This window comes from Pseudomonas sp. 50_B (assembly GCF_017491625.1).
GTDB classification, from domain to species: Bacteria; Pseudomonadota; Gammaproteobacteria; order Pseudomonadales; family Pseudomonadaceae; genus Aquipseudomonas; species Aquipseudomonas danubii.
On record NZ_JAFGYX010000001.1, the window covers coordinates 1 to 57,013 of the forward strand.

Annotated in this window: 53 protein-coding genes (1 of these 53 cut by a window edge); 31 read left to right on the forward strand and 22 right to left on the reverse strand. The window is 61.6% G+C overall.

From position 1 onward, the window contains the following. Positions 1-336: 336 nt before the first annotated feature. Together J5M73_RS00005 and J5M73_RS00010 are read right to left on the reverse strand one after the other, a co-directional pair. Positions 337-1,557: a CaiB/BaiF CoA-transferase family protein gene (locus J5M73_RS00005; RefSeq protein ID WP_102862524.1), complete on the reverse strand. Its 1,221-nt coding sequence runs from the start codon at positions 1,555-1,557 to the stop codon at positions 337-339. Between the two features lie 13 nt (positions 1,558-1,570). Further along, the gene (locus tag J5M73_RS00010) at positions 1,571-2,752 is read right to left on the reverse strand and encodes an acyl-CoA dehydrogenase (protein ID WP_077933165.1); all 1,182 of its coding nucleotides are present in this window, start codon (positions 2,750-2,752) and stop codon (positions 1,571-1,573) included. Positions 2,753-2,910: 158 nt separating this feature from the next. Between J5M73_RS00010 and J5M73_RS00015 the strand changes: the two genes are divergently transcribed. The 10 genes from J5M73_RS00015 to J5M73_RS00060 all read left to right on the forward strand — a co-directional run bounded on the left by J5M73_RS00015 (position 2,911) and on the right by J5M73_RS00060 (position 12,871). After that, entirely contained in the window at positions 2,911-3,810 is a 900-nt protein-coding gene (locus tag J5M73_RS00015) for a LysR family transcriptional regulator (RefSeq protein WP_102862523.1), read from the forward strand. 451 nt (positions 3,811-4,261) lie between these two features. Beyond that, on the forward strand, positions 4,262-5,383 hold the full coding sequence (locus J5M73_RS00020; protein ID WP_102862522.1) for a Re/Si-specific NAD(P)(+) transhydrogenase subunit alpha: 1,122 nt from the start codon (positions 4,262-4,264) through the stop codon (positions 5,381-5,383). Positions 5,384-5,398: 15 nt separating this feature from the next. After that, a complete protein-coding gene (locus J5M73_RS00025; RefSeq protein WP_005783507.1) occupies positions 5,399-5,722 on the forward strand; it encodes an NAD(P) transhydrogenase subunit alpha in 324 nt (107 codons plus the stop codon). Beyond that, positions 5,722-7,158, forward strand: coding sequence for an NAD(P)(+) transhydrogenase (Re/Si-specific) subunit beta (locus tag J5M73_RS00030; protein ID WP_016963710.1), 1,437 nt, complete (start codon positions 5,722-5,724; stop codon positions 7,156-7,158). Before J5M73_RS00025 ends, J5M73_RS00030 begins: the two co-directional genes overlap by 1 nt. Before the next feature lie 179 nt (positions 7,159-7,337). After that, positions 7,338-8,831 (forward strand): acetyl-CoA hydrolase/transferase family protein, encoded by a 1,494-nt coding sequence (locus J5M73_RS00035; protein WP_102862521.1) that lies wholly within the window; start codon positions 7,338-7,340, stop codon positions 8,829-8,831. Positions 8,832-9,150: 319 nt separating this feature from the next. Beyond that, a complete protein-coding gene (locus J5M73_RS00040; RefSeq protein WP_011058498.1) occupies positions 9,151-9,366 on the forward strand; it encodes a DUF1127 domain-containing protein in 216 nt (71 codons plus the stop codon). A gap of 472 nt (positions 9,367-9,838) precedes the next feature. Further along, entirely contained in the window at positions 9,839-10,156 is a 318-nt protein-coding gene (locus J5M73_RS00045) for a DUF2388 domain-containing protein (RefSeq protein WP_115581318.1), read from the forward strand. A 100-nt stretch (positions 10,157-10,256) separates the two neighbouring features. Beyond that, positions 10,257-10,565, forward strand: coding sequence for a DUF2388 domain-containing protein (locus tag J5M73_RS00050; RefSeq protein WP_102862519.1), 309 nt, complete (start codon positions 10,257-10,259; stop codon positions 10,563-10,565). Positions 10,566-10,592: 27 nt separating this feature from the next. Further along, positions 10,593-10,913 carry a DUF2388 domain-containing protein gene (locus J5M73_RS00055; RefSeq protein ID WP_102862518.1) on the forward strand — a complete coding sequence of 107 codons (321 nt, stop codon included), beginning with the start codon at positions 10,593-10,595 and terminating at the stop codon, positions 10,911-10,913. Then, positions 10,910-12,871, forward strand: a complete 1,962-nt coding sequence (locus J5M73_RS00060) for a DUF4105 domain-containing protein (RefSeq protein ID WP_207814890.1) — start codon at positions 10,910-10,912, stop codon at positions 12,869-12,871. The genes J5M73_RS00055 and J5M73_RS00060 overlap by 4 nt, the downstream gene beginning before the upstream one ends. Before the next feature lie 23 nt (positions 12,872-12,894). On the opposite strand, the gene J5M73_RS00065 is transcribed toward J5M73_RS00060, so the two are convergent. Continuing rightward, positions 12,895-13,296, reverse strand: a complete 402-nt coding sequence (locus J5M73_RS00065; protein ID WP_102862516.1) for a GFA family protein — start codon at positions 13,294-13,296, stop codon at positions 12,895-12,897. Positions 13,297-13,612: 316 nt separating this feature from the next. Here J5M73_RS00065 and J5M73_RS00070 point away from each other — a divergent pair, with 316 nt between their 5' ends. From J5M73_RS00070 to J5M73_RS00110, 9 genes are all read left to right on the forward strand, one after another. Continuing rightward, positions 13,613-14,920 carry a CitMHS family transporter gene (locus J5M73_RS00070; RefSeq protein WP_102862515.1) on the forward strand — a complete coding sequence of 436 codons (1,308 nt, stop codon included), beginning with the start codon at positions 13,613-13,615 and terminating at the stop codon, positions 14,918-14,920. A gap of 67 nt (positions 14,921-14,987) precedes the next feature. Then, complete coding sequence (locus tag J5M73_RS00075) at positions 14,988-15,755, forward strand: TerC family protein (protein ID WP_102862514.1); 768 nt, start codon at positions 14,988-14,990, stop codon at positions 15,753-15,755. 216 nt (positions 15,756-15,971) lie between these two features. Further along, complete coding sequence (locus J5M73_RS00080; protein WP_102862513.1) at positions 15,972-17,630, forward strand: Na/Pi cotransporter family protein; 1,659 nt, start codon at positions 15,972-15,974, stop codon at positions 17,628-17,630. A 56-nt stretch (positions 17,631-17,686) separates the two neighbouring features. Continuing rightward, the gene (locus J5M73_RS00085; RefSeq protein WP_207814891.1) at positions 17,687-19,072 is read left to right on the forward strand and encodes an insulinase family protein; all 1,386 of its coding nucleotides are present in this window, start codon (positions 17,687-17,689) and stop codon (positions 19,070-19,072) included. 94 nt (positions 19,073-19,166) lie between these two features. Then, complete coding sequence (locus tag J5M73_RS00090; RefSeq protein WP_102862511.1) at positions 19,167-20,210, forward strand: DUF5924 family protein; 1,044 nt, start codon at positions 19,167-19,169, stop codon at positions 20,208-20,210. A gap of 54 nt (positions 20,211-20,264) precedes the next feature. Further along, positions 20,265-21,413, forward strand: a complete 1,149-nt coding sequence (locus J5M73_RS00095) for an ABC transporter permease (RefSeq protein ID WP_102862510.1) — start codon at positions 20,265-20,267, stop codon at positions 21,411-21,413. After that, positions 21,410-22,213 carry an ATP-binding cassette domain-containing protein gene (locus J5M73_RS00100; protein ID WP_115581312.1) on the forward strand — a complete coding sequence of 268 codons (804 nt, stop codon included), beginning with the start codon at positions 21,410-21,412 and terminating at the stop codon, positions 22,211-22,213. The genes J5M73_RS00095 and J5M73_RS00100 overlap by 4 nt, the downstream gene beginning before the upstream one ends. Before the next feature lies 1 nt (position 22,214). Then, positions 22,215-23,153 carry an MlaD family protein gene (locus tag J5M73_RS00105; protein ID WP_102862508.1) on the forward strand — a complete coding sequence of 313 codons (939 nt, stop codon included), beginning with the start codon at positions 22,215-22,217 and terminating at the stop codon, positions 23,151-23,153. After that, positions 23,150-23,779: an ABC-type transport auxiliary lipoprotein family protein gene (locus tag J5M73_RS00110; RefSeq protein ID WP_102862507.1), complete on the forward strand. Its 630-nt coding sequence runs from the start codon at positions 23,150-23,152 to the stop codon at positions 23,777-23,779. The genes J5M73_RS00105 and J5M73_RS00110 overlap by 4 nt, the downstream gene beginning before the upstream one ends. Positions 23,780-23,843: 64 nt before the next feature. On the opposite strand, the gene J5M73_RS00115 is transcribed toward J5M73_RS00110, so the two are convergent. From J5M73_RS00115 to J5M73_RS00135, 5 genes are all read right to left on the reverse strand, one after another. Continuing rightward, positions 23,844-25,073 carry a spore maturation protein gene (locus tag J5M73_RS00115; RefSeq protein WP_102862506.1) on the reverse strand — a complete coding sequence of 410 codons (1,230 nt, stop codon included), beginning with the start codon at positions 25,071-25,073 and terminating at the stop codon, positions 23,844-23,846. A 176-nt stretch (positions 25,074-25,249) separates the two neighbouring features. Continuing rightward, the gene (gene gltP / locus J5M73_RS00120; RefSeq protein ID WP_102862505.1) at positions 25,250-26,581 is read right to left on the reverse strand and encodes a glutamate/aspartate:proton symporter GltP; all 1,332 of its coding nucleotides are present in this window, start codon (positions 26,579-26,581) and stop codon (positions 25,250-25,252) included. A 744-nt stretch (positions 26,582-27,325) separates the two neighbouring features. Continuing rightward, entirely contained in the window at positions 27,326-27,793 is a 468-nt protein-coding gene (locus tag J5M73_RS00125; protein WP_102862504.1) for an inhibitor of vertebrate lysozyme family protein, read from the reverse strand. Positions 27,794-27,795: 2 nt separating this feature from the next. Further along, entirely contained in the window at positions 27,796-27,960 is a 165-nt protein-coding gene (locus tag J5M73_RS00130) for a DUF1328 domain-containing protein (protein WP_003170804.1), read from the reverse strand. Positions 27,961-28,052: 92 nt separating this feature from the next. Then, positions 28,053-28,337, reverse strand: a complete 285-nt coding sequence (locus J5M73_RS00135) for a hypothetical protein (protein ID WP_102862503.1) — start codon at positions 28,335-28,337, stop codon at positions 28,053-28,055. 440 nt (positions 28,338-28,777) lie between these two features. Between J5M73_RS00135 and algB the strand changes: the two genes are divergently transcribed. Both algB and J5M73_RS00145 read left to right on the forward strand, forming a co-directional pair. After that, the gene (algB, locus tag J5M73_RS00140; RefSeq protein WP_102862502.1) at positions 28,778-30,124 is read left to right on the forward strand and encodes a sigma-54-dependent response regulator transcription factor AlgB; all 1,347 of its coding nucleotides are present in this window, start codon (positions 28,778-28,780) and stop codon (positions 30,122-30,124) included. 10 nt (positions 30,125-30,134) lie between these two features. Beyond that, the gene (locus J5M73_RS00145; protein ID WP_102862501.1) at positions 30,135-31,919 is read left to right on the forward strand and encodes a KinB sensor domain-containing domain; all 1,785 of its coding nucleotides are present in this window, start codon (positions 30,135-30,137) and stop codon (positions 31,917-31,919) included. A 4-nt stretch (positions 31,920-31,923) separates the two neighbouring features. On the opposite strand, the gene J5M73_RS00150 is transcribed toward J5M73_RS00145, so the two are convergent. The 7 genes from J5M73_RS00150 to J5M73_RS00180 form a co-directional block, all read right to left on the reverse strand. After that, a complete protein-coding gene (locus tag J5M73_RS00150; protein WP_102862540.1) occupies positions 31,924-33,543 on the reverse strand; it encodes an EAL domain-containing protein in 1,620 nt (539 codons plus the stop codon). A gap of 76 nt (positions 33,544-33,619) precedes the next feature. After that, positions 33,620-34,399, reverse strand: a complete 780-nt coding sequence (locus tag J5M73_RS00155; protein WP_207814892.1) for an N-acetylmuramoyl-L-alanine amidase — start codon at positions 34,397-34,399, stop codon at positions 33,620-33,622. Positions 34,400-34,500: 101 nt separating this feature from the next. Further along, the gene (locus J5M73_RS00160) at positions 34,501-36,708 is read right to left on the reverse strand and encodes a GGDEF domain-containing protein (protein WP_207814896.1); all 2,208 of its coding nucleotides are present in this window, start codon (positions 36,706-36,708) and stop codon (positions 34,501-34,503) included. Further along, positions 36,705-37,583: an endonuclease/exonuclease/phosphatase family protein gene (locus tag J5M73_RS00165; RefSeq protein WP_102862498.1), complete on the reverse strand. Its 879-nt coding sequence runs from the start codon at positions 37,581-37,583 to the stop codon at positions 36,705-36,707. The genes J5M73_RS00160 and J5M73_RS00165 overlap by 4 nt, the downstream gene beginning before the upstream one ends. Before the next feature lie 11 nt (positions 37,584-37,594). Continuing rightward, positions 37,595-38,224, reverse strand: coding sequence for a thiol:disulfide interchange protein DsbA/DsbL (locus J5M73_RS00170; protein WP_102862497.1), 630 nt, complete (start codon positions 38,222-38,224; stop codon positions 37,595-37,597). A 196-nt stretch (positions 38,225-38,420) separates the two neighbouring features. Continuing rightward, complete coding sequence (locus tag J5M73_RS00175; RefSeq protein WP_102862496.1) at positions 38,421-39,026, reverse strand: c-type cytochrome; 606 nt, start codon at positions 39,024-39,026, stop codon at positions 38,421-38,423. 45 nt (positions 39,027-39,071) lie between these two features. Continuing rightward, a complete protein-coding gene (locus tag J5M73_RS00180; protein ID WP_016963939.1) occupies positions 39,072-39,362 on the reverse strand; it encodes a c-type cytochrome in 291 nt (96 codons plus the stop codon). 191 nt (positions 39,363-39,553) lie between these two features. Between J5M73_RS00180 and yihA the strand changes: the two genes are divergently transcribed. Further along, a complete protein-coding gene (gene yihA, locus J5M73_RS00185) occupies positions 39,554-40,195 on the forward strand; it encodes a ribosome biogenesis GTP-binding protein YihA/YsxC (RefSeq protein ID WP_207814899.1) in 642 nt (213 codons plus the stop codon). A 411-nt stretch (positions 40,196-40,606) separates the two neighbouring features. Here the strand turns inward: yihA and polA are convergent, their stop codons facing one another. After that, a complete protein-coding gene (gene polA, locus J5M73_RS00190) occupies positions 40,607-43,399 on the reverse strand; it encodes a DNA polymerase I (RefSeq protein ID WP_102862494.1) in 2,793 nt (930 codons plus the stop codon). A 74-nt stretch (positions 43,400-43,473) separates the two neighbouring features. On the opposite strand from polA, the gene J5M73_RS00195 reads away from it, so the two are divergent. Then, complete coding sequence (locus J5M73_RS00195) at positions 43,474-43,761, forward strand: DUF2782 domain-containing protein (protein WP_102862493.1); 288 nt, start codon at positions 43,474-43,476, stop codon at positions 43,759-43,761. A gap of 65 nt (positions 43,762-43,826) precedes the next feature. Beyond that, a complete protein-coding gene (locus J5M73_RS00200) occupies positions 43,827-44,777 on the forward strand; it encodes a homoserine kinase (RefSeq protein ID WP_102862492.1) in 951 nt (316 codons plus the stop codon). A gap of 85 nt (positions 44,778-44,862) precedes the next feature. Here the strand turns inward: J5M73_RS00200 and J5M73_RS00205 are convergent, their stop codons facing one another. Beyond that, complete coding sequence (locus J5M73_RS00205; RefSeq protein WP_102862491.1) at positions 44,863-45,792, reverse strand: zinc ABC transporter substrate-binding protein ZnuA; 930 nt, start codon at positions 45,790-45,792, stop codon at positions 44,863-44,865. Between the two features lie 57 nt (positions 45,793-45,849). Between J5M73_RS00205 and zur the strand changes: the two genes are divergently transcribed. The 4 genes from zur to J5M73_RS00225 are packed head-to-tail and all read left to right on the forward strand — an operon-like array spanning position 45,850 to position 48,655. Further along, entirely contained in the window at positions 45,850-46,332 is a 483-nt protein-coding gene (gene zur / locus J5M73_RS00210) for a zinc uptake transcriptional repressor Zur (RefSeq protein ID WP_060836879.1), read from the forward strand. Beyond that, a complete protein-coding gene (znuC, locus tag J5M73_RS00215) occupies positions 46,332-47,117 on the forward strand; it encodes a zinc ABC transporter ATP-binding protein ZnuC (RefSeq protein WP_102881444.1) in 786 nt (261 codons plus the stop codon). Before zur ends, znuC begins: the two co-directional genes overlap by 1 nt. After that, positions 47,110-47,898 carry a zinc ABC transporter permease subunit ZnuB gene (znuB, locus tag J5M73_RS00220; RefSeq protein ID WP_102862489.1) on the forward strand — a complete coding sequence of 263 codons (789 nt, stop codon included), beginning with the start codon at positions 47,110-47,112 and terminating at the stop codon, positions 47,896-47,898. The genes znuC and znuB overlap by 8 nt, the downstream gene beginning before the upstream one ends. Before the next feature lie 37 nt (positions 47,899-47,935). Then, positions 47,936-48,655: a PA5502 family lipoprotein gene (locus J5M73_RS00225; protein ID WP_102881442.1), complete on the forward strand. Its 720-nt coding sequence runs from the start codon at positions 47,936-47,938 to the stop codon at positions 48,653-48,655. A 56-nt stretch (positions 48,656-48,711) separates the two neighbouring features. On the opposite strand, the gene katE is transcribed toward J5M73_RS00225, so the two are convergent. Beyond that, positions 48,712-50,886, reverse strand: coding sequence for a catalase HPII (katE, locus tag J5M73_RS00230; protein ID WP_347709939.1), 2,175 nt, complete (start codon positions 50,884-50,886; stop codon positions 48,712-48,714). Between the two features lie 234 nt (positions 50,887-51,120). On the opposite strand from katE, the gene J5M73_RS00235 reads away from it, so the two are divergent. The 3 genes from J5M73_RS00235 to J5M73_RS00245 all read left to right on the forward strand — a co-directional run bounded on the left by J5M73_RS00235 (position 51,121) and on the right by J5M73_RS00245 (position 53,639). Beyond that, positions 51,121-52,128, forward strand: a complete 1,008-nt coding sequence (locus tag J5M73_RS00235) for a methionine ABC transporter ATP-binding protein (RefSeq protein WP_102862486.1) — start codon at positions 51,121-51,123, stop codon at positions 52,126-52,128. Then, complete coding sequence (locus J5M73_RS00240; RefSeq protein ID WP_102862485.1) at positions 52,128-52,802, forward strand: methionine ABC transporter permease; 675 nt, start codon at positions 52,128-52,130, stop codon at positions 52,800-52,802. Before J5M73_RS00235 ends, J5M73_RS00240 begins: the two co-directional genes overlap by 1 nt. 63 nt (positions 52,803-52,865) lie before the next feature. Continuing rightward, a complete protein-coding gene (locus tag J5M73_RS00245) occupies positions 52,866-53,639 on the forward strand; it encodes a MetQ/NlpA family ABC transporter substrate-binding protein (protein WP_102862484.1) in 774 nt (257 codons plus the stop codon). 224 nt (positions 53,640-53,863) lie between these two features. Here J5M73_RS00245 and J5M73_RS00250 read toward each other — a convergent pair whose 3' ends face one another. The 4 genes in view from J5M73_RS00250 to J5M73_RS00265 are tightly spaced (at most 10 nt apart) and all read right to left on the reverse strand, a layout consistent with a single transcriptional unit that may run on beyond the window. After that, positions 53,864-54,499: an SCO family protein gene (locus J5M73_RS00250; protein WP_207814903.1), complete on the reverse strand. Its 636-nt coding sequence runs from the start codon at positions 54,497-54,499 to the stop codon at positions 53,864-53,866. Further along, on the reverse strand, positions 54,496-55,398 hold the full coding sequence (gene cyoE / locus J5M73_RS00255) for a heme o synthase (protein ID WP_102862482.1): 903 nt from the start codon (positions 55,396-55,398) through the stop codon (positions 54,496-54,498). The genes J5M73_RS00250 and cyoE overlap by 4 nt, the downstream gene beginning before the upstream one ends. Next, entirely contained in the window at positions 55,386-56,465 is a 1,080-nt protein-coding gene (locus tag J5M73_RS00260; protein ID WP_102862481.1) for a COX15/CtaA family protein, read from the reverse strand. The genes cyoE and J5M73_RS00260 overlap by 13 nt, the downstream gene beginning before the upstream one ends. 10 nt (positions 56,466-56,475) lie before the next feature. Then, positions 56,476-57,013: the 3' portion of a hypothetical protein gene (locus J5M73_RS00265; RefSeq protein ID WP_207166840.1), read on the reverse strand. Its footprint extends 53 nt past the window's final position; only the last 538 of its 591 coding nucleotides appear in the window; its start codon lies off the right edge, out of view — the gene reads right to left on this strand; it ends in the stop codon at positions 56,476-56,478.

The following is a 57,013-nucleotide window of genomic DNA, read 5'->3' on the forward strand; positions in this document are numbered from 1 at the left end:
ATTCTACAGCGTTACACGCTGCTGTCAACACCTCTTTTTAACCGCTTTCGACCGAGAGGATCGAATCGTTAATAAGGCGAAAACACACTGCCTTACCAACTGCTTCTGGCTTCGATGAACTGAAGCGCAACCGCTGCCGAAAACCGCGTAACTCGTTGAATCTCAAGGAGTTTTCCGTTTCGACTGCGCCGGAAGTGGGGCGAATTATAGACCTGTAGAATCTGCCGTCAACACTTAATTTGCATTTTCTATGAATAAACTCAAAAACACCCTCAGAAGAGGGTTTTGGCTAGCCGCATAGAGGGGCATTACGCCCCTCTATATAGAAGAGAAGCCTTACAGCACTCCCGAACGCGTCAAAGCCTCAACAGCCTCGACCTGCATTCCCAATACTCGCTGCAGGACCTGCGCAGTGTGCTCACCCAATAGAGGAGGGGCATTACGGTACTCCACGGGCGTCTCGGAGAGGCGAATCGGGCTGGCGACCTGAGGCACAGCCCCCGCCAACGCATGGGGCAGCTCAACAGCCAGCCCACGAAACACAACCTGCGGATCGGCAAATACCTGGGCCAGATCATTAATCGGCCCACACGGCACTCCTGCCTTCTCCAACTGACTTACCCACTCAGCAGTAGTCTTGAATACCGTCGCCTGGCGAATCAATGGAATCAACAGCGCCCGATTAGCCACCCGCAGCTTGTTAGTAGCAAACCGAGGATCATCTGCCCACTGCGGCTGACCCGCTACCTCAGCAAACTTACGAAACTGCCCGTCATTACCCACGGTGAGGATAAAGTCTCCGTCCGCGGTCGGAAAATCCTGATAAGGCACTATATTAGGGTGCGCATTGCCCAAGCGCTTGGGAGCAACTCCCGTGGTCAGATAGTTCATGGCCTGATTAGCCAGACAGGCCACCTGTACATCCAGCAACGCCATATCTATGTGCTGGCCGCCGCCGCCCTGATCCCGATGAGCCAAGGCCGCCAGAATCGCCACCGTCGAGTACAGCCCGGTCAGAATATCGGTCAACGCTACACCGACCTTCACCGGCCCAGCACCCTCATCCCCCTCAGGGCGTCCGGTCAGGCTCATCAGCCCACCCAATCCCTGAATCATGAAGTCATAACCCGCCCGCTTGGCATAGGGACCGGTCTGACCAAACCCGGTGATCGAGCAATAGATCAGTCTCGGATTGATTGCCTTGAGCGATTCATAGTCCAAGCCATATGCAGCCAGCCCACCAACCTTGAAGTTCTCGATGACAATGTCCGACTTGGCAGCCAGCTCACGCACCAACTGCTGCCCCTCGGGACGAGTGAAATCGATGGTCACTGACTGCTTGTTACGGTTGGCCGACAGGTAATAAGCAGCCTCCGTGGTGTTCTCGCCATAAGCATCTTTAAGGAAGGGCGGCCCCCAGGCGCGTGTATCGTCACCATTGCCCGGACGCTCAACCTTGATGACCTCGGCCCCCAGGTCCGCAAGGATCTGCCCGGACCAAGGCCCGGCCAGTACCCGCGATAAATCCAGTACCCGCAGATGCGATAACGCGCCCATGGTCGCCCTCCTATTAATAGAACGCCTGGATACCGGTTTGTGCACGCCCGAGAATCAGCGCATGCACGTCGTGAGTGCCTTCGTAGGTATTGACCACCTCCAGGTTCACCAGGTGACGGGCGATACCAAACTCATCGGAGATACCGTTGCCACCCAACATGTCACGAGCCATCCGCGCGATATCCAGAGACTTGCCGCAGGAGTTGCGCTTCATGATCGAGGTGATCTCCACCGCCGCGGTCCCTTCATCCTTCATCCGCCCCAGACGCAGGCAGCCCTGAAGGGCGAGAGTAATTTCGGTCTGCATGTCTGCCAGCTTTTTCTGGATCAACTGAGTCGCGGCCAGAGGACGACCGAACTGCTGACGATCAAGGGTGTATTGACGCGCGGTGTGCCAGCAGAATTCCGCCGCGCCAAGCGCGCCCCAGGAGATGCCGTAGCGTGCCGAGTTCAAGCAAGTGAAAGGACCTTTCAGACCACGCACATCCGGGAAGATGTTCTCTTCCGGGACAAAAACGTTATCCATGACGATCTCGCCAGTGATCGACGCCCGCAGGCCCACCTTGCCATGAATGGCTGGAGCGCTCAGACCTTTCCATCCTTTCTCCAGAACGAAGCCACGGATATCACCAGCGTCATCCTTGGCCCAGACCACAAACACATCCGCGATCGGACTGTTGGTGATCCACATCTTGCTACCGGTCAGGCTGTAGCCACCTTCGACCTTGCGCGCACGAGTAATCATCGCGCCCGGGTCAGAGCCATGGTTCGGCTCGGTCAGACCAAAGCAGCCAATCCACTCGCCAGAGGCCAATTTCGGCAGGTACTTCTGCTTTTGCGCTTCGGTGCCGAACTCGTTGATCGGCACCATCACCAGGGACGACTGCACACTCATCATGGAGCGGTAACCCGAGTCCACGCGCTCCACTTCACGAGCGATCAGGCCATAGCACACATAGTTCAGGCCACTGCCGCCGTACTGCTCGGGAATGGTCGCGCCCAGGAGGCCGACTTCACCCATTTCACGGAAGATGGCCGGGTCGGTCTTTTCATGGCGGAAAGCTTCCAGAACCCGTGGTGCCAGCTTGTCCTGAGCGAACTGCTCGGCACTGTCGCGGACCATGCGCTCTTCTTCAGTCAGTTGCTGGTCCAGCAGAAGGGGATCGATCCAGTTGAAGCTTGCTTTGCCGCCCATGAGTGAATCCTCGTGAAGTAGGTCAACTATCGTGGGCTGATCCTAGGCCCAGCAGGAGCCTCCCGGCAAACGAGGATTTTGCATACTGTTGTGCTAATTTCTCACTTCGTGACGGCAAAAAGTGCCATCTACAGCCACCATTAGTGAGATAGCCGTACATGCGCAGAAAGATCCCCAGTACCGCCGCCCTGATCAGCTTCGAGGCCGCCGCCCGTCACGAGAGCTTTACCAAGGCGGCGCAGGAGCTTTCCCTGACCCAGGGCGCCGTCTGCCGACAGATCGCCAGCCTAGAGGAGTTCCTCAGCGTAGAACTCTTCCGACGCTCGCGGCGGGGGGTCAAACTGACTGAAGCCGGCCTTTCCTACAGTCGACGGATCGCAACTCAACTGGATGCCGTAGAGCGCGACACCCTTTCCGTGATGGGTCAGCAAGGCGCCAATGTCATCGAACTGGCAGTGGTACCGACCTTCGGCACTCAATGGCTGCTACCACGCCTCAAGGACTTCCAGAAACAACACCCCGAAGTCACCGTCAACCTGACCAACCGCACACGCCCCTTCCTCTTCGCCGACACCTCCTTCGACGCGGCCATCTACTTCGGTGACGCCGACTGGTCCGGCACTCAGTCCCATCGCCTGATGGGCGAGCATCCAGTGCCGGTGTGCAGCCCGACCATACTGGGCAACCACCAGCAACTGAATGCCGAAACCATTGCCGAGCTGCCCCTGTTGCAGCAGACCACACGTCCCTACGCCTGGCGACAGTGGTTCAACTCACAACAAATGAGCATCCCCCGCGACATGACAGGGCCACGCTACGAGCTATTCTCCATGCTCGCCCAGGCAGCCATGCACGACATGGGCATCGCCCTGATTCCAGCCTTTCTCATTCAGCGCGAACTGGCGGAAAAACGCCTGGTGATTGCCAACCCTCAAGCACTCACGAGCATCAAGGCGTACTACCTGATGATTCCTGAGCGCAAGGTTGAATCAGCCTCTTTACGGGCATTTCGCGACTGGCTAGTAAACCAGGCGAACAGCTACAACCTTGGAAAATAAAGGCTACACGCCAATAGCTGACCCCGTAGTCAACTAATTAAAAGCCCTACAGATATAACTATTTGTCGCATTTAGACAGACTGTACCGACACCTTGAACAATCGTTCTACAAGCGCCTAACCACGCGGCTTGTAGGGTTTATTTAGAGGCGATGTAAGACTATTCACACCACCGATGAGAAAAATCTTAATTTCATGTCTAAAGCCTTGAAAGGCGCGGCTTACAAGGGTTTAAGTCTGTACGTTGCGACATTCGGTCACGGGGTGACTTGTAGTTAATTTTCCGTCACTAGTCAGAATCCCTTGAAGGCCTCAAAGTTCGCCTGCAAAATGCCGCGCCCCGCTGTGATTTCAGCGGGATCGTGCTGATCGGCCGCCCCAGCCGCACCCTCCTCAGTGCGCTGGCCTTCTAAGAAAGATCGAAAGCAATAAGATCAAGCAGGAGATTTGACGTGCACATTGGTGTTCCTCTCGAAACCCAGACGGGTGAAACACGGGTTGCTGCAACCCCGGAAACCATCAAGAAGCTGATCGGCCAGGGTCATAAAGTCACTGTGCAAAGCGGCGCCGGCATTAACGCCAGCGTGGTCGACAGTGCCTATGAAGCGGCAGGGGCAACCATTGGCAACGCCAACGATGCCTTTGGCGCCGAACTGATCCTCAAGGTAGTGGCCCCCAGTGACAGCGAGCTGGCTCTGATCAAGAGCGGCACCGTGTTGGTGGGCATGCTCAATCCGTTCAGCAATGAAACCATCGCCAAGCTGGCCGAACGTGGCATTACTGCCTTCGCCCTCGAGGCGGCACCACGCACTTCCCGGGCCCAGAGCCTGGACGTGTTGTCGTCCCAGGCCAACATTGCCGGCTACAAGGCTGTGCTGCTGGCCGCCCACTACTATCCGCGCTTCATGCCAATGCTGATGACCGCCGCTGGCACCGTCAAAGCAGCCCGCGTACTGATCCTCGGCGCCGGTGTAGCAGGGCTGCAGGCCATCGCCACGGCCAAGCGCCTGGGCGCTGTGATCGAGGCATCGGACGTGCGCCCAGCGGTGAAGGAGCAGATCGAGTCCCTGGGGGCCAAGTTCGTCGACGTGCCTTACGAGACCGACGAAGAGCGCGAGTGCGCTGTAGGTGTCGGTGGCTACGCCCGTCCCATGCCGGCCAGCTGGATGCAGCGCCAGGCCCAGGCGGTCCACGAGCGTGCAAAGCAGTCCGATATCGTCATCACCACCGCGCTGATCCCAGGTCGCAAGGCACCGACGCTGCTGAGCGCCGAGACCGTCGCCCAGATGAAACCCGGCTCGGTGGTCATCGACCTGGCAGCAGCACAGGGCGGCAACTGCCCGCTGACCGTAGCGGATCAGGTCGTGGTCGAAAACGGTGTAACCATCGTCGGCCCGACCAACCTGGCCGGCGCGGTAGCTGCAGATGCCTCGGCGCTGTACGCCCGCAACCTGCTGGACTTCCTGAAGCTTGTCTTCACTAAAGAAGGGCAGTTCGAAGTCAACCTCGAAGACGACATCGTCGCCGCGTGCCTGATGTGCCGCGACGGCCAAGTCATCCGCAAAAACGCCTAAGCAGGGATTCAGACGATGGAAGAGCTTATCTCCCCCGGTATCTACAACCTGATCATCTTCGTGCTGGCGATCTATGTCGGTTACCACGTGGTCTGGAACGTCACACCCGCACTGCATACGCCGCTGATGGCGGTGACCAACGCCATTTCCGCCATCGTCATCGTCGGCGCCATGCTGGCTGCCGCCCTGACCGTGACCCCGCTGGGCAAGACCATGGGCACCCTGGCCGTTGCCCTGGCCGCGGTCAACGTGTTCGGTGGCTTCCTGGTGACCCGCCGCATGTTGGAAATGTTCAAGAAGAAAGCGCCCAAAGCCGTGAAAGAAGAGGTGCAGAAGTAATGAGTATGAACCTGGTAACAACCCTCTATCTGATTGCGTCGGTGTGCTTTATCCAGGCGCTCAAGGGGCTTTCGCACCCGACCACGTCCCGACGCGGCAACCTGTTCGGCATGCTGGGCATGGCCCTGGCGGTACTGACCACCATTGGCCTCATCTATAAGCTCGGCGCAGAACTGGCCACCGCCGGCATCGGCTACGTTATCGTGGGCCTGCTGATCGGCGGCACCGCCGGTTCGATCATGGCCAAGCGCGTCGAGATGACCAAGATGCCGGAGCTGGTGGCCTTCATGCACAGCATGATCGGTCTGGCCGCGGTGTTCATCGCCATTGCCGCCGTGGTCGAACCGCAGTCTCTGGGCATCGTCAAACACCTGGGCGATGCGATCCCCGCTGGTAACCGCCTGGAACTGTTCCTCGGCGCGGCCATCGGTGCCATCACTTTCTCCGGCTCGGTGATCGCCTTCGGCAAGCTGTCGGGCAAGTACAAGTTCCGCCTGTTCCAGGGCGCACCGGTACAGTTCGCCGGCCAGCACAAACTCAACCTGGTGCTGGGCCTGGCCACCCTCGGCCTGGGCGTGACCTTCATGGCCACCGGCAACCTGGGCGCCTTTGCCCTCATGCTGGCCCTGGCCTTCGTCATGGGTGTGCTGATCATCATCCCGATCGGCGGCGCCGACATGCCAGTGGTGGTATCGATGCTCAACAGCTATTCGGGCTGGGCAGCGGCGGGGATCGGTTTCTCCCTGAACAACTCGATGCTGATCATCGCCGGCTCCCTGGTGGGCTCCAGCGGCGCGATCCTTTCGTACATCATGTGCAAGGCGATGAACCGTTCGTTCTTCAACGTGCTGCTGGGCGGTTTCGGCAACAGCGCCGATGCGGGCGGCCCGGCCGGTGCACAGGAAGCCCGTCCGGTGAAATCCGGCTCGGCTGACGATGCGACCTTCCTGCTGACCAACGCGGACACCGTGATCATCGTTCCCGGCTACGGCCTGGCGGTAGCGCGGGCCCAGCACGCGCTGAAAGAGCTGACCGAGAAGCTGACCCACCGCGGCGTGACCGTGAAGTACGCGATCCACCCGGTAGCAGGGCGCATGCCCGGCCACATGAACGTATTGCTGGCCGAAGCCGAAGTGCCTTACGACCAGGTGTTCGAGATGGAAGACATCAACTCCGAGTTCGGCCAGGCCGACGTGGTGCTGGTCCTGGGTGCCAACGACGTGGTCAACCCGGCGGCGAAGAACGATCCGAAATCGCCGATCGCCGGCATGCCGATCCTCGAGGCTTTCAAGGCCAAGACCATCATCGTCAACAAGCGCTCCATGGCCAGTGGTTATGCCGGCCTGGACAACGAACTGTTTTACCTGGACAAGACCATGATGGTCTTCGGCGACGCCAAGAAGGTCATCGAAGACATGGTCAAAGCCGTCGAATAAAGCTGCTGTAGCGCAATAACCCAAACCTCAGCCTTTAGTAGGCTGGGGTTTTTTATTTACACCATAAAGCCGACAGAAGGCTCTAGATCAGGGCCTTTCATTCGACCTTTGTCGCGGGGCGTTTTTTTTTGAAATCACTAGACTGCGCTTCTTGCTTCCGTTGCCCGAGATAACAATCCATGTACCGTGATCGTATCCGCTTGCCTTCGTTGTTGGATAAGGTGATGAGCGCCGCCGACGCTGCCGCCCTGATTGAGGACGGCATGACCGTCGGCATGAGCGGCTTCACCCGCGCCGGTGAAGCCAAGGCCGTGCCCCATGCCCTGGCCGAACGGGCCAAAGTGACCCCGCTGAAAATCAGCCTCATGACCGGTGCCAGCCTGGGCAACGACCTGGACAAGCAACTCACCGAAGCCGGCGTCCTGGCCCGGCGCATGCCGTTCCAGGTGGACAGCACCCTGCGCAAGGCGATCAACGCCGGCGAAGTGATGTTCATCGACCAGCACTTGTCGGAAACCGTCGAGCAACTGCGCAACCAGCAGCTCAAGCTGCCGGACATTGCAGTGATCGAGGCTGTCGCCATCACTGAGCAGGGCCATATCGTGCCGACCACTTCGGTGGGCAACTCCGCCAGCTTTGCGATCTTCGCCAAGCAGGTGATCGTCGAGATCAATCTGGCGCACAACCCAAACCTGGAAGGCCTGCACGACATCTACATCCCGACTTATCGCCCGACCCGCACGCCTATTCCCCTGGTCAAAGTCGATGATCGCATCGGCAGCACGGCCATTCCGATTCCTGCGGAAAAGATCGTCGCCATTGTCATCACCAATCAGGCCGATTCGCCATCCACCGTCTCCACTCCGGACAGCGAAACACAAGGCATCGCCAATCACCTGATCGACTTCCTCAAGCAGGAAGTGGATGCCGGACGCATGAGCAACAAGCTCGGCCCGCTGCAGGCGGGCATCGGCAACATCGCCAACGCGGTGATGTGCGGCCTGATCGAGTCGCCGTTCGAGAACCTGACCATGTACTCCGAGGTGCTGCAGGACTCGACCTTCGACCTGATCGACGCCGGCAAGCTCAGCTTCGCCTCGGGCAGTTCCATCACCCTGTCGAGCCGGCGCAACGCCGACGTGTTCGGCAATCTGGAACGCTACAAGGACAAGCTGGTTCTGCGCCCCCAGGAGATCTCCAACCACCCGGAAGTGGTGCGCCGCCTGGGCATCATCGGCATCAACACCGCTCTGGAGTTCGACATCTACGGCAACGTCAACTCCACCCACGTCTGCGGCACGCGGATGATGAACGGCATCGGCGGCTCCGGCGACTTCGCTCGCAACGCGCACCTGGCGATCTTCGTCACCAAGTCGATTGCCAAGGGCGGGGCGATTTCCAGCGTGGTGCCCATGGTCAGCCACGTGGACCACACCGAGCATGACGTCGACATCCTGGTGACCGAGATCGGCCTGGCAGACTTGCGTGGCCTGGCGCCGCGTGAGCGGGCCCGGGTGATCATCGACAACTGTGTGCATCCGTCCTACCGCGACGCGCTGAATGACTACTTCACCAAGGCCTGCGCCCTGGGTGGTCACACACCACACATACTGCGTGATGCCCTGAGCTGGCACATCAATCTGGAAGAAACCGGGAAAATGCTCGCCGAGTGATTGATACAGTTGGCAGCTGACGCAAACACAGTTTCGTCAGCTCGCCAGCTCCCCACCAAAGCTCGACAAAAACTGTACTGCTGTACCGGTCTTTTCCTCGCCTAAAACCGTTAACTTCCAATCAAAAACCGCCTAAACGCACCAAAAAGGTGCTGACAGGTACAGTTGCGCCATTTACGAACAGTACAGCCTCTATAAACAGTTAACTGGTCCTTCACAATACAGGTGAACTGTATCTACAGAGTCTTGCGCGGGAAGAGGATCATGGGCACCAGTTAAACCACTACCTGATCCCGCCACAAGCGGAAGGATGTCAACCATGGAACGTACACTCAGTTCCGAACTGTTCTTCGAAGACAAAGCTGAAAAAACCCAGGCTTCCCTGCCTCTGCGCGTTATTGCCAACCTGATGCTGTGGCAGCGCCGCATCTCCAGCCGCCATCAACTGGCTCGTCTGGATTCGCGTCTGCTGGCCGATGCCGGGATCAGCGAAGCACAACGCTACGAAGAGCTGAGCAAGCCGTTCTGGCGCTAACTCAGCGTCGCTGGCCCTGACCCTCCGGGTCCACCGCCAGCACCCCGAATTGCACACACAAAACCCGTCGCAGGAAACTGCGACGGGTTTTGTCGTTCTGGGCCGATGGCAAACGTTCTGAGGTGAAGGATCGTCTGCATCAGACAACGACAGGTACAGTTATACCGAAACAAAAAATAATAGGTACAGTTAAAGCCCTAGCCTATCTGTCTCTTCGCCGAGAAACCCAATAGCTTGATGCTGCAAGCCAATCGTTCGACGTCTCGACGAGGACGGCGTCATGAATTCATGGGCGGCAGCCTCCACCCCTGACACAGATCTGTGCGAATAGAACAGCTCAGCCTAATATCTGAAGTGACGTAACGACTTTCTTCCGAGTTGCGTCAGATCCATCAGACACAGCACCTCGCAGTGGCTGCCCGGCGTCTCACTCAGCGCCCTTAAATTGTCTGTTCATTCACAGGAGCTACCCATGTCCCGTCTTCGCCTGCTCAGCACTGCCGCACTGCTGGCCCTGGCTACCAATGCCCACGCCACCAGCCTGATCGTGACCACTGATGCCATTGTCGGCGCCCTCAAGGCCACGACCGATGCAACTTCCGACGTCACCTCCTCCCTGCGCGACAACAAGATTGTCCGCGCTGCCCGGGATGACGCCGCCAGCTTCGTCGCCACCGACGGCGCAATTCGCGGGGTAAAACTGGAAAGTGCCTTCGCCCACATCCGCCAACAAGCCCCTCAACTGCAGGCCACTGATACACAACTGGCTCAGGCAATCCTGGCGATCTGACCTGCCGCTACAGGTGCGTGTACGCACCTGAAACCCTCTGCACTGGCCCTGCCCGGGCCATTGCGCTAGCCTTGGCGCTGGTTTTCAGCTGTCGAGACTATTGGGTTTGTTCCGAATTTCGCTTTTCGCTCCACTATTGATCGCTGTCTGTTGGGCCTCCTCGGTGCAGGCATTTGACCTGACGACCCAGAGCTCGGTCATCACGGCTTACGCTACAAGCCAGGTGACCTCGGCGCCCTTCGACCATAAACTGCTGCTCGCCGCCCAGGATGACGCCGCCGCCTTCATTGCGACCGACGGCCAACTGCGTGGGGCACGCCTGGAGTCCGCACTGAAGTATCTGCGGCAACACCAGGCAAAACTTCATGCCAGCGACCTTGAACTGGCGCAGGCAATTCTCGTCCAATAGCCATCCCTGTTATTCCGGAGTCGTTCCATGCGTAGCCCGCTGATTGCCGCCACCCTTGGCCTGCTGTTGTTGGCCGACGTGGCCCAGGCACAAACCCTGGTGGCCACCAGTAATATCATCGTCCGCGCCTCTGGCCGCACGATCGATTTCACCTCGGACACCACCACCTCGATCCGTGACTCCAAAGTCGTGCGCGAAGCCCATGACGATGCCGCCAGCTTTGTCGCCAGCAATGGCGATATCCGTGGCGCACAACTGGAAGCCGCCTTCACGGCACTGCGCACCCAATTGCCGGAAGCCCGTAACGCCAGCGATCAGGTCCTCGCCGAAGCTATCCTCGCTCTGTGAAGCCAGTTTTCGCCTGGCTGCTGGCCGGGACCCTGGGGCTGCTCTGTGGCACCGCCCAAGCCGACCTGCAATTGCGCCTCAAGACCGATGGTTTGAGCCCGGCGCAACAACGCGCCAGCCAGGCGCTGCTGGATGAAGCGATGCAGGCACTGCCGCCGCGTTTCATCCAGCAACTGGATCGCACCATTGATGTCGGCTGGACCGACCAGATGCCCGACAATGCCTATGGCGCGGCATCCCTGGTTGCGGAACTGGACCTCAATCGTGCCCTGTTGCCCAACCTGGCCGATGGCTCGGCTGCGACGCAGAAGACCAGTCGCCCCCATGGCACCGTGCGCCGGGAACTGCTCGCTACCGTACTTCATGAACTGACCCACATTTATGATCGTGCGCGTTTATGGCCCAGCGCCGAACGCAGCCTGATCCAGCGCTGCACCCGCAAGACCGGTACTTCCGGCCTGATCGGCCTGCCGGATGAGTGCCGGGGCCAGAACGATCGCCGCTTTACCCTCAGCGACGACCCGCGGCTGCTGGACCTGGCCGGCTGGCCGCAATATGTCGGTCGCCGCGGAGAGCGGGAACAGCACAACCGGCAGGTTGCCCGCAGTCCGGACCTCTACGAGATCACCAACCCGAAAGAGTTCGTAGCGGTGAACATGGAGTATTTCCTCCTCGATCCGAGCTACGCCTGCCGCCGCCCGGCGCTGTATCGCTACTACCAGGAACATTTCGCCTGGGCCCCTGCCGCCAAGGACAATTGTGCCCAGTCCTTTGCCTTCCTCAACGCCGGAAACGACTTCGCCAAGACGCCCCTGGGCAAGGTCGACCCGCAACGGGTCTACGCGGTGGACTACCTGCTGGCCGAGGCCAACCAGAACTGGGTCAGCCGCTGGGGCCACAGCATGCTGCGCCTGGTGATCTGTGCTCCGGGCCGCCCCCGAGGCCCGGATTGCCGCCTGGACCTGGACCAACACCTGGTGCTGTCCTACCGCGCCTTTGTCGGCGATGTACAGCTGTCCAGTTGGGATGGCCTGGTGGGCAAGTACCCTTCGCGGTTGTTCGTCCTGCCGCTGTCGCAAGTCATCGATGAATACACCAAGACCGAACTGCGCAGCCTGGCATCCGTGCCCTTGAAGCTGTCACGCAGCGAGATCGAGGAAGTGGTGGAGCACGCCGCCGAGATGCACTGGAGCTACGACGGCAACTATTACTTCCTGTCCAACAACTGCGCAGTGGAGAGCCTCAAGCTGCTGCGCAGCGGCAGCAACAACAAACAACTGATCGGCCTCGACAGCATCATGCCCAACGGCTTGCTGGAAGTGCTCAAGGGCAGGGGACTGGCGGACACCAGCGTGCTCGACGATCCCCGGGAAGCGCTGCGCCTGGGCTATCGCTTCGACTCCTTCCGCGACCGCTACCAGGCCATGTTCGAAGTGATCAAAAAGCACCTGCCGATCAAACAGGCCAGCGTCGAAGACTGGCTGTCATTGAGCGCTGCGCAACGCCGCCAGTGGTTCGACCGGGCCGACCTGCGAACCAGCGCGGCCTTGCTGCTCCTGGAGCAGGCCAGCTATCGCCGGCAACTGTTGCTGGCTCAGGACGAGGTCAAGCAGCGCTACCTGGGCGCCCGGGAACTGAAGAATGGCGGCATGGAAAAAGCCAACAAGACCCTGCAGGAAATTCTCGCCAACAGCGGCTTTCTCAGCCGACCGGCGGAACTGCTGGGCAGCAGCGGCTATGGCTTGCCCCAGCCCGGTGAATGGCAGCGCCTGGAGTCCGAAAGCAGCGAGCGGCAGAAACAGCTGCAATCGCTGACCGGCGAACTGGACAAGGAAGTACGGGCGTTGCTCGAACCAGCCCGGGCCGCCGAGATCGCCGCCAACGAGGCCAACCTGAAACAGGTGGGCGAGCATCTGCGGGCTCTGCACAAGGCCGCGGGTGGGTTGGAGCTACCTTGAAAGCTTCGCCGGCAAGCCGGTTCCTACAGAGTTTCCTCGGGTTCTTCCGGCAGTTGCTCGTCCAGGTGCAGCCAGGGTAGCCGGCTGTCGGTCCAGATATGCCGGTCCGCAGGCGCCCGTTCCGGGTGATCCAGAGTGGCAATGGTGACATCGATGCTGTCCGGGCTCAGGTGGGTAACCAGTGCCAAGTGAGCACCACAGTCAGCGCAGAAATAGCGCGCACAACTTGCAGATGAGTCGTAGCGCGCGGGAACGCCTTCCAGCCACTTGAAAGCCCGGGCGGGCAAAGTGATCCAGGTGGTCACCAGACCGCCGCTGACCCGGCGGCAGATCGAGCAATGACAGTGGGCGATATCCCGCAGTGGCCCGCTGAACTGGTAGCGCAGCCGCCCGCAGTGGCAGCCGCCGGTGTGCAACTCACTCATGTGCATTCCTCTTTTTGGCCCATGCCCGTCACTTTATGCCGCTGGTCGCCTGCCGCAACATCCACCGTTTCCTTTCAATGCCGAAAGCTGGCTGAAAGCTTCCCCGATTAGGATCGCCTCCACTACCGGCAAAAGACCGGTTGGCCACAGCGGGCGTTTCTGGCGCTCCCGGCCCTATTAACAACAATGGTGATTCTGATGTCCGCTCGTACCCGCCTGTTCGCTTCGACTCCTCCCGTACGCCTCGTGCTTGCCGTTCTGCGCTGATCCCACCCGGTTCGCCATTCCCTAGCCGCGCTACGCCTGGAGTATTCCCATGCTGACTTTCCTTGGCTTTGCCATGGTCATCACGTTCATGTTCCTGATCATGACCAAGCGCCTGTCCGCGCTGATCGCCCTGATCATCGTGCCGATCCTGTTCGCCCTGTTCGGCGGTTTCGCACCGAAGATCGGTCCCATGATGCTTGAAGGCATCACCAAGCTGGCGCCCACCGGCGTGATGCTGATGTTCGCCATTCTGTATTTCGCCCTGATGATCGACTCCGGCCTGTTCGACCCGGCGGTGCGCAAGATCCTCAAGCTGGTCAAGGGCGACCCGCTGAAGGTCTCGGTCGGCACCGCCGTGCTGGCCCTGGTGGTGTCCCTGGACGGTGACGGCGCCACCACCTACATGATCTGCGTGGCCGCCATGCTGCCGTTGTACAGCCGCATTGGCATGAGCCCGCGGATCATGGCGGGCCTGATCATCCTCGCCGGCGGGGTGATGAACATGACCCCCTGGGGCGGCCCGACCGCCCGCGCCGCCAGCGCTTTGCACGTGGACCCGTCGGACATTTTCGTGCCGATGATCCCAGCCATGCTGGCCGGCGTGGTGGCGATCCTGGCGATCGCCTATCTGTACGGCAAACGTGAGCGTGCACGCCTGGGCGAACTGCACCTGGCAGGCGATGAGATGGATCACAGTGAAATCAGCGTCTCGCAGTACCCAGACGCCCGTCGTCCGAAGCTGATCTGGTTCAACGGTGCCCTGACCTTCGCCCTGATGTGCGCGCTGATCGCCGGGCTGCTGCCATTGCCCGTGCTGTTCATGGTGGCCTTCAGTATTGCCATGATCGTCAACTACCCCTGCCTGCAGCAGCAGAAGGACCGGGTCGCGGCCCACGCCGGCAGCGTGCTGGCAGTGGTCGGGCTGATCTTTGCTGCCGGTATCTTCACCGGCATCCTGTCCGGTACCGGCATGGTCGACGCCATGTCCAAGAGCCTGCTGGCAGTGATCCCTGAAGCCCTGGGGCCCTATCTCGCAGTGATCACCGCGCTGGTGAGCATGCCGTTCACCTTCTTCATGTCCAACGACGCCTTCTACTACGGCGTATTGCCAGTGCTGGCAGAAGCCGCCAGTCATTACGGCATCACGGCGGTGGAAATGGCCCGGGCGTCGATCGTCGGCCAACCGGTGCACTTGCTCAGCCCGCTGGTACCCTCGACCTATCTGTTGGTGGCCCTGGCTGGCATCGAGTTCGGCGATCACCAGCGCTTCACCCTCAAGTGGGCAGTGCTGGTCTGTCTGTGCATAATGTTCGCCGCTCTGCTGATGGGGATTTTTCCGCTGTTCAGCACGCTATAAAAGCAATGATTCTTCGCTCGGGCCGGCTTCCCGGCCCGGGCCATAACAACCGCTCAAAGGAATACACATGGAATGGCTGACCAACCCGGAAATCTGGGTTGCCTTCTTTACCTTGACCGCCCTGGAAATCGTCCTGGGCATCGACAACATCATCATGATTTCGATCCTGGTCAGCCGCATGCCCAAGCACATGCAGGCGCGCACCCGGATCTTCGGCCTGGCCCTGGCCATGGTCACGCGGATTCTGTTGCTGCTGTCGATCACCTGGGTCATGCGCCTTACGGCCGATCTGTTCGTGGTCTTCGGCCAAGGCATTTCCGGGCGGGACCTGATCCTGTTCTTCGGCGGCCTGTTCCTGCTGTGGAAAAGCTCCCAGGAGATGTACCACGCACTGGAAGGTGAAGACGAAACCCTGGATGAACCCAAAGGCAAGGGCGGCAACTTCATCTACACCATCATCCAGATCGCCATCATCGACATCGTCTTCTCCCTGGACTCGGTCATCACCGCAGTGGGCATGGTGTCCCATGTGCCGGTCATGGTGGCGGCGATCATTGTCGCGGTCCTGGTGATGATGCTGGCGGCCGGCGCCATCAGCGAATTCATCGACAAGCACCCGTCGCTGAAGATGCTCGCGCTGTCGTTCCTGCTGGTGGTCGGTACCGTACTGATCGCCGAGGCCTTCGAAGTGCACGTACCAAAAGGCTACGTCTACTTCGCCATGGCCTTCTCCCTGGCGGTGGAAGCCATCAACATCAAGATGCGCACCGCCATCGCGAAGAAGAAAAAACAGCAGGACCCGGTGAAACTGCGCAAGGACATTCCTGGTCAGTAAACCGCCAACGCGCTACAGAAAAAGGGGCTTACGAGCCCCTTTTTCACGGCTGCAGGCAGCTGTTTTCATGACAGTTTTGTTTCAATCGCCGGTTTAGCTATGCGATGCTGGCGTCCTGTGCGTTAGCCAACTACAGCTTAAATACATAACGTAGAACCTCGCGCAACAACGTCCACTGGCCCCGCTTGGGGCTCTTCACCCCAGGGGGGCCCTCTCATGCTGACCCTGCTCAATCTGCTTTCCGCCGTGGCCCTGCTGATCTGGGGCACGCACATCGTCCGTACCGGCATCCTGCGGGTCTACGGCTCCAACCTGCGCCACGTAATCGGGCAGAACATGGCCAGGCGACCGCTGGCCTTCGTCGCCGGCATCCTGGTAACCGCCATGGTCCAGAGCAGCAACGCCACGGCGATGCTGGTGACCTCCTTTGTCGGCCAGGGCCTGATGACCCTGACCCCGGCGCTGGCCACCATGCTGGGGGCCGATGTCGGTACCGCATTGATGGCTCGGGTGCTGACTTTCGACCTGTCCTGGCTGTCACCGTTGCTGATCTTCCTCGGGGTGATTTTCTTTCTGTCGCGCAAACAGACTCGCGCCGGCCAACTGGGCCGGGTCGGCATCGGCCTGGGCCTGATCATCCTGGCCCTGCAACTGATCGTCGAAGCCGCAGCGCCGATTACCCACGCCCAAGGGGTGAAGGTGCTGTTCGCCTCACTCACCGGCGACATCCTCCTGGATGCGCTGATGGGCGCGGTGTTCGCCATGGTGTCCTACTCCAGCCTGGCGGCGGTGCTGCTGACCGCCACCCTGGCCGGGGCCGGGGTGATCGGCCTGCCGGTGGCCATCGGCCTGGTGATCGGCGCCAACATCGGCAGCGGGGTGCTGGCCTTCCTCAGCACCAGCATGCAGAACACCGCCGGACGCCAGGTGGCGCTGGGCAGCCTGCTGTACAAGCTGATCGGCCTGCTGCTGATCATTCCGGTGCTCGACCCGCTGGCCCACTGGATGGACAGCCTGGACTTCAGCCCGCAGGAAGTGGTGATCGGCTTCCACCTGTTGTACAACACCGTCCGCTGCCTGTTGCTGCTGCCCACTGTCGGCCCCATGGCCCGATTCTGTGCCTGGCTGATGCCCGAGCGCCCCCAGGACAACGGCCGTGCACGACCACGGCACCTCGATCCCACTGCCTTGGTCACCCCGAGCCTGGCCCTGGCCAACGCCGCCCGGGAAACCCTGCGCATCGGCGACCTGATCGACAATATGCTGGAAGCCATGCGCGATGTGCTGCGTGGCAAGCAGACCGCCATTACCCAGGAAATGCGCGCCCTGAGCGAGGATGTAGAAGCGCTGTACAGCGCCATCAAGCTGTACCTGGCGCAAATGCCCCGGGAAGACCTCAGCGAGCAGGACAGCCGGCGCTGGGCGGAGATCATCGAACTGGCGATCAACCTCAAGCTGGCCAGCGACCTGATTGAACGCATGCTGCGCAAGGTCCAGCAGCAGAAGACGTCGCAACGCCGCTCCTTCTCCGAAGTGGGTCTGGAAGAGCTGACCGGACTGCACGCGCAACTGATCGCCAACCTGCGCCTGGGACTCTCGGTATTTCTCAGCGCCGACCCGGAAAGCGCCCGTCAATTGCTGCGGGAGAAACGCCGCTTCCGCGCCCAGGAACGGCGCCTGGCCCACGCCCACGTCAGCCGGCTGCAGCGCAAGATTGTCCAGAGCATCGAGACCAGCTCCCTGCACCTGGAACTGATCGCCGACATGAAGCGTCTCAACTCGCTGTTCTGCAGCAGCGCCTACGTGGTCCTGGAAACCTCGGACACCGGGGCGCTGGAAATCGAGAACATGGCTGACATCACCCATTCACCCTGAACGTCCAGAGTGATCTGAAGTCTCTAAAACTTACGCACGCCGTAAGGAAGCTTGTTATGCGTTGTCTGTTATTCGCCTGCCTGTTGCTGGGCAGTGCACAAGGATGGGCCCTGGATCGTTTCCAGGTCGAAGGCTACACCCTGCCCAACGGCCTGCAACTGCTGCTCAAGCCCGGCAGCGAACGCGGCCATGTGGCGATCCGCCTGGTGGTGGGCGTAGGCCTGGACGATTTCGCCTGTGCCGACAAGGAACTGCCGCACCTGCTTGAACACTTGCTGTTCAGCGGCATCGACGCCAGCGGCGAAGGCGGCCTGGAAGAACGCATGCAAGCCCTGGGTGGCGAATGGAATGCCTACACCAGCAATGCCGATACCACTTTCGTCATCGAGGCCCCGGCGAGAAACCAGCGCAAGGTCCTCGACCTGCTGCTGTCGCTGCTGACCCGGACCCGCCTTGACGACCAAGCCGTGGCCGCCGCCAAACAGGTGGTGGAGCGCGAAGACGGCGGCCATTACTCGCACCTGCAACGCTGGCTCGACCGCCAGGACCTGGGCCACAAGGCCGGCAACCAGCTGGCGGTGGAACTGGGGCTCAAATGCGCCGAGCGCGCCGAAGTCGGGCACTTGACCCTGGCCCAGCTGGAGCAAGTGCGCAAAGACTGGTACGCCCCGAACAACATGACCCTGATCGTCGTCGGCGAACTGGATCGCCTGCTGCCGGCTTATCTGGAGCGCACCTACGGCGCACTCGAGCCGATAGAGCCCAGCGAGCACCGCGAGCTGCCACAGATCCAGGGCACGGCCGCCGCCGAGCGCAACTTGATCCATGGCTGGGTAGGGCAGAGCGCACAATTGCACTGGCTGTTTCCCGAACCCCTGCTGGAGCAGCAGCACGACGAGACCTTCGACCTGCTCAAGGACTATCTGGATTGGGCGTTATACCGTCAGTTGCGCCTGGAGCATGAGCTGTCCTACGGCCCCTGGAGCGACCGTGAAGTGTTTGGCGGCGTCGGTTTTCTCAGCCTCAATGCCGACCTCGAACGCGATGACCTGCCCCAGGCCCGACAGGTGGTCGAGCAGCTCAAGGCCAAACTGCTCAAGGACGGTCTGGACCCTGCGACTTTCGAGCGCCTGAAGCAGGCCGCCATCGATCGCCAGGCTTGGGCAGTACAGGGCAACAGCGCCTTGGCGGATTACTACTGGAGTGCCCTCGGCGACTTCGACAACGGCCGCTTCAGCGACCCGGCCAAGCGCCTGCGGGTGGTGAGCCTGAAGCAGGCCAACCTGGCACTGAGGCAATTGCTGCAACAGCCGGGCTATTTGCGAATCGAAAAACCCCTGTTGGGGGACGAGCAACTGCTCTGGCTGACCGGCGGCCTGCTGGCCCTGATCGTCTTCGGCAGCCTGGGCGGCTACCTGCTGTACCGCCGGCGCACCCACTAGCCGGTGTGGCGAGGGAGCCTGCTCCCTCGCCACAGGCCGCGGCCAACAGGTATCCTGTCACGGTTTTTTCCTGCCAAGACTGTGACCCCGCCCGATGCCTAACCTGACCCACTCTATTCAGCGCGTTCTGGAACTGATGAAGCGCTACCCGGGGGTCATTGCGCTCGGCGGTTTCATCTCCGGAGTCGGCAGCTTCATCCTGGTGGACCGGCAACAGAGCCTGGCCTCGTGGATCGCCGTGATCCTGTTGGTGAGCTGGGTCTGGCTGATGCTGGAAAACAGCCTGACCCAACTGTTCACCAAGGTCTTCAAGCGCGAGATCCCACAACCGCTGCTGCGCTACGCGACACAAATGATCCACCAGGAAAGTCTGTTCTTCGTCCTGCCGTTCTTCTTCATCACCACCAGCTGGAACAGCGGCCAACTGGTATTCACCGGGCTGCTGGGGGCAGCGGCGCTGATTTCCATCACCGACCCGCTGTACTACAAGTGGCTGGCGCCGCGGCGCTGGCTGTTCCTCGCCTTGCACACCCTGACCCTGTTCGCCGCCTTGCTCACGGCCCTGCCGCTGATCCTGCACCTGACCACGGCCCAGAGCTTCAAGCTGGCCCTGGGCATCGCCATGCTCCTGTCCTTCCCGAGCCTGGCGTCGATCCTGCCGATCCGCAGCGTGCGCAGCGCACTGGCGGTGCTGTGTATCACCCTGGCCATTGGCAGCACCGGCTGGCTGCTGCGCTCCTGGGTGCCGCCGGCCACCCTGTGGCTGACCGAGGACGCCATCAGCACCCAACTCCAGGACCGCACGCCCGGGGACAGCCTGGAACAGGTGAGTGCCAGCCAGGTACGCAGCAGCGGTTTGTACGCCTACACCGCGATCAACGCCCCCAGGGGCCTGGACGAGCGCATCTATCACGTCTGGAAGTTCAACGGCAGCGAAGTGGATCGCATCGCCCTGGATATTCACGGCGGACGCAAGGAGGGCTACCGCGCCTGGTCCCACAAGCAGAATTTCCCCGGCAACCCGGCGGGAAAATGGCAAGTGCGGGTGATCACCGAGGACGGACAGGTGATTGGTGTGCTGCGCTTCGAGATCACCGACCCAGATCAAGATCCAGCCAAGAGCGGCGAGGCAAAGTAACGGGGATCGTGCTATTACGTAGCACTGCGCAATCGCCCCACAAGCTCGGAGCTTATGAATACCCGCATGACGCCCGGCACCGCTCAACTGGACAACGCCCACTCTCCGGCGCAACTGCGCATCGGCGGAGACTGGACGCTGGCCCACTACAGCGACCTCAAGCGCCTCTGCCAGAGCCTCAACGGCCACTACGACAGCAGCACCCACGTCGACCTCAACGGCCTGGGAGCCCTGGACACCGCGGGGGCCTCGCTGCTGGTAGAACTCCTGGGGGCCGAACGCCTGGGGCGATCCGCCGAACACCCTGATTGCACCCTGTCCACCGCCGACCGCGCATTGCTGCATACGGTCTACAGCTCGCTCAACGATTTTTGTGTACCGGTCAAGGAACCGGAGATTGCCGTCAGCGTGCAACTGCTCTCACGCATTGGCAGTGCGGTCTACACCGTCTGGCAGGACACCCTGAAGGTCCTGGGCTTTATCGGCCTGATCCTCGAAACCCTGGCCCGGGGCCTGCTGCACCCCAAGCGCTGGCGCATCACCCCGGTGGTGGCGCATATCGAGCAGACCGGCCTCGATGCCGCGCCCATCGTCGCCCTGCTGACCTTCCTGGTGGGGGCGGTGGTGGCCTTTCTCGGGGCCACAGTGCTGGCCAACTTCGGCGCCAGCATCTTTACCGTCGACCTGGTGGCGTTTTCCTTCCTGCGGGAATTTGGCGTGCTGCTGACCGCGATCCTCATGGCCGGACGCACCGCCAGCGCCTTCACCGCGCAGATCGGCTCGATGAAGGCCAACGAAGAGATCGACGCCATCCGCACCCTGGGCCTGGACCCGATGGAGTTGCTGGTGCTGCCCCGGGTGCTGGCCCTGCTGGTGGCGCTGCCGATGCTGACCTTCCTGGCGATGCTCTCGGGGATCATCGGCGGCGCCGTGGTCTGTGCCCTGTCCCTGGATATTTCCCCGGCGATGTTCCTTTCGCTGCTGCACTCGGACATTGGCGTTAAGCACTTTCTGCTGGGCCTGGTCAAAGCGCCGATCTTCGCTTTCCTGATCGCCGCCATCGGCTGCCTGGAGGGCTTCAAGGTCAGCGGCAGTGCCGAATCGGTGGGCGCCCACACCACGTCCAGCGTGGTGCAGTCGATCTTCGTGGTGATCGTCATCGACGCCGTGGCCGCGCTGTTCTTCATGGAGATGGGCTGGTGAGCCGCCCGACGCGCCCGCCCGCCGAGGCGGTGATCGAGGTCCGTGGCCTGTGCAACCGCTTCGGCAAGCAGAGCGTGCACGAAAATCTCGACCTGGACGTGTACAAGGGCGAGATCCTCGGCGTGGTCGGCGGCTCAGGTAGCGGCAAGTCGGTGCTGCTGCGCAGCATCGTCGGCCTGCGCCAACCCAGCGACGGCTCGGTGCGGGTCTTCGGCCAGGACCTGCCCAGCCTGCCGGAAAAGCAACGTTCCCTGATCGAGCGGCGCTTTGGCGTGCTGTTCCAGAAGGGCGCGCTGTTCACCTCGCTGACAGTGACCGAGAACGTCGCCCTGCCACTGATCGAGCATGCGGGCCTGTCCCGCAGCGACGCCGAACACCTGGCGGCAGTGAAACTGGCCCTGGCCGGGTTGCCCTTGTCGGCCGCCGACAAATACCCATCCTCGCTCTCTGGCGGCATGATCAAACGCGCAGCACTGGCCCGTGCCCTGGCCCTGGACCCGGACATCCTGTTTCTCGACGAACCCACCGCCGGCCTCGACCCGGTGGGGGCGGCAGCCTTCGACCAACTGATCCTGACCCTGCGCGATGCCCTGGGCCTGAGCGTGTTCCTGGTCACCCACGACCTGGACACCCTCTACACCATCACCGACCGGGTGGCGGTACTGGCACAGAAAAAGGTACTGGTGGCGGACGCCATCGATGTGGTCGCCGAAACCCCGGACGAATGGATTCACCAATACTTCCATGGCCCACGCGGCCGCGCGGCCTACCAGGCCGCTACACAGACCAACGAGGGATGACATGGAAACCCGAGCCCATCATGTACTGATCGGCCTGTTCACCGTGATCGTGGTGGCCGGCGCCCTGCTGTTCGGCCTGTGGCTGGCCAAGTCCAGCGTCGACAGCGCCTTCCAGGACTATCAGATTGTCTTCAATGAGGCGGTCAGCGGCCTGTCCAAGGGTAGCGCCGTGCAATACAGCGGCATCAAGGTCGGCGATGTGGTCAACCTGCGCCTGGACCCCAAGGACCCGCGCCGGGTACTGGCGCAGATCCGCCTGGGCAGTGAAACCCCGATCAAGGAGGACACCCAGGCCAAGCTGGCCCTGACCGGCATCACCGGCACCTCGATCATCCAGCTCAGCGGCGGCACGCCGCAAAGCCCGCCCCTCAAGGGCAAGGACGGCCACTTGCCGACCATCATCGCCTCGCCATCGCCCATTGCCCGCCTGCTGAACAACAGCAATGACCTGATGACCGGGGTCAACCTGCTGCTGCACAACGCCAACAGCATGTTTTCCCCGGACAACGTGGAGCGGGTCAGCAACACCCTGGACAACCTGCAGAAAACCTCGGCCAGCATCGCCGGACAACGTGACGACCTGCGCCAGCTGATGCAGCAACTGGGCTCTATCAGCAAGCAGACCAGCGCCATGCTGGAACAGACCACCGCGCTGATGCGCAATGCCAACGGCCTGCTCAACGACCAGGGCAAGCAGATGTTCGGCAGCGCCGAGCACGCCATGCGCAACCTGGAGCAGAGCAGCGCCACCCTGAACAAACTGCTGAGCGACAACCAGGACTCGCTGAACAATGGCATGCAAGGGCTCAACGGTCTGGCGCCGGCGGTGCGCGAGCTGCGCGAGACCCTGAGCTCGCTGCGAGCCATTACCCGCCGCCTCGAAGCCAACCCCGGCGGTTACTTGCTGGGTAACGAGAAGAACAAGGAGTTCACGCCATGAAGCCTGTCTGTCATCTGCTGGCGCCACTGGCCCTGGGGACCGCCATGGCCCTGACCAGTGCCTGTTCGATCCTGCCCAAGGGCGAGCCATTGGATATCTATCGGCTGCCGGTGAGCCAGAGCACGCCCACCGCCACGGGCAAGGCACTGTCGTGGTCGCTGCAGTTGCTCAAGCCCCAGGCCGGCGATGCACTGAACAGCGCACGCATCGCGGTGATTCCCCAGGGCAACCTGATCAGCAGCTACAAGGCTTCGCGCTGGAGCGACCCGGCACCGATCCTGCTGCGCAACCGCCTGCTGGACGGCTTCCAGCGCGATGGCCGGGTGCAGTTGTTGAGCACCGACGACAGCAACCTGCAGACCGACCTGGCCCTGGGCGGCGACCTGCAAGCCTTTCAGACCGAGTACCAGGGCAACGCCGTCCAGGTGGTGATCCGCCTGGATGCGCGGCTGATTCGAGGTTATGACCAGAAGATCCTCGCCAGCCGGCGCTTCGAAATACGCCAGCCCCTGGAGCAGACCCAGGTGCCGGGAGTCGTGACCGGGTTTGGCCAGGCCAGCGATGCGCTGAGCCGGCAGGTAGTGGATTGGGCAGTGGGGCAGGGCAACCTGGCGCTGAAACAATGACCGGCCCGTCGCCGGCAATACGGCCGCTTGTAGCAGCCGGCTTGCCAGCGAAGAGCCGGTCAACTCAACCAAAGAACCAGTAGCAAACCGCAATCGCCGCCACCACCCCGGCGAATTCCGCCAGCAAGGCACAGCCCACCGCGTGCCGCACCCGCTGGATACCCACCGCACCGAAGTAGACCGCCAGCACATAGAAGGTGGTCTCGGTGCTGCCCTGGATGGTCGCTGCCACCAGTGCAGGGAAACTGTCCACACCCTGGGTCTTCATGGTCTCGATGAGCATCGCCCGGGCGGCACTGCCGGAGAACGGCTTGACCATGGCGGTGGGCAGGGCGTCGACAAAGCGCGTATCCCAGCCGGCCCAGGCCACCAGATGACGAATCCCGTCGAGGCCGAAATCCAGGGCCCCGGACGCCCGCAATACGCCGATCGCGCACAGCATGGCCACCAGGTACGGCAAGAGGTTCTTGGCGACGTCAAAACCCTCCTTGGCCCCTTCGACAAAGGCCTCGTAGACCTTGACCTTGCGCAGCGCACCGATCACCAGGAACAGCATGATCAGGCCGAACAGGGTGAGGTTGCCGAGGATCGACGACAGGGAGGCCAGGGCCGTGGCCGACAGAGTCGCCAGCAGCGCCATGAAGGCGCCCAGAGCCAGGGCCCCGGGAATCAGGTAGGCCAGCACCACCGGGTCCCAGAGACGCAGGCGCTGCATCACCGCCACCGACAGCAGGCCGACCAGGGTCGAGGCGCTGGTGGCCAGGAGGATCGGCAGGAACACCAGGGTCGGGTCCGCCGCACCTTGCTGGGCGCGGTACATGAAGATGGTCACCGGCAGCAGGGTCAGGGACGAAGCGTTGAGTACCAGGAACAGGATCTGCGCATTGCTGGCGGTGGTGGCGCTGGGGTTGAGTTCCTGCAGGGCGCGCATGGCCTTGAGGCCGATCGGCGTGGCGGCGTTATCCAGGCCCAGGCCGTTGGCGGCGAAGTTCAGGGTGATCAGGCCCAGGGCCGGGTGCCCAGGCGGCACTTCCGGCATCAGGCGCTTGAACAGCGGGCCCAGGATCTTGGCCAGCCAATCGACGATGCCGGCCTTCTCGGCGATCCGCAGAAAGCCCAGCCACAGGGTCAGGGTGCCGAACAGCAGCACCATCACCTCCACCGACAGCTTGGCCATCGCGAAAATGCTTTCCACCATGGCGGCAAAGATCCCGGCGTTGCCGCCCACCAGCCACTGCGCCAGGGCGGACACGGTCGCTACGATAAAGAAGCCAAGCCACAGGCCATTGAGCATCGGTCATATCCCTCGGAAGATGCGGCGAATGATAGCGGGGCCCGTAGAAACGACAAACCCCGGATTATCCGGGGTTCGTTCGTTGCAGGAGGCGGCTTGTCGGCGAAGGCGCATCTGAGCCGTATAGAGGACCTGAGGGCCTCTGCGTCGGCAAGCCAGTTCCTACACCGAGGCGCTTAGCCTTTGGAAGCTTCGCCTGCTGGCAGCTTCTCTTTGCTGCGCCAGTGCGGCAGCGAGTTCCAGTAACGCTGGCCCTTGGCATCGTCGTACATGCCCTCCCAACGGGCGATGACCAGTACCGCCAGGGCGTTGCCGATCACGTTCAGGGCGGTACGCGCCATGTCCATCACACGGTCGACACCCGCGATGAAGGCCAGGCCTTCCAGCGGAATGCCCACACTGCCCAGGGTGGCCAGCAGCACCACGAAGGACACGCCCGGAACCCCGGCAATGCCTTTGGAGGTGACCATCAGGGTCAGCACCAACAGCAATTGCTGGCTGATGGACAGGTCGATGCCGTACAGCTGGGCAATGAAGATCGCCGCGATGGACTGGTACAGGGTCGAGCCGTCGAGGTTGAAGGAGTAGCCGGTCGGCACCACGAAGCTGCAGATGGCTTTCGGCGCGCCGTAGGCTTCCATCTTCTCGATGACCCGCGGCAGCACGGTTTCCGAGCTGGCGGTGGAGTAGGCCAGCACCAGCTCATCCTTGAAGATGCGCATCAGCTTGAGCACCGAGAAGCCGAACAGGCGGGCGATCAGGCCGAGGATCACGAAGGCGAAGAAGGCGATGGCCACGTACACCAGGATCACCAGCTTGGCCAACGGCAGCAGGGAGGCGAAACCGAAGTTGGCGACGGTCACCGAGATCAGGGCAAACACACCAATCGGCGCGTAGTTCATGATCATGTGGGTGACTTTGAACATGCTTTCCGAGACGCCCTGGAACATCTTCACCAGCGGCTCGCGCAGATCGGACTGCAGGCTCGACAAGCCCAGACCGAACAGCACCGAGAAGAAGATGATCGGCAGCATCTCGCCACGGGCCATGGCCGCGAAGATGTTCGATGGAATCAGGTTGAGAATGGTCTCGATGAACGCATGTTCATGCTGCACTTCGGCGGCGGTGGCCTGGTACTTGGAAATGTCCACGGTACCCAGGGTGCTCATGTCGATGCCCGCGCCCGGATGGAACAGGTTGGCCAGCAGCAGACCCACGACGATGGCGATGGTGGTGACGATTTCGAAGTAGATGATGGTCTTCAGACCGATGCGGCCAAGTTTCTTGGCGTCGCCGACACCGGCAATGCCGACGATCAGCGAGGAGATGACGATCGGAATCACGATCATCTTGATCAAGCGGATAAAGATATCGCCTGCAGGTTGCAGAACGTTGCTGACCCACCAGGCCTTTTCAGCACTGAAATGATTGAGCAGCGCGCCAATTGCAATCCCCAGGACCAGACCGATGAGGATCTGCCAGGCGAGGCTTAATTTTGCCTTCTTCATATCATTACCCTTACTTCAGTTGGACTCGGGCTGATGCGCGAACTGGAACGCTCAATGGCGGAAAAGTTTGTGCATCGGCCCCCGTATAAGGTCATCCCGAACGAGCATTTACGGCTCTCTGCGGGCGAAAAAAGGCGCAACTATTCCGATGCTAGGGGGGCGCGTCTAATGCCGTAAACGCCTACCCTATGCCGAATCGGCATGAGTTTTTACAAACTAAACGGGCGTCCCAACCGGTTCGAATACGACATTTCGGCAGGCAGAAATACCGTGAAACGGCCATTTCAGGCGGCGTGCAGGCTTGTCGGAAGGGTCAGGAAAAGGTCTGAAAAAGTTTAGGATTACTCTGATTCGGGCGTTCGGAAAGGTTGCGCAATTGACGCAAAGTTTCTCGATATACGGTCGCAGAGAAACACCAGGAAACGTTTGACTGGAGTCAAAGGAAGATTTTTTCCTTGGGGAATCACTAAAAAGACGGACCGATGGCTCTAGGACAAGACTTTGCTCTTCAAGCACGCCGCAAGCTCGTCAAGTCGATGCTCGACCTGAGAGCTTACGCCGCTGCTCTTTCCTGACCCGGCCCTTGCGGAGGCACTCCCTGTACCCCTAGGTCACTCCGATCATCGGTGGATCAGAACGTCCCGGCCCCTTGGTCATGCACTCACCCTCCTCGGGTGGTGCAACAGTCGAAAGAGCCAGGGCGGCCCTTTCTTCTAGCTGTTATGCAAAATCGGCAATGCGCGCTCAGTACCAGTTCGGGTCTTTGCGCAACTGCTCCTGAAGCAATGCCCGCATTCCTTCATCGGGTTTGCCGAGAAAGCGGTAGCTCGCGTGACGGGTCGGTGACTTGTCCGCAGGCAAGCCCGCAGGCACCTCCACCAACATCGCGTAGGCATGCTTCTTGTCGAAACTGAAGGCCACGATCAGGCGCTGGTTCTGACAACTCTGCGCAGTCTCGCAGAGCGGTCCGACCAGGTACTGATCGCCGTCTTCAGTCACTGCGTTCATCTGTTGCTGAGCATCGCCCGACAGGTTCATCACCCATTCAGGCAAGCGCTCTTCCTTGTGCACAACCCCCTGCCAGGTGTCACGAAACTGCGGGTCCGAACCCAGCAGTTGGTTGGTACGTGCCTGGCCATCATTGGCCGCCGACGCCAGGGCGCTGACGCCCAGCAGCAACGTGGCAGCCAATGTTTTCAACGAAAGACTCATGATCAGCCTCGACCACGACGGCCAAAGAAGAACGAAGCGATGAACATCACCAGGAACACGACAAAGAGAATCTTGGCGATACCCGTGGCGGTGCCCGCGATACCACCGAAGCCCAGGACCGCAGCGACAATGGCAATGATCAGGAATGTGATTGCCCAGCTCAGCATGATGATTCTCCTTACTCTTCTATTAATAGTGCTCAGGGGTGCTGCCTATGGAGCCGGTCGTGCGCCGCCGAATGCGGCCCAGACCTTGGTGCCTAGAACACCCAGCGTTCCTGACGCGGAGCCTCAAGCGCCGGTTGTGCCTGGTCGACGGCCATCAGTTGCACTGGCGTTGCATCGTTGAGCTGACTGCTCACCGAACTGAAATGGGTCTGGGTGAAGTGATGAGTCGGCACGCGCGGGGCGGGTGCCTGGCTATCCTGCCAACGCTGGAACTGCTGTCCGGCGATCAAGGTGACCAGTAACGCCAGGCTGGCAAACAGGCCTTGCTGGAGATGCAGTGGCGCGATACGCAATTGGGCAAGACCTTGGCGATTCATCCTGAAACTCCTCCCACACTGGTGGTGATGTTGTTATGGAAGCCCTGACTTGCGCTTCACGATGAGAGGGATATTGCAGTCTGCATGCCAGCTTTTAATCATATAAATAATTCAATAAAATCAATTACTTACAACAACCCAAAGACACTCACTCACACGCATCCTGCACGATCCCCACCGGCCAACCGTGCGAAATGCACGATCGGACCGTTCCGAGTCCATGGCTTTTAGATCAGAGGGGGAACTTTGCCGAGCCGCAGACAGCCTGATACAGACCCACCCAGGGTCTAGCCTTGGCAAAAGATTAGGGATTTCAGTCTGTTAGCCATTTCCGGCGGAGATATCTAACCTTCAGGCCGTGGAATGGATCAGAATCAACCTTGCAACTTGCCCGATTTTTCTGGGACTAATTAAGATCATTCATTAAAGGAGCCTGGGAAATGGAGTCAGCGCCGGAGAATCAAGGTCGCATCCTGCTGGTGGATGACGAATCCGCCATCCTCCGCACCTTCCGCTACTGCCTGGAAGACGAGGGCTATACCGTGGCCACCGCCAACAGCGCGGCCCAGGCGGATACGTTGTTGCAACGCCAGGTATTCGACCTGTGTTTCCTTGACCTGCGCCTGGGGGAAGACAACGGCCTTGATGTGCTGGCCCAGATGCGCACTCAAGCGCCCTGGATGCGGGTGGTGATCGTCACTGCCCACTCCGCCGTGGACACGGCGGTGGACGCAATCCAGGCCGGTGCCGCCGACTACCTGGTCAAACCCTGCAGCCCCGACCAACTGCGCCTGGCTACCGCCAAGCAACTGGAAGTGCGCCAGCTCTCGGCGCGCCTGGAAGCCCTGGAAGGCGAAGTGCGCAAACCCAAGGACGGCCTGGACTCCCACAGTCCGGCGATGAAAGTGGTACTGGAAACCGCCCGCCAGGTGGCCAGCACCGATGCCAATATCCTGATCCTCGGCGAGTCGGGTACCGGCAAGGGCGAACTGGCCCGGGCCATCCACGGCTGGAGCAAACGGGCGAAGAAGTCCTGCGTGACCATCAACTGCCCATCGCTGACCGCCGAGCTGATGGAAAGCGAACTTTTCGGCCACAGCCGTGGCGCTTTTACCGGGGCCAGCGAAAGCACCCTGGGTCGGGTCAACCAGGCCGATGGCGGCACCCTGTTCCTCGACGAAATCGGCGACTTCCCCCTGACCCTGCAGCCCAAGCTGCTGCGTTTTATCCAGGACAAGGAGTACGAGCGCGTCGGCGACCCGGTGACTCGCCGGGCCGACGTGCGCATCCTCGCCGCCACCAATCTCAATCTCGAGGACATGGTGCGCGACGGGCGCTTCCGTGAAGACCTGCTGTACCGCCTGAACGTGATCACCCTGCACTTGCCGCCCTTGCGCGAACGCAGCGAAGACATCCTGACCCTGGCCGACCGCTTTCTTGCACGCTTCGTCAAAGAGTATTCGCGACCGGCCCGAGGCTTCAGCGACAACGCCCGGGAAGCCCTGCTCAATTACCGCTGGCCGGGCAACATCCGCGAACTGCGCAACGTGGTGGAGCGGGCAAGCATCATCTGTCCCCAGGAACGGGTTGAAATCAGCCATCTGGGCATGGCCGAACAGCCCACCAACAACGCCCCGCGAATCGGTGCCGCGCTGAGCCTGGACGAACTGGAAAAAGCCCATATCGGCGCCGTCCTGGCCACCAGCGACACCCTGGACCAAGCGGCCAAGACCCTGGGCATCGACGCTTCGACCCTGTACCGCAAGCGCAAACAGTACAACCTGTGAGCATCACCCTATGAAGTTAGCGATGAAACTGCGGACCCGGCTGTTTCTGAGCATTTCGGCCCTGATCACCGTGGCCCTGCTGGGTCTGGTGCTCGGGCTGGTCAGCGTGATGCAGATGGCCAGTACCCAGGAATCGTTGATCCGCAACAACTTCATCACCCTGGATCTGGGGCTCAAGCTGCGCCAGACCCTGGGTGATCAGTTGATCATCATGCTCAGCAACAAGCCCGACTCCGCAGCCCTGGAAGCCTCGCGGCAGCACTACCTGGACCTCCTCGACCAGGGCATCGCCCACGAACAGCAGAACCCGTCCGTGGGTGGTTTCAAGCAGGCCCGCAGCGACTACCTGAACTTCTACCAGGCCTTCGAGCACAGCAACACTGCCGCGAGCCTGAACAACAACGAGGCGCTGACCGAGCGTTTCAATACCTTGCGCAACGGCCTGATCAACGAACACAAGCGGGCCCTGGACAACATCAGCCAGGTGGAACGCCAGGCCCGGGACCGTGCCTTGCTGGTAGCCGGCTTGCTGGGCCTGGTCGGCCTGGCGGTGCTGATCATCGGCTTCATCACCGCCCACGCCATTGCCCGGCGCTTTGGCGGACCGATCGAAGCCCTGGCCAAGGCCGCGGACAAGATCGGCCAAGGCAATTTCGACGTCACCCTGCCAATCTCGGCCGCCGCGGAAATGAACCTGCTGACCCGCCGCTTCGGCATCATGGCCGAGGCCCTGCGCCAGCATCAGGCCACCAATGTCGACGAACTGCTGGCTGGCCAGCAGCGCTTGCAGGCGGTGCTCGACAGCATCGACGACGGCTTGTTGATGATCGACCGCCAAGGCCGCCTGGAGCACCTCAACCCCGTGGCCCAACGGCAGTTGGGCTGGGACCAGGAGCGCCTCGGCCAGGGCCTGGGCAGCGCCCTGCAACGCCCGGAGCTGGATGAACAGCTGCAGCTGGTTCTGCGTGGCGGCAACCTGGAGCGGGCCCCGGAAGACCTGGATATCGAGGTCGATGGCGAATCGCGCCTGCTGACCTACAGCCTGACCCCGGTGAGCCACACCCAGGGCCATATTCTCGGCGCGGTGATGGTGCTGCATGACGTCACCGAACAGCGGGCATTCGAGCGGGTACGCAGCGAGTTCGTATTGCGCGCCTCCCACGAACTGCGAACCCCGGTCACCGGCATGCACATGGCCTTCGGCCTGCTTCAGGAACGCCTGCACTTTGCCGAAGAGTCCCGGGAAACCGACCTGCTCAATACAGTCAACGAAGAAATGCAGCGGCTGATGCAACTGATCAACGACCTGCTGAATTTTTCCCGCTATCAGAATGGCCTGCAGAAACTCACTCTCGCGCCCTGCCCCCTGGAAGAGTTGCTGGAGCAGGCCCAGGGCCGCTTCAACGAACAGGCGCAGCGGCAGGACATCAGCCTGCTGCTGGAGATCCAGGCGCCACTGCCGCGCCTGCACGCCGACCGTCCGCAACTGGAACGGGTCCTGGACAATCTGATCGACAACGCCCTGCGCCATACCGCCAGTGGCGGCCAGATCCGCCTGCAGGCCAGGCGCCATGGCGAACGGGTGATTGTCAGCGTCGAGGACAATGGCGAGGGCATCGCTTACGGTCAGCAGGGTCGGATCTTCGAACCCTTCGTTCAGGTCGGACGCAAGAAAGGCGGCGCCGGGCTAGGACTGGCCCTGTGCAAGGAAATCGTCCAGCTCCACGGTGGACGCATGGGCGTCTACTCAAGGCCGGGGCAGGGCACCCAGTTCTATCTGGCCCTGCCGCTCTAGGGCTTCAGGCTTCATCATCCAGGCGCCGGGGCACCAGACGCCGGCCCCGGGTAATCAGCTCGGTAAACTGCAAGGCACTCAGGGCATGGGCGAACAGCCAACCCTGACCGAAGCTCACCCCCTCGCTGCTGAGCAGCGAAGCCTGGTCCTCGAATTCGATGCCCTCAGCGATAACCGTGAGATTCAAGGCGTGGGCCATGCGAATGATGTGGGGCGCCACGCCACTGCTGGCAGCATCGTGACCAAGGGCGTCGATAAAGGCCTTGTCGATCTTCAGGCAATCCACCGGCAGGCTTTGCAGATAGGCCAGGCTGCAGTAGCCGGTGCCGAAGTCATCGATCAGCACCTGATGCCCGACATCCCGCAAGGCCTGCAGGTTGTTGCGCGCCACCACCACGTCGATCAGGCCACGCTCGGTGACCTCGAAGGCGATCTGTCGCGCCGCCACCTTGTGCAAGGCCAGAAGCCGCGCCATGACCTGACCGATGCGCGGCACCATGACATCACAGGCCGCCAGGTTGACCGAGATATACAGCTGGGGATTGGCTCGCAGTACGTGCCCCAGTTGCTCCAGCAGACGCTGCAGGACGAAGTCGGTGATCTGGCGGATCTGCCCGGTGTTTTCCGCCAGCGGAATGAACAGATCGGGACTGGTCAGGGTGCCGTCCGGACGCCGCCAGCGCAGTAACGCTTCGGCCCCTACACAGAGCCTGCTGTTGAGGTCAAAGATCGGCTGGTACAGCACCTGCAGCTCACCGCGTCGCAGCGCCCCTTGCAGCTCTGCTCCCAACGACTGGCGCTGCCGCGCCAACTGATACACCAGCCCGCCGATAAACAGCGCCAGCAACAGACTGAACGGTAACAACCACCACCAGCCATCGAGTATTTCCGCCTGCAGGCTGGCCCGGGGCGTGATCAGCACCAACTGGTACTCGGGATTCTGGGTGGGCATGCGATAGATCAGCAGGTCAGGGGTGACCTGCAGCGGCTCCTCGCGACTGGCGCGCCAGGGCTCCACCGGCGGCCAGGAACGGGCCTGACCCAGTACCGGAATCGCCCGGGAGCCATGCTCGACCACCACCATCAGGCTGCCACCGGCCGGCAGGTCCACCACATCGGTCAAGTGCCCACGGGAGGTGGCCACGCGAAAATTGCCCCGCCCCAGCATCAGAGCAGCGAGGTTTTCATTGGGTTGGGTCGAGGTGTTGAGCCAGTAGCTGTAGGTCGGCCCGCGGATATCCGGAGCTCTGGGCGAGGGCAGGAGATTCTGTTGCGGCCAGTTTGAGCACGTCTGGGTGGCATCCATGTAGGCCGCTTCATAAATGAAGCGATAGCTGTAGCTGACCTGTTGCAGGGCTTCGATCAGCTCGGCGTTGCACTCGCGCAGCGGCTGGGCCTCCAGTACATCCAGGCCTTCACGCAGTTGCCCGAACAGTTGCTCCAGACGCTCCAGAAAACGCTGGCCCTGGGCGTTCATCTGTTGGCTTTCTCGCTGCTGGACCTGATGCATGGCCACTCCGGCACTGCCCAGCAACAACACCGCCGCGCTCAGCACAGCCGCCAGCGTCGCCAGCAACCAGGGGCGATGGAACCAGGTACGCAGGGTCTGGCGAGCAACCGGCATCATGAAAGATCCGAAGGATTACCAATGAGTTATAGCAACTGATTGAGCAATCGGCCCGAACCGTCCGGCGGCGTCATTATTTTGTCTGGTTGAGCACCTGCAGGATGGCTGCGCTTTCGGCGTCCGGGGTGCCGTCGAATCGACCCGGGCGATAGTGCATCTGGAAAGCCGCCAGCACGTGGCGGGTGGCCACATCCAGTTCGCCAGTCTGCGGCGTGGCATAGCCCAGGACCGCCAACTGTTGCTGGAACCAGCTGATGCTCGGCAGGTTGGCGGCAAAAAACGCCTGTTGGCGGGCCACTGCCTGAGCGTTTGGCCACAGGCCGAGTCCGGCGTCGGCCAGGCGCTTCCAGGGGAACAGCGGGCCCGGATCGAGCTTGCGCGATGGCGCGATGTCGCTGTGGCCAATGATGTGACGCGGGGAGATGTTGTTGCGCTTGCTGATGTCCTTGAGCAGCACGATCAGGTTCTGGATCTGCGCTTCGCTGTAGGGATACCAGAGCCGTCCGTTGGGACCATCACGAAAGCCCGGGTTGACGATTTCAATGCCGATGGAGCTGGAGTTGAGCCAGGTCCGGCCCTGCCACTGGCTCTCGCCGGCGTGCCAGGCGCGGTATTGCTCGTCCACCAGTTTGTAGATCGTGGCGGACTTGTCGTCGCCGATCAGGTAATGGCTACTGACCTGACCATTGGTCAGCAGGGCCAGGGAGCGTTCCAGGGATGCCGAGGTGTAATGAACGATGATGAACTGGGCGCGCTGGTCGTAATTGACCGAAGGGTGGCTGGTGTCAATACGCGGACCGCTGGCACAACCGGCGAGGACCAGGAGCGAAAAAGCAAGAGCAAGAAGTTTCATGGCAAAGGGCAGTACGCTGAAGAAAAGAATGCAACAGTGTAACGTACTGCTCCCAACGCCATGGGCAAAACCGAGGTTTCAGACAGGAATCGGCAAGCGTCTCAGCCTGCCTCTACCCGGTTGCGACCCGCATCCTTGGCCCGGTACAACGCCTGATCGGCTCTTTTGATCACCAGATCGCTGCGATCACCGGCCTTGAAGGCACTCAGTCCGACGGACACGGTAATGGTCACTGGCTCGCCCTTGAAGTGGAACGGACACGCCTCGACCGCCGCTCGCAGCGCTTCCACTATCCGCGCGCCCGCTGGCAACGGGGTATTGGGCATCAGCAGGACAAACTCCTCGCCGCCGAAACGCGCGATAAAGTCGCTGCCACGCAGGCGCTTGCGCAACACGTTGGCGATGATCTTCAACACCTTGTCACCGGCCAGATGGCCGTAGTTGTCGTTGATCCGCTTGAAGTGATCGAGGTCGAGCATGGCCAGCAGCAAGCTGTTGCCATGTTGCCGCCATAGACCGACCTCGTGCTCCAGACGCTCGGTCCAGGCGGCGCGGTTGGGCAACCCGGTCAGCGGATCGATCAGGGCCTTTTGCCGCTGTTCCTCCAGGTGCTCACGGTAGCCCTGGGCCTCCTGCTCCATGCTCGAAACCCGCTCTGCCAGGCTTTGCAGACGGGCCGCCACTTCCTTCTCACGCTCATCGCGCTGCTTCTGGTGGTGATCCATGGTGCCCAGCAGGCCTTCCAGGTGGCTTTCCAGTACCTGCTTGAGGTCATCCAGATCTGCCGCCTCCTGCACGCTGCTCTGCAGGCCATCGACCTGCTCACGGATCTGGGTGTCCATGGCCCGTGCCGCCGAGCTGCTGTCGGCGTGGCCATCACTGGCCGCCTGCAGATTGCTCTGGAAGGCCTCAAGGCGCTCGTTGAGCTGTTTGAGGTACGTCTCGAACTCATGCTGGCCCGAATCGGTGATTGCCAGCATCAGCACCGCCAAATCATCGAGGATTGGCAGCAACTCGTACCAGTTCAGGCCATGTTGCAGACGATCACGCATGGCTTCGGCCTGAGGCCGATGGCGTTCCGGCAGACTCAGGTCATCGAGCAGTCCCAGCAGGGTGTGTTCGATATGCTTGGCCACCGAGCTGTAGGAGGGCTCAGGAGAGTCCGGCAGGGCGTAGAGCACATCGTGCTCGGATTGCTCTGGATCGATGGCGGCCAAGGCCTCGGCCATCACTGGCGGCAAGGGCAGGCTGTCGAGCAGCACTGCCGGGGAAACCGCGGGAAGCGGCAACAGCTCATCGGGGTTGAGCGGAACGGGCTCGCTCTGAGGTGCGGCGGGTACTTCTGCCGGCGGCTGCAGAGGCGCTACCGGTAAAGCATCGACGGCGACAGAGGCCGGAGGCGCGACCTCGGCTGCAGCCGGAGCAGGCACTTCGATCGCGACCTGGGGCGCTGGCCCAAGGGACTCTTCCTGTGCCAGGACTGGTGGCACGAATGCCACCACCGACGACGGGGGCGGTACGCTGGCCGTTTCGGGCTCAATCTTGGCAGGGGCCTCGGAAGCGGGCTGCGCAGCGGGTGCTGCCTCGGGCTCGGCCGGTGTCACGGCGACAGGTGCCGGAGGGACCTCAGCGACTTCCGGCAAATCCGTGGCCGGGGTCTGATAATGCTCGCGAACCACTTCGTCCGCTTCGCCAGCCTCTTCAACCTGGGGACGGGAGTCCACCGCAGGGACAGGAGCAGGCGCCGCTGGCGTAACCGCCTCAGCCTGGGGAGCATCGGCGGCGTCACGGGCCCCGAACAGGCGCTGCAACAGACTCGGGCGATCTGGTTCGGCGGGCGTTTCCAGCTGGCTCAGGGCCTTGCCCTGAAGATTGCTCAGCTCCCCCAGCAGCAAGGGGATCTCTCGCGCCTGACTGACCCGGCCATCCAGTTGCTTGGCGAAGGCCTTCAACGGGCGGCTGACTTCCCGGGGCAGGGGCAGGGACTGCAATTGGGTGACCAGGGCGGTCAAGGCACTGCTCATCTGGTTGACCCGGGTTTCACGCCGCTGCTCGGAGTCCAGCACGGCTTTTTCCAGACGGGGCAACAGCGCTGCAAGCCCGGCATCCATGTCGTCGGTGCGCACAACCTCGCGCATCTCCTTCATGCACTGGTCGACCGCACGATCGGTACCCTCCGCCGCCAGGGTGCTACGCACCAGGCCACGACGTAGCAAATCCAGTCGAGCGGCCCATCGGCGCTCAAGCTTTTCCTGCTGCTCGATACTTTTGAGGTATTTCTCTTTCCAGCGTTGGGCGTCGTCGCTCATTCATCGGTTCCGCGAGGTGCAGGACTCAACGCGGGCAATGCATCGGCCGTGAGCGAACCCGGCAGACGAATCTCTACCGCGACCGGCAGGTGATCGGATATGGGTTGGGCCAGGACTTCGACTCGCTCCAGGGTCAGGCTGGGGCTGAGCAGAATATGGTCCAGGCAGCGTTGCGGACGCCAGCTGGGGAAGGTCGCCTGCAGTTGCGGCGCCAACAGGCTGAGGTCGCGTAAAGGGGAGTGCTCCAGCAGATCGCTGGCGTGGGTGTTCATGTCTCCCATCAGCACTTGATGCTTGTAGCCACCGATCAACTCGCGGATGTACGCCAGTTGCCGGGTTCGAGCCCGGGCGCCGAGCGCCAGGTGCATCATCACCACCACCAGCGCCTCGGGGCCTTCGCCAAATCGCACAAGGATCGCGCCGCGCCCCTTGGGGCCGGGCAGTGGATGGTCTTCGATGGCCCAGGGGCGCAAGCGACTGAGCACACCGTTGCTGTGCTGAGCCAGGCGTCCCAGGTTGCGATTGAGCTGTTGGTACCAGTAAGGGAAGGCACCCAGTTGGGCCAGATGCTCCACCTGATTGACGTAGCCCGAACGCAGACTGCCACCATCGACTTCCTGCAGGGCTACCAGATCGAAGTCCCCCAGCAGATTGCCGATCTTCTGCAGGTTGTCCGCACGTCCGTTATGGGGCAGCAGATGCTGCCAGCCACGGGTCAGGTAATGGCGATAACGCTCGGTGCTGATACCGACCTGAATATTGAAACTGAGCAAACGCAGGCGACTGTCCGCCGGCAGGCCGGTCGACGCCAAATGGTGCTCGTTGACCTGCGGATCATGCAGGCCAACGATGCGTTCAGAGCCCCAGCGCGGCATGGCGGCGGCGCTTACTTGGCTGCGCGCTCTTTGGCAATCAACTGGTCGGCGACGCTCAGCGCACCTTCAGGACCACCGGCGGAGCCCAGGTCGAAACGGTACTTGCCGTTGACCACCATGGTCGGTACGCCAGTGATCTGGTAGGCCTGAGCCTTCTTCTTGGCGTCTTCGACCTTGCCTTTGACGGCGAAGGAGTTGTAGGTGCTCAGGAATTTGTCCTTGTCGACGCCTTCGGCTACCAGGAATTCGGCCATTTCTTCTGGAGTGGCGAGTTTCTTGCCGCTATGGATGGCTTCGAACACGGCCTTGTGAACCTTGTGCTCGACGCCCATGGCTTCCAGGGTGATGAACAGTTGGCCATGAACGTTCCAGATACCGCCGAACATCGCCGGGATACGCACAAAGTTGACATCGCTAGGGAGTTTTTCAACCCAGGGATTGATGGTCGGCTCAAAGGCGTAGCAGTGCGGGCAGCCATACCAGAACAGCTCTACCACCTCGATCTTGCCAGGCACGGCAACCGGAACGGCGCTGCTCAACTCGACATATGTTTTACCGGCTTCAAGCGGCTCGGCGGCTTGAGCGGTCACGCCAAACAGGCTGGCGGTGACGAGAGCGGCGCTGAGAATCAGATTACGCATGCTTTACTCCTGGACAATTTTGGCGCCTCGCGCGACCTGAATTCAGACAGATCATGGCGGGCTTGAGTTCGCTAGTGTAGCGGCAGACGCCATAAAAAAGGGCGGCCTGAGCCACCCTTTATGCTTGCACCGTCAGATTAATCGATCATTAACGTTGCCGCGGCTCAACACCCTCGGCAACTTGATCGAGCAGGCCTTAGTGCAGGCCCTGAATATAGCTGGACACCGCCTCGATGTCTTTGTTGCTCAACTTGGCGGCGATACTGCGCATGACCATGGTATCGCCGTCGTTGGTGCGGTTGCCTTCGCGGAAGTCAGTCAGCTGCTTGGCCACATATTGTGCGTGCTGCCCACCCAGGTGAGGGAAGCCGGCCGCTGCGTTACCGGCGCCATTTGGCGCATGGCAGCCGGTGCAGGCTGGCATGCCTTGATCCAGCTTGCCGCCCCGGAAGAGTTCTTCGCCACGGGCCACGACTTTAGGATCGGCGGCGCCGACGCTGCCTTTCTGGCTGGCGAAGTAGGCGGCGATGTCAGCCAGGTCCTGATCGTTCAGATTGGTCAGCATACCGGTCATTTCCAGCACTTGCCGCTTGCCGGACTTGATGTCGTGCAGCTGCTTCTCCAGGTACTTTTCCCCCTGACCCGCCAGCTTGGGAAAGTTTGGCGCCATGCTGTTCCCATCAGGGCCGTGGCAAGCGCCACATACTGCGGTTTTCGCCTGACCGGCAGCAGCGTCGCCTGCGGCATGGGCGACACCTGTGATGCCCAAGGTCAACAGCAGACTCACGAGTAATTTGTTCATCAGCTAATCCAACTACGGCTAAGGGTTAAGAGTTATGGACCGGAATCACTCGCTCATCCAATGGATGATGGCTCGGTAATCCTCGGCACTGCAGTCCATGCACAAACCACGCGGCGGCATCGCCTTGAAACCCTGGGTCACGTGTTGCACCAGCGTCTCCATACCTTGCGCCAACCTCGGCGCCCAAGCTTCCTGGTCGCCCTTGCGGGGCGCCGTGGGTAGTTGGCCGGAATGACAAGCCCCACAAACACGGTTGTACACAGCTTCCGGATCCTGTGTAGCCTGAGCGCTGTAAAGCGGCATCAAGACACCGGCAGCTAGCAGCCATTTCGTCATAAAACGACCTTTTCAGGGTTGAGAGCGTGCTGCGTTCTAATGCGCATTCAAGGTTTATCGCTCTCGTGAACTTCATCCTACGCTGGGACAAAGCGCACACAAAATCTGCGGCATTATATACTGGCGTTACTGAAACGGAAACGACACCGCTCGCCGCGTCCACTCTCGGCATCGCCCCTATCGGAAATCCCATGCAACTCAAGAACCCCATCCTCGGTCTGTGCCAACAGGCTACGTTCATGCTCAGCGCCGCCAAAGTCGACCAATGTCCTGACGATGACGGCTTTGAAGTGGCCTTTGCCGGGCGCTCCAACGCCGGTAAATCCAGCGCCCTGAACACCCTGACCCACGCCAGCCTGGCACGCACCTCGAAAACACCGGGTCGCACGCAGTTGTTGAACTTCTTCAAGCTAGACGACGATCGCCGTCTGGTCGACCTGCCGGGCTATGGTTACGCCAAAGTACCGATCCCGCTGAAGCAGCACTGGCAGCGCCACTTGGAAGCTTACCTGGGCAGCCGCGAGAGCCTTAAGGGCTTGATCCTGATGATGGACATCCGTCATCCCATGACCGACTTCGACCTGTTGATGCTGGACTGGGCGGTCGCCAGCGGCATGCCGATGCACATCCTGCTGACCAAGGCCGACAAACTGACCTATGGCGCAGCCAAGAACACCCTGCTCAAGGTGCAGTCGCAGATCCGCAAGGGCTGGGGCGAAGCGGTCACCATCCAACTGTTCTCGGCCCCCAAGCGCATGGGCCTGGAAGAGGCCTACACCGTGCTGGCAGGCTGGATGGAACTGGCCGACAAAGGCGCCGAAACCGAGGTCTGAGAAAGAGTTTCAAATTGTCTGCGCGGTGATCAGGCAAGGCAAAAAGCGGCGGGAAAGCGGAGTTTAGGGGCCTAAATGAGCATTTCCCGCCGCTTTTTAAAGCAGCATGGTCGCCGCGCAGGCAATTTTCAGGCAAAAAAAACCCCGGACTTCGTATGGGGAGGGGGAAGTTCGGGGTTCAAGTTCTAGACCGCTAGGGCGGGGTCCAGATATCTGCCAACACTTAACACAACATAGGAGCATCGAAGGGCTTCACCAGCCATTCAGTAACTCTGAGTGAGCTTTCACCGATTTAGTTCCGGCGGATTGCAAAAACTATTGGCAATAAACGATGAAATTTTCCGTGCTAATAGCCCCTGGCCAGCTTTTACCGCGACACTATGCCGCGGCAAAAACCGCTTAAAAGAGCCCTTAGTGGGCCTCATCCCAGTTATTTCCCACACCGACTTCAACCAATAACGGTACATCCAGAGTTGCGGCACCGCTCATGTAGCCGCGAATCTCATCACGTACTTGATCCACCAGGTCCTCACGCACCTCCAGTACCAGTTCGTCGTGTACTTGCAGAATGACCCGGGCATCCAGCCCCGAGGACTCCAGCCAGTTGTCCACCGCCACCATGGCCTTCTTGATGATATCCGCCGCCGTGCCCTGCATCGGCGCGTTGATCGCGGTGCGCTCGGCCCCGGCACGCTCCTGCGGCTTGTTGGAGTTGATCTCCGGCAGGTACAGCCGGCGACCGAAGATGGTCTCCACATACCCTTGGTCCGCCGCCTGGGCACGGGTACGGTCCATATACTCGCGAACCCCCGGATAGCGGGCGAAATAGGTATCGATGTAGGCCTTGGCCTGCTTGGTATCGACGCCGATATCCTTGCCCAGCTTCTGCGCGCCCATGCCATAGATCAGACCAAAGTTGATGGCCTTGGCACTGCGACGCTGATCGGACGTAACGTCCTTGAGCTCCACCTTGAACACTTCGGCAGCCGTAGCGGTGTGCACATCCAGGTTGTTGCGGAAGGCATTGAGCAGGCCTTCATCCCGGGACAAGTGCGCCATGATCCGCAACTCGATCTGCGAATAGTCCGCCGCCAGCAGCTTGTAACCGGCCGGGGCGATAAAGGCCTGGCGAATACGCCGACCTTCCGCGGTGCGCACCGGGATGTTCTGCAGGTTCGGATCACTGGAGGACAGACGCCCGGTAGACGCCACAGCCTGATGATAGGAGGTGTGGATACGCCCCGTGCGCGGGTTGATCTGCTCGGGCAGGCGATCGGTGTAGGTGCTTTTCAGCTTGCTCATGGAGCGGTACTGCATCAACACCCGAGGCAGCGGATAGTCGTCTTCGGCGAGCTTGGCCAACACCTCTTCAGCCGTAGAAGGCTGGCCCTTGGCGGTCTTTTTCAGCACCGGCAGGCCGAGCTTGTCGTAGAGAATCGTCCCTAGTTGCTTGGGCGAGCCCAGGTTGAACTCCTCACCCGCGATCTCGAAAGCCTCGCGCTCAAGGGCAACCATCTTGTCCCCCAGCTCGATGCTCTGAAGCCCCAGCAGCTTGTCGTCCACCAGAGCGCCCTGACGCTCGATACGCGCCAGGACCGGCACCAGCGGCATCTCGATATCGGTCAATACGCTGGCCAGGCTCGGAATGGCTGTCAGCTTCTCGAACAGCACCTGGTGCAGACGCAAGGTCACATCGGCATCTTCAGCAGCATACGGCCCCGCCTGCTCAAGGGGGATCTGATCGAAAGTCAGCTGTTTGGCGCCCTTGCCGGCAATGTCCTGGAAGCTCACGGTGCTGTGGTCCAGGTACTTCTGCGCCAGGCTGTCCATGTCATGGCGAGTGGCGGTGGAGTTGAGCACGTAGGATTCGAGCATGGTGTCGAAGGCAATGCCGCGCACAGTGATGCCATTGGCCTGATCGCCACCTATGGCGCAATTGGCCAGGATGTTCATGTCGAACTTGGCGTGCTGACCGACCTTGAGCAGCTTGGGGTCTTCCAGCAACGGCTTCAAAGCCAGCAGCACAGTGTCGCGATCCAGCTGCTCCGGAACGCCCATATAGGAGTGGGTCAACGGAACGTAGGCCGCTTCCCCGGCCTTGACCGAGAAGGACAGCCCCACCAGTTGCGCCTGTTGTGCATCGATACCGGTGGTCTCGGTATCGAACGCAATCAGCTTGGCGTTTTTCAGCTTCTCCAGCCAGACCGCAAAACGCTCCTGGTCGAGGATGGTTTCGTACTGCAACTCAAGTGGCGCCTGCTCCGCCGCTGCCGGTTGCTCTGCCACCGCCTCAGGCGCCTCGGCAGAGCTGAGCTCGACGCGCTTGGCGTCACGCTGCAAATCATCGAGCCAGCTCTTGAATTCCAGCAGGCTGTAGAGCTCCGCCAGTTTCTCGCGGTCGGGCTCGCGCAAGTGCAGGTCATCCAGCCCCACATCCAGGGCCACGTCTACCTTGATGGTCGCCAACTGATAGGAGAGAAAGGCCATCTCCTTGTGCTCTTCCAGCTTGGCCGGCAAGGTCTTGGCGCCGCGAATCGGCAGCGTCGGCACGATATCAAGCTGCTCGTAGAGCTCCTTCAGGCCGCCATTGACCCCGACCAGCAAACCGGAAGCCGTCTTCGGACCAATACCCGGTACGCCCGGAATGTTGTCGGAAGAATCGCCCATCAGCGCCAGGTAATCGATGATCTGCTCGGGAGCGACGCCGAATTTCTCCTTCACGCCTTCCACATCCATGCTGCTACCGGACATGGTGTTGACCAAGGTAATGTGCCCGTCGACCAACTGGGCCATGTCCTTGTCACCGGTGGAAATCACCACCGGGCGATCCGCCGCCGCGCTGCTGCGGGCCAGGGTGCCGATCACGTCATCGGCCTCGACCCCTTCCACGCACAGCAGCGGGAAGCCCAGGGCGATCACGCTGGCGTGCAGCGGCTCGATCTGCACCCGCATGTCATCGGGCATGCTCGGGCGGTTGGCCTTGTATTGGGCGTACATGTCATCGCGGAAGGTCCCGCCCTTGGCATCGAAGACCACCGCGAACGGGCTGTCCGGATACTGCTTGCGCAGGCTCTTGAGCATGTTCAGCACACCCTTGACCGCGCCGGTAGGCAGGCCTTTGGAGGTGGTCAGAGGTGGCAACGCGTGAAACGCGCGGTACAGATATGAAGAACCGTCCACCAGGACGAGGGGGGCTTGGCTCATGAGCAGGATCAACCTTTTCGGCGGGTCCGGCGCTAGAATAGCGGGACCGTTGACGACAAAGGGACAAGGTTATCATGCGCACACTAAATCGCTTGCTGCTGGCCGGCTTGATTGCAATCGCTCCAATGGCCGTGATCGCCGCAGAAGATGCGCCGTCAGCGGACCCGGAAGTGACCATTCGCACGGAAGGCGACAAGACCATCCAGGAATACCGGCAAAATGGCTTTCTGTACGCCATCAAAGTCACGCCCAAGGGCGGTAAACCCTACTTCCTGGTGCGCGCCGATGGCTCCGACGGCAACTTCATCCGTTCGGATCAGCCGGATATGCTGATCCCTTCGTGGAAAATCTTTGAGTGGTAAACCACTCCGACTTCAACTCATTGGCGCTGGCTCGATAGCGGCGCCCGTACTGGCAGTTTTTAACCATGTCTGTGTTCACCCCCCTGGCTCGGCCCGAGCTGGAAACCTTTCTCGCCCCTTATGGGCTCGGCCGCCTGCTTGACTTCCAGGGGATCGCCGCTGGTAGCGAAAACACCAACTTCTTCATCAGCCTGGAGCAGGGCGAGTTCGTCCTGACCCTGGTGGAGCGCGGCCCGGTCCAGGAAATGCCGTTCTTCATCGAACTGCTGGACGTGCTGCACCAGGCCGACCTGCCGGTGCCTTATGCGCTGCGCACCACAGACGGCGTGGCCCTGCGGGAATTGGCTGGCAAACCGGCGTTGCTGCAACCGCGCCTGGCAGGCAAGCACATCAAGGAAGCCAACGCCCAGCACTGTGCCCAGGTGGGTGAGTTGCTCGGGCATCTGCACGTGGCGACCAAGGACAACATGATCAAACGCAAGACCGATCGTGGCCTGGACTGGATGCAGGAGGAGGGCACCCAGCTGTTGTCGCATCTCGATACTCCCGCTCAAGACCTGCTGCAGCGGGCGCTGGATGAAATCACCAAACAGAAGACCAGCATCCTCGCCCTGCCCAGGGCCAACATCCACGCCGATCTGTTTCGCGACAACGCGATGTTCGAAGGCACCCACCTGACCGGCCTGATCGATTTCTACAACGCTTGCTCGGGGCCGATGCTCTACGACGTGGCCATTGCCTTGAACGACTGGTGCTCCGACGCCGAAGGCGTGATCGACGGACCACGGGCCCGGGCGCTGTTGGGTGCCTATGCGGCGCTGCGACCATTCACTGCGGCCGAGGCCGAACTCTGGCCGACCATGCTGCGGGTAGCCTGCGTGCGCTTCTGGCTGTCACGACTGATTGCCGCCGAGAGTTTCGCCGGGCAGGACGTACTGATTCACGATCCAATGGAGTTCCAGCAGCGTCTGGCACAGCGGCAACAGGTCAGCCTCACGCTGCCGTTCGCCCTGTAAAACGCTTCGCGGGCCAGCCCGCTCCTACAGGTGCACTCTGTAGGAGCGGGCTGGCCCGCGAAAGTCGTCCCACAACAATCCCTGCTTAAAGCTGCTCCAGACAGCCCGCCAGATCGTTCCCCAATTTCTCCAGCACCTGCTCATAGCCCTGAGCGGTCGCGGGCGTATAACCACCCAGCGCATCCAGCTCCGCCAGTTTCACCGGCAGCCCGGCCACCAGGGTTTCCGCCAACCGCGGACGCAGAGGCGGCTCGCTGAACACACAGGTCTTGCCCACCTGCTGCAAACGCGCGCGCATGGCCGCCACGTGCTGCGCACCCGGCTGCACTTCCGCAGCAACGCTGAACACCCCGGCGTGCTTGAGGCCATAAGCGTCCTCGAAGTAATCGAATGCCTCATGGAAAACGAAGTAGGGCTTGCCGGCGATCCCCGCCAGACGAGCCTTCAAACGGGTATCCAGGGCATCCAGACGCTCATTGAATGCTTTCAGATTGCTCTGGTAACGGGCAGCGTTGGCCGGGTCGGCAGCACTCAAGTCCGCAGCAATGCGCGCCGCGATCACCCGGGCATTTATCGGCGACAGCCACAGGTGGGCATCCAGGGTTCCCGGGCGATGATCGTGATCGTGTTCGTCGGCTTCTTCGGCATGCGAGTGGCTATCTTCGGCGAAATGGCGAAGCTTCATGCCCGGCAGATCCTGCACCGCCACCGAGGGCAGGGTGCGTCCCTTAAGGACCCGCGGCAGAAAACCCTCCATGTCCGGGCCGATCCAGTACAGCAGGTCCACACTCTGCACCTTGCGTACGTCCGACGGACGCAGCGCATAGTTGTGCGGCGACGCACCCGGCGGCAGCAGCACCTCAGGAACCGCAACGCCGTCCTGCACCGCCGCCGCGATCAGTTGCAGCGGCTTGATGCTGGTGAGTACCCGGACTTCGGCCTGGGCCGAGCCGATCGCGAACAAGCTGAAGGTAAAAGCGACAAAAAGGCGAAAAAGTGTGGGCACGATGGACACTCGAAGAGGCGAGAACGGGTAACATAATAACGTCTCTCACAAACCTCGTCGCCGCTCATGCCTAAAACACCCCTTGCCAGCCGTCCACACGACCACTCTCACTGCGTACACAGCGCACTGTCTGAGGCCGACGCCCTGTGCGCACGGCAAGGCCTGCGCCTGACCGCCCTGCGTCGGCGGGTACTGGAGTTGGTGTGGCAAAGCCACAAGCCCCTGGGGGCTTACGACATTCTCGCCGTACTCAGCGAGCAGGACGGTCGCCGCGCCGCCCCGCCAACGGTTTACCGGGCCCTGGATTTCCTCCTGGAAAACGGCCTGGTACACCGCATCGCCTCGCTTAACGCCTTCGTCGGCTGCAACCACCCGGAACACGCGCACCAGGGCCAGTTCCTGATCTGTCGCGAATGCCACGCCGCCATCGAGCTCGAACAGAAATCCATCAGCGACGCCATCATCACCAGCGCTCGCGACGTCGGCTTCGTGGTCGAGGGCCAGACCGTCGAAGTGGTCGGACTCTGCTCGGGCTGCCAGGGGGCTTGATGAGCACTGCGTTGATCCGCCTCGAGCAGGTCGGGGTGACCTTTGCCGGGCAGAACGTCCTGGACAACATCCAGCTCAGCGTCGAGCCCGGGCAGATCGTGACCCTGATCGGCCCCAACGGCGCCGGCAAGACCACCTTGGTGCGCGCCGTACTGGGCCTGCTCAAGCCCGACAGCGGCAGCGTCTGGCGCAAGCCCAAGCTGCGGGTCGGCTACATGCCGCAAAAGCTCCATGTCGACCCGACCCTGCCCCTGTCGGTGCTGCGCTTTCTGCGCCTGGTGCCGGGAGTGGATCGCAGCCGAGCCTTGGCAGCCCTCAAGGAAGTCGGCGCCGAGCAGGTGATCGACAGCCCGGTGCAAAGCATTTCCGGCGGCGAAATGCAGCGCGTGCTGCTGGCCCGGGCATTGCTGCGCGAGCCTGAACTGCTGGTACTCGACGAGCCGGTACAAGGCGTTGACGTCGCCGGCCAGGCCGAGCTCTACAGCCTGATCACTCGCCTGCGGGACCGGCATGGCTGCGGCGTGCTGATGGTCTCCCATGACTTGCATCTGGTAATGAGCACCACCGACCAGGTGGTCTGCCTGAACCGCCACGTCTGCTGCTCGGGCCACCCCGAACAGGTCAGCGGCGATCCCGCCTTCGTCGAGCTGTTTGGCAAGAACGCGCCAAGCCTGGCGATCTACCACCACCATCACGATCACGCCCATGACCTGCATGGCTCGGTGGTCACCCAGCCCGCCTCGGGCCACCCCCATGTCCACGGAGAAAACTGCAAGCATGGCTGATTTTCTGCTCTACGCCCTGCTCGCAGGTTTGGCCCTGGCGGTGGTTGCCGGCCCCTTGGGGTCCTTCGTGGTCTGGCGGCGCATGGCCTACTTTGGCGACACCCTGTCCCATGCTGCGCTCCTGGGAGTCGCCCTGGGTTTCCTGCTGGATGTCAGCCCCGCCGTGGCCGTCACCGTAGGTTGCCTGTTGCTGGCGGTGCTGCTGGTGACCCTGCAACAACGCCAGCCTCTGGCATCCGACACGCTGCTGGGGATTCTTGCTCCCAGCACCCTGTCCCTGGGCCTGGTGGTACTAAGCTTCATGCATGAAGTGCGAATCGACCTGATGGCCTACCTGTTCGGTGACCTGCTGGCGATCAGCCCGGGCGATCTGGCGTGGATTCTCGGCGGCAGCGCAGCGGTGCTGTTGCTGCTGGTGGCACTGTGGCGGCCCCTGCTGGCAATCACCGTGCACGAGGAGTTGGCCAAGGTCGAAGGCCTGCCCGTGGCTTCGCTGCGCCTGGCGCTGATGCTGTTGATTGCCGTGGTGATTGCGGTGGCAATGAAGATTGTCGGGGTATTGCTGATTACCTCGTTGCTGATCATCCCGGCCGCTGCGGCACAGCGTCACGCCCGTTCGCCAGAGCAGATGGCCCTGGGCGCAAGCCTGCTGGGCATGCTCGCGGTGTGCGGCGGGCTGGCGCTGTCCTGGTTCAAGGACACCCCGGCCGGGCCGTCGATCGTGGTCACGGCCGCCGCATTGTTTCTGCTGAGTTTTGTTCTGCCCCGTCGAGGGGTGTAGACTTGCTCGCTTTTTGCGCAATTAGAGAGTCGCAGGAATGAAGCCGTTCGCCTCCCGTTATCTGCTCCTTGTCGCATTCTCCCTGCTGCTGGGGGCCTGCCAAAGCACGCCACCGGCGACCACCCAGGTCCCCGATGCGCGGGCCTCGGCCATCGCGCAGCTGGAACAAAACATTGCCAGCAGTGAGCTGGCCACCGCTGAAGACCAACTCAGTGCGCTGCAGGCACAAACGCCTGACGACCCACAGTTGGTGCAATACCAGCGGCAGATTGCCGAAGCCTATCTGCAGCGCAGCCAGATCGTCCTGCAAAAGGGCGATGTGAATGCCGCGGCCACAGCCCTGAGTCGGGCTCGGGCGCTGATGCCCAAGGCGCCGGCGCTGACCGGTGGTGTCAACAACGCCATCGCTCATGCACGCAAGGCCGAGCTGGACCAGGCCGAAGCCGCCTTGAAGGCTGCCGAAGCGCGCCCAGCGGCCAAGCTGATCGATCCTGCGGCCCAGAGCACCACCATCGCCTTGAACGTCACCGATATCCGCAAGCTGCGTCATCAGCTCGATGCGCTGGCCACCGATGTGGTGAATTATCAGTGCGACGTGAGCATCCAGGTGCCGCGCACCGAGGATTATCCCTGGCTGTCGACCTTGCTCGGCAAGCGGGTGAAGAAGCTCGACCCCGACTTTGAACAGAAGATCAGCCGACAGATCGTGCGCCACGTACCGGCGCAGATGGTCTTGAGCCCGCGCAAGGCGCAGTAAAGCCTTCGCCGGCAAGCCGGCTCCTACCGGGAGCGGGCTGGTCGGCGAAAGTTTGTTCAGGCCGGGATTGCCTTGGCCTTTTCCTCTCGATCCCAGACCCGATGCTGCCCAATGGCGGCAAAGAACGCTTTGAATGCCTTGGCATCTCCTCCAACGATCAAGCCCTTGTCCGCTTCCAGCTTGAGCACCGCCAGCAGCTCCCGGGCTTCGCCGTGCAAGGCGATGGCCTTGAGATGTTTGTAGGCCTCCAACAGGTAATGCAGCGCCACACCATTGCCGCTCAGGGTCTTGATCGACTGCGCACCGCCCGGCACGAACACCGCGTCGAACGCCACTGACGGCAGGCCCTCCATGGAAGCATCCACCGGCAAACGCTTGCCGTCCGCGGTGGTGACCGGTGCCGAGGTCGGCCCCAACAGCTTAGCGTGCGCCCCTTCGGCCGTGAGAGCCTTCTTCAACGCGTCAATCGCTGCACCATCAACGCCGTTGGCCGCAAGAATCGCCACTTTCCGCGTTTTGATATGACCCGGCAGCAGGTTCGCCTGGCTCAGGGCCGGCGAGCGTGTCAGCGACGTCTTGCGCTCAGCCACAGTGGCCTTCTTCGGCGCCGCCAGGCCCAGGTTCTCGGCCACACGAGCGGCCAGGTGCAGATCGATGTTGGCGAGAATTTCGTTTACCTGCCGCTCACGGATCCACTGCCGCTCGACCTTGCCCAGCTCGAAGCTGTAGGCCGCGATGATGTGTTCCTGCTCGTGCTTGCTCATGCTGTTGAAGAACAGCCGTGCCTGGGAGAAGTGATCGCCGAACGACTCGCTGCGCTGGCGGATCTTGTGGGCATCGATGCGCTCGTTATAACTCTCGAAACCACCATCCTGGGCCGCCGGCGGGGTTTCTTTCGGCCAGCCACCATCAATGGAGTTCGGCTCGTAGGCAGCCCGCCCCTTGTCGATGGTGCTGCGGTGCATGGCGTCGCGCTGACCATTGTGTAAAGGGGTCAGCGGTCGGTTGATGGGCAGCTCATGAAAGTTCGGCCCACCCAGGCGACTGATCTGCGTATCGGTGTAGGAAAACAGCCGCCCTTGCAGCAACGGGTCGTTGGAGAAATCGATCCCCGGCACGATGTGCCCCGGGCAGAAGGCGACCTGCTCGGTTTCGGCAAAATAATTGTCGGGGTTGCGGTTGAGCACCATCTTGCCCAGGGGCGTGATGGGCACCAGTTCCTCGGGGATCAGCTTGGTGGGGTCGAGAATGTCGAAGTCGAAATTGTGTTCGTCTTCTTCGGCGATGATCTGCACGCCGAACTCCCACTCCGGGTAATCCCCGGCTTCGATGGAGTCCCACAGGTCACGGCGATGGAAGTCGGTGTCCTTGCCGGCGAGCTTCTGCGCCTCGTCCCAGACCAGGGAACAGGTGCCCACCGTCGGCCGCCAGTGAAACTTGACGAAGCTTGCGCGCCCCTCGGCGTTGATCAAACGAAAGGTGTGCACGCCAAAGCCCTGCATGCTGCGCAGGCTTTTCGGAATGGCCCGGTCGGACATGGCCCAGATCACCATGTGCGCCGATTCCGGCTGCAGGGAGACGAAGTCCCAGAAGGTGTCGTGGGCCGAGCCGCCGGTGGGGATCTCATTGTGGGGTTCGGGTTTCACCGCATGCACGAAGTCGGGGAACTTGATCGCGTCCTGGATGAAGAACACCGGCATGTTGTTGCCCACCAGGTCGAAGTTGCCCTCGTCGGTGAAGAATTTCACTGCAAATCCCCGGACATCACGCACGGTATCGCCGGAACCTCTTGGTCCCTGGACCGTGGAAAAGCGCACGAACACCGGGGTCTTCTTCTGCGGATCGCGCAGGAAACCGGCCTTGGTCAGCGCCGAATGATTGTCGTAGCTCTGGAAGTAGCCATGGGCGCCAACACCCCGGGCGTGGACGATGCGCTCGGGAATCCGCTCATGGTCGAAGTGGGTGATCTTCTCCCGCATGATGAAGTCTTCCAGCAGCGAAGGACCACGAGCGCCCGCCTTGAGGCTGTTCTGGTTGTCAGCGACCTTCACCCCCTGATTGGTCCGCAGGGCCTGGCCCGTGGCGTCGGAGCGGAACGGCTCCAGGCTCTGCAACTTGATGTTGCTGTTGCCCCGGTCCAGGGTATCGGTCCCGGCCATCTGGCTTTTCGGGGCATTGGGTTTTTTCGTACTCATCAGACAAAAACTCCTCGTTGGCGAAGTCCCTGGCACGCCGGGGCTTCGTGAACACAGGCCCGCAGGCACGGCACCTGGGGCTTCTCGAGTGGCTTAAGTAGTGACTGACGAGAAACTGCGAGCGTTCCTTTTTTATGACCTTTGATCGCGTTATTGCCAAATGGCAGGATGATTGCGAAATAAATGCTAAGAACCTCTATACGGACAGGCTAAAATGCGCGCCCGGCTAACCGCTGATCCTTTTCTAACGCGCCCCACAAGGTTCGCTACGTGATCGAGTTTCAAAACGTCCATAAAACCTACCGGGTCGCCGGTAAGGATATTCCCGCCCTGCACCCGACCAGTCTTCGGGTCGAGAATGGTCAGGTGTTCGGCCTGATCGGTCATTCCGGCGCGGGCAAAAGCACGCTGCTGCGCCTGATCAACCGCCTGGAAAACCCCAGCGGCGGCACGATCATCGTCGACGGTGAAGAAGTCACCGCGCTGGACGCCAACGGCCTGCGCCGCTTCCGCCAACAGGTCGGGATGATCTTCCAGCACTTCAATCTGCTGTCCTCCAAGACTGTGGCTGACAACGTCGCCTTGCCCCTGACCCTGGCCGGCGAGCTGTCGCGCAGCGACATCGAACGCCGTGTGGCTGAGTTGCTGGAGCGGGTCGGCCTGTCCGACCACGCCAAGAAATACCCGGCACAACTGTCCGGCGGCCAGAAACAGCGCGTCGGCATCGCCCGCGCCCTGGCCACCAAGCCAAAGATCCTGCTGTGCGACGAAGCCACCAGCGCCCTCGATCCGCAGACCACGGCCTCGGTCCTGCAACTGCTGGCCGAGATCAATCGCGAGCTGAACCTGACCATCGTTCTGATCACCCACGAGATGGACGTGATCCGTCGCGTCTGTGACCAGGTGGCGGTCATGGACGCCGGCCAGATCGTCGAACAGGGCTCGGTGGCCGAGGTGTTCCTGCACCCCAAGCACCCGACCACCAAACGCTTCGTCCAGGAAGACGAGCAGATCGACGAGAACGAGCAACGCGACGACTTCGCCCACGTACCGGGGCGTATCGTGCGCCTGACTTTCCAGGGCGATTCCACCTACGCACCGCTGCTGGGCACTGTGGCCCGGGAGACCGGGGTCGACTACAGCATCCTCGCCGGACGCATCGACCGCATCAAAGACACCCCTTACGGGCAACTGACCCTGGCCATCACCGGCGGTGACATGGAAGCGGCCTTCGCCCGCTTCACCGCGGCGGATGTCCACATGGAGGTGCTGCGCTAATGAGCGGCTTACTGCATTACTTCGACAACGTTGACTGGGCCGATATCGGAGTGGCAACCAGCGACACCATGGTCATGCTCAGCACGTCCCTGGTATTCACCGTACTGGTGGGCCTGCCGCTGGGGGTCTTGCTGTTCCTGTGCAGCCCAAGGCAGTTGCTGGAACAGAAAAATGTCTATTCGATCCTGGGCTTTGTGGTCAACGCCATCCGCTCGCTGCCGTTCATCATCCTGCTGATTGTGATGATTCCGACCACTATCCTCATCACGGGCACCTCCCTGGGTGTGGCGGGCGCCATCCCTCCGCTGGTGGTGGGCGCTTCCACCTTCTTCGCGCGCCTGGTGGAAACCGCTCTGCGTGAAGTGGATCGCGGCATTATCGAGGCCACCCAGGCCATGGGCGCCACGACCCGGCAGATCATCATGAACGCCCTGCTGCCCGAGGCCTGCCCCGGTATCATCGCGGCGATCACGGTCACCGCCATCGCCCTGGTCGGCTACACCGCCATGGCCGGTGTCGTGGGTGCAGGCGGCCTCGGTGACCTGGCCATTCGTTATGGTTACCAGCGTTTCCAGGACGATGTGATGGTGGTGACCGTGGTAATGCTGATTGTGTTGGTTCAGGTTCTGCAAACCGTTGGCGATAAGCTGGTGGTGCACTTTTCCCGCAAATAATTGCAATCGCCGGCCCCGGCCGGCAGGCGCCCGGGGTCGGGCGACTTACAAGGAGCTTGTTCGATGAAAAAACTACTCGTCGCTTTCGCAGCCGTTGCCGCGTTCTCCGCGCACGCCGCCGAAACCCTGACCGTGGCCGCCACACCGGTGCCCCACGCCGAGATCCTGGAATTCGTCAAACCGGCCCTGGCCAAAGAAGGCGTGGACCTGAAGGTCAAGGTCTTCACCGACTACGTGCAGCCCAACGTGCAAGTGGCCGAAAAACGCCTGGACGCCAACTTCTTCCAGCACCAGCCATACCTGGATGAGTTCAACAAGGCCAAGGGCACCAAGCTGGTGAGCGTGGCCGGCGTGCACCTGGAACCCCTGGGCGCCTACTCCAGCAAATACAAGCAACTCTCCGAACTGCCAGGCGGCGCCACCGTGGTGATCCCCAACGACGCCACCAACGGCGGTCGCGCCCTGTTGCTGCTGGACAAGGCCGGCCTGATCAAGCTCAAGGATTCCAACAACATCCTGGCCACCATCAAGGACATCACGGAGAACTCCAAGGACCTGAAGTTCCGCGAACTGGAAGCCGCCACCATCCCCCGCGTGCTGACTCAGGTCGACCTGGCCCTGATCAACACCAACTACGCCCTGCAGGCCAAGCTGGACCCTTCCAAGGATGCCCTGGTGATCGAAGGCAAGGATTCGCCTTACGTGAACATCCTGGTCGCCCGTCCTGACGACAAGGACTCGGACGCCATGAAGAAACTGGTCGCCGCCCTGCACAGCCCAGAAGTGAAGCAATTCATTCTCGAGAAGTACAAAGGCGCCGTGCTGCCAGCGTTCTGATCGGTTGCAGAAATACAAACGGGGCGCCTTGGGGCGCCCCGTTTTGTTTGTAGCCGCTGCCGAAGGCTGCGATAAGGCGCGAAGCGCCTTCCGAGGGCCTCAAGCACGCGTCCTCTTCGAGGCCGATCGCAGCCTGCGGCAGCGGCTACAGGGTTCAGCGGTTCAGCGGTTCAGCGGTTCAGCGGTTCAGCGGTTCAGCGGTTCAGCGGTTCAAGCATGCCGCGTTATTGGCGCTGCAACATCACCGGCAACTGGGCCACCAGCTTCTGGTTGTTCAACGGTGCGCGGATAAAGCCACGCTGGTGACCGTCCGGACCGATCACCGCGAGGTTGCCGCTGTGGTCCACGGTGTAATTGGGCTTGCTGGTGTCCGCCGGAATGAAGGGAATGCTCACCGCGTTGGCCAGCTTCTGCAGGTCTTCCACCGAGGCGGCGGTCAGGCCCTTGAAGTCCTTGTCGAAATAGCCCAGGTACTGCTTGAGCTGTTGCGGCGTATCGCGGTTGGGGTCGACGCTGACCAGGATCACCTGCAGCTTGTCCACCGCCTCCTTGGGCAGCTCACTCTTGATCTGCCGCAGTTGGGCCAGGGTGGTGGGGCAGATGTCCGGGCAGAAGGTATAGCCGAAGAACAGCAGCGACCACTTGCCCTTCAACTCATCGATCACCACGGTCTGGCCGTCCTGGTCGAGCATCTTCACCGCAGGCAGGGTACGGCTCTGGGGCAGGAGGATGATGCCGGCGTCGATCAATGCGGTGGGATCGCCCTGACCCTTGCCGGACAGTACTTTGTTGACGGTCAGCCCCAGGATCAGGGCCACCAGCGCAACGAGAATAAAGACGGTTTTCTGAGTTCGAGTCATAGGTTCAACAATAGGTAGTGGTCTACGAGCAGGGCGATGAACAGCAGGAACAAGTAGTAAATAGAGTACTTGAAGGTGTTGATCGCCGCGTGCGGCCGAGTGCCACGGTACAGCACCCAGGCCCATTGCAGGAAGCGCCCGCCCAGAAGCAAAGCGCACACCAGGTACAGCACGCCGCTCATGTGGATGGCATAGGGCAGCAGGCTGACCGCCAGCAGGGCAAAGGTATAGAGCAGGATGTGCACCTTGGTGTAGTGCTCACCGTGGGTCACCGGCAGCATCGGGATATCGGCCTTGGCGTATTCCTCCTTGCGATGGATGGCCAGGGCCCAGAAGTGCGGCGGGGTCCAGGCGAAAATGATCAGCACCAGCAGCAGCGGCTCGGCGCTCAAGTGCCCGGTAGCAGCAACCCAGCCCAGCAGCGGCGGCGCCGCACCGGCCAGCCCGCCGATCACGATGTTCTGCGGCGTCGCGCGTTTCAGAAAGCCGGTGTAGACCACCGCGTAGCCCAGCAGGGACGCCAGGGTCAGCCAGGCCGTGAGCGGATTGGTGAACGCCAGCAGCAGCGCTTGCCCGGCCAACGCGAGGCACAGGGCGAACGCCAAGGCCGCCCGGGGTGAAACCCGGCCTTGGGCCAGGGGCCGTTTGTGGGTCCGGGCCATCAGCGCGTCGATGCGCCGGTCCACCACATGGTTCACCGCCGCCGCGCCACCCGCACACAGAGCAATGCCCAGGTTACCGAACACCAGCACCGTCCACGGCACCCCCGCGCGGGTGGCGAGGAACATGCCCACCAGGGAGGTGATCAGCATCAGCACCACCACCTTGGGTTTGGTCAGTTCCAGGTAATCGCGCCAGATGGCCTGGGGATGCTGACGTTCGCTGATCAGAGTCGCCATGGCATCTCTCCTTTGATGGTGATGGGACCCGCCATCTGTTTGCGCGGGCTCAGACGCCAGCCCAGGGGCAGGCGATCCCGGGCCTGCACCAGGCTGGTACGGGCGTGATAGTTGACCAGCACCAGGGTCAGCAGCAGCGCCGCGCCCCCGGCGTTATGCGCCACCGCCACCGGCAGCGGCAAATGGAACAGCACGTTGCTGATGCCCAGGCTGACCTGCGCCGCCAGCGCCACCAACACCAGCCCGGCCAGACGGGTCATGCCGGTTTGCCGGAGTTGCCAGGCCAGCCCCAGCAACACCAGGGTCACCAGCACCGCGCCGACCCGGTGGGTCATGTGGATGGCGGTGCGGGCGTCGCTGTCCAATTGTCCGCCCAGGTAGTTGGGGCCGATGTGCTGGGTCAGGTGAAAGCCGTTGGCAAAATCCATGTTCGGCCACCACTGGCCATGGCAGGTGGGCAGGTCGATGCAGGCCACGGCGGCGTAGTTGGAGCTGACCCAGCCGCCCAGGGCGATCTGCCCGATCACCAGCACCAGCCCGGCCGTTGCCCAGTGCTGCAGACGCCGCGGCACAATCAGCGCCGGCAGCACGCCGGACAGGCGCAAGGTCAGCAGGAACAGCAGGCTCAAGGTGGCAAAGCCCCCCAACAGGTGCGCGGTGACCACTTGCGGCCAGAGCTTGAGGGTGACCGTCCACATGCCGAAGGCCGCCTGGGCAAACACCACCACCATCAGGAACAGCGGCAGCTTCAGGGGCTGCCCGGGATGCCGGCGATGGGTCCAGGCCCGGGCCGCCAGCAGCACGATCAACAGCCCCAGGGTGCCGGCAAAATAGCGGTGGATCATCTCGTTCCAGCCCTTGTGGGCTTCCACCGGGGTGTCGGGAAAATGCAGTTCGGCATGGGCCAGTTGGGCTTCGCTGTTCGGCACGCTGATAAACCCGTAGCAGCCGGGCCAGTCCGGGCAGCCCAGGCCCGCGTGGGTCAGCCGGGTGTAGGCGCCCAGCAGCACCACGATCAGAGCCAGCAAAGTGGCAAACAACGCGAGGCGAAATCCAGGTTTGGCCATAACGATGCCCTTATCCGATGTTCGACAGTTTCAGCAGGTGCCGCAGGTCGTTGAGCAGGTCCTTGCCCTTGACCCGAGCGTCGTAGCGCAACACCAGATTGCTGTGGGGATCGACGATCCACAGCTGCGGCGCGTCCTTGTCGCTGACGCCTTTGGCATAGGTCGCCAGGTCCAGGGGGTAGCGTTGCAACTGCGGGTACTCGCGCTGCAGCCTGGCTTGGTATTCGGCGCTCAGCGGCTGGGCGCTGGCCAGGGCATGGCTGGCCCGCGAAGCATCACGGCCCAGGGCCACCTGGATCTGCCGCGCCAGGTACACCAGTTGCTGGCAATCGGCATCACACGCCTTGGGGGCCGTGACCAGGATCTGCCAGCGATCCTCCTCGGACTGCACGCCGATCTGCGCCCGGGTCTGGCCATTGCCAATCAGTTCACCGTGATAGCTGCGGCTTTCCGGCACCCAGAACTGCAGCTTGTACATGCCGGTGGCGAGGATCATCGGACCGATCACCATCAGCAGGATCAGGATCAGTTGCCAACGGCCGCGGCGC

Bases quoted from the DNA above. Each gene is read 5' to 3' on its own strand.
- J5M73_RS00005 (WP_102862524.1), bottom strand. From the start codon at position 1,557: ATGGGCGCGTTATCGCATCTGCGGGTACTGGATTTATCGCGGGTACTG.
- J5M73_RS00010 (WP_077933165.1), bottom strand. From the start codon at position 2,752: ATGGGCGGCAAAGCAAGCTTCAACTGGATCGATCCCCTTCTGCTGGAC.
- J5M73_RS00015 (WP_102862523.1), top strand. From the start codon at position 2,911: ATGCGCAGAAAGATCCCCAGTACCGCCGCCCTGATCAGCTTCGAGGCC.
- J5M73_RS00025 (WP_005783507.1), top strand. From the start codon at position 5,399: ATGGAAGAGCTTATCTCCCCCGGTATCTACAACCTGATCATCTTCGTG.
- J5M73_RS00030 (WP_016963710.1), top strand. From the start codon at position 5,722: ATGAGTATGAACCTGGTAACAACCCTCTATCTGATTGCGTCGGTGTGC.
- J5M73_RS00035 (WP_102862521.1), top strand. From the start codon at position 7,338: ATGTACCGTGATCGTATCCGCTTGCCTTCGTTGTTGGATAAGGTGATG.
- J5M73_RS00040 (WP_011058498.1), top strand. From the start codon at position 9,151: ATGGAACGTACACTCAGTTCCGAACTGTTCTTCGAAGACAAAGCTGAA.
- J5M73_RS00045 (WP_115581318.1), top strand. From the start codon at position 9,839: ATGTCCCGTCTTCGCCTGCTCAGCACTGCCGCACTGCTGGCCCTGGCT.
- J5M73_RS00055 (WP_102862518.1), top strand. From the start codon at position 10,593: ATGCGTAGCCCGCTGATTGCCGCCACCCTTGGCCTGCTGTTGTTGGCC.
- J5M73_RS00065 (WP_102862516.1), bottom strand. From the start codon at position 13,296: ATGAGTGAGTTGCACACCGGCGGCTGCCACTGCGGGCGGCTGCGCTAC.
- J5M73_RS00070 (WP_102862515.1), top strand. From the start codon at position 13,613: ATGCTGACTTTCCTTGGCTTTGCCATGGTCATCACGTTCATGTTCCTG.
- J5M73_RS00075 (WP_102862514.1), top strand. From the start codon at position 14,988: ATGGAATGGCTGACCAACCCGGAAATCTGGGTTGCCTTCTTTACCTTG.
- J5M73_RS00080 (WP_102862513.1), top strand. From the start codon at position 15,972: ATGCTGACCCTGCTCAATCTGCTTTCCGCCGTGGCCCTGCTGATCTGG.
- J5M73_RS00085 (WP_207814891.1), top strand. From the start codon at position 17,687: ATGCGTTGTCTGTTATTCGCCTGCCTGTTGCTGGGCAGTGCACAAGGA.
- J5M73_RS00090 (WP_102862511.1), top strand. From the start codon at position 19,167: ATGCCTAACCTGACCCACTCTATTCAGCGCGTTCTGGAACTGATGAAG.
- J5M73_RS00095 (WP_102862510.1), top strand. From the start codon at position 20,265: ATGAATACCCGCATGACGCCCGGCACCGCTCAACTGGACAACGCCCAC.
- J5M73_RS00105 (WP_102862508.1), top strand. From the start codon at position 22,215: ATGGAAACCCGAGCCCATCATGTACTGATCGGCCTGTTCACCGTGATC.
- J5M73_RS00110 (WP_102862507.1), top strand. From the start codon at position 23,150: ATGAAGCCTGTCTGTCATCTGCTGGCGCCACTGGCCCTGGGGACCGCC.
- J5M73_RS00115 (WP_102862506.1), bottom strand. From the start codon at position 25,073: ATGCTCAATGGCCTGTGGCTTGGCTTCTTTATCGTAGCGACCGTGTCC.
- gltP (WP_102862505.1), bottom strand. From the start codon at position 26,581: ATGAAGAAGGCAAAATTAAGCCTCGCCTGGCAGATCCTCATCGGTCTG.
- J5M73_RS00125 (WP_102862504.1), bottom strand. From the start codon at position 27,793: ATGAGTCTTTCGTTGAAAACATTGGCTGCCACGTTGCTGCTGGGCGTC.
- J5M73_RS00130 (WP_003170804.1), bottom strand. From the start codon at position 27,960: ATGCTGAGCTGGGCAATCACATTCCTGATCATTGCCATTGTCGCTGCG.
- J5M73_RS00135 (WP_102862503.1), bottom strand. From the start codon at position 28,337: ATGAATCGCCAAGGTCTTGCCCAATTGCGTATCGCGCCACTGCATCTC.
- algB (WP_102862502.1), top strand. From the start codon at position 28,778: ATGGAGTCAGCGCCGGAGAATCAAGGTCGCATCCTGCTGGTGGATGAC.
- J5M73_RS00145 (WP_102862501.1), top strand. From the start codon at position 30,135: ATGAAGTTAGCGATGAAACTGCGGACCCGGCTGTTTCTGAGCATTTCG.
- J5M73_RS00150 (WP_102862540.1), bottom strand. From the start codon at position 33,543: ATGCCGGTTGCTCGCCAGACCCTGCGTACCTGGTTCCATCGCCCCTGG.
- J5M73_RS00155 (WP_207814892.1), bottom strand. From the start codon at position 34,399: ATGAAACTTCTTGCTCTTGCTTTTTCGCTCCTGGTCCTCGCCGGTTGT.
- J5M73_RS00160 (WP_207814896.1), bottom strand. From the start codon at position 36,708: ATGAGCGACGACGCCCAACGCTGGAAAGAGAAATACCTCAAAAGTATC.
- J5M73_RS00165 (WP_102862498.1), bottom strand. From the start codon at position 37,583: ATGCCGCGCTGGGGCTCTGAACGCATCGTTGGCCTGCATGATCCGCAG.
- J5M73_RS00170 (WP_102862497.1), bottom strand. From the start codon at position 38,224: ATGCGTAATCTGATTCTCAGCGCCGCTCTCGTCACCGCCAGCCTGTTT.
- J5M73_RS00175 (WP_102862496.1), bottom strand. From the start codon at position 39,026: ATGAACAAATTACTCGTGAGTCTGCTGTTGACCTTGGGCATCACAGGT.
- J5M73_RS00180 (WP_016963939.1), bottom strand. From the start codon at position 39,362: ATGACGAAATGGCTGCTAGCTGCCGGTGTCTTGATGCCGCTTTACAGC.
- yihA (WP_207814899.1), top strand. From the start codon at position 39,554: ATGCAACTCAAGAACCCCATCCTCGGTCTGTGCCAACAGGCTACGTTC.
- polA (WP_102862494.1), bottom strand. From the start codon at position 43,399: ATGAGCCAAGCCCCCCTCGTCCTGGTGGACGGTTCTTCATATCTGTAC.
- J5M73_RS00195 (WP_102862493.1), top strand. From the start codon at position 43,474: ATGCGCACACTAAATCGCTTGCTGCTGGCCGGCTTGATTGCAATCGCT.
- J5M73_RS00200 (WP_102862492.1), top strand. From the start codon at position 43,827: ATGTCTGTGTTCACCCCCCTGGCTCGGCCCGAGCTGGAAACCTTTCTC.
- zur (WP_060836879.1), top strand. From the start codon at position 45,850: ATGCCTAAAACACCCCTTGCCAGCCGTCCACACGACCACTCTCACTGC.
- znuC (WP_102881444.1), top strand. From the start codon at position 46,332: ATGAGCACTGCGTTGATCCGCCTCGAGCAGGTCGGGGTGACCTTTGCC.
- znuB (WP_102862489.1), top strand. From the start codon at position 47,110: ATGGCTGATTTTCTGCTCTACGCCCTGCTCGCAGGTTTGGCCCTGGCG.
- J5M73_RS00225 (WP_102881442.1), top strand. From the start codon at position 47,936: ATGAAGCCGTTCGCCTCCCGTTATCTGCTCCTTGTCGCATTCTCCCTG.
- J5M73_RS00240 (WP_102862485.1), top strand. From the start codon at position 52,128: ATGAGCGGCTTACTGCATTACTTCGACAACGTTGACTGGGCCGATATC.
- J5M73_RS00245 (WP_102862484.1), top strand. From the start codon at position 52,866: ATGAAAAAACTACTCGTCGCTTTCGCAGCCGTTGCCGCGTTCTCCGCG.
- J5M73_RS00250 (WP_207814903.1), bottom strand. From the start codon at position 54,499: ATGACTCGAACTCAGAAAACCGTCTTTATTCTCGTTGCGCTGGTGGCC.
- cyoE (WP_102862482.1), bottom strand. From the start codon at position 55,398: ATGGCGACTCTGATCAGCGAACGTCAGCATCCCCAGGCCATCTGGCGC.
- J5M73_RS00260 (WP_102862481.1), bottom strand. From the start codon at position 56,465: ATGGCCAAACCTGGATTTCGCCTCGCGTTGTTTGCCACTTTGCTGGCT.